Below are 51,632 nucleotides of genomic sequence, written 5' to 3' on the forward strand. Positions count from 1 at the left end.
CATCGTGTAAACTTTCCGATATCAGACACCATTGAATGGTTACATTTTCACAATGGTAGATAGAGACTGTTTCATCAACACTCCAACTTGCCGACACATGGTCAAGGATTATATTTTTCTGATACCTGCCTGCTATGGCATCTGCATCATTATCCGTTTCATTTCCCAATCTTACCCTTATGTACCTGATGATTACCTCACTGGCATTAATTGAAAGCTGATATCTCCTAAGGCAAATACCGTCTCCAGGGGCTGTCTGTCCGGCGATGGTGATATAGGGGTTGGAAATTTTCAATGGGCTTTCAAGGGTGATAGTTCCCGAAACTCTGAACACAACGATCCGCGGTCCTTCTGCTTCACAGGCTTCGCGTAAGCTGCCGGGTCCGGAGTCGTTCAGGTTCGTCACCATGATCACTTTTCCACCTCTACCGCCGCGTGTCACGGCACCATAACCTTCAGCACCCGGAAACGCTGGAACAGATGGAGCATCCGCGAGAATACCAATACATATAAAAAACCAGCATCTGTTCAGAAATGCTGGCTGGCGAAAATAGTTTCGGAAAATGATGTTACCGACGAAGCAAAATAAATCCAATTGCTTTGTTATGAAAGATTTCTTTTTCATTTTTACCTCTCTTATCAGAATCAGTAGGTTGTGTTTCCATTTTGTGAGTGGTTACGAGTATTGCTGCGAAATAGACGAATCCGAGATACCGAACCCCTATCGGTATCTACTATATGATTTCTTGTTCATTTTCAATCCTCAAAATAAGCTTCAGAATGGTCAAGGAGATTATCGCTTTTACTTAATAGAATTATAGCGTATTTGATGAGGACATTCAAGGAAGCGTCGCGATCCGACAGAACTCCCTAACTTGACTTCCAGAAGTGAATCTATTATAATTTACTATAAAACTTTGGTCGTCTCTATAAAGGAGAATCTATGAGTCAAACAACATCCAAACAACGTGATCCAGATATGCTTGATGAATATGATTTCAGCGAAGGGGTTCGGGGAAAATATGCGAAACGATACCATGCAGGAACAAACCTGATTCGGCTTGACGACGACGTAGCCGAAATGTTCCCAGACGCGAAATCTGTTAACGATGCCTTGAGAGCGTTAGGAAAAATCATCGCCGAGCACCAGCAAAAAACTTCATAAGCCAGAGCCAATTTCTCTCCGGTGTCCCTCTCAAACTTACCCAACACCCTTGTTAAGGGAGCACCCCTGTTATACACTTGCCGCCCCGCTGGGGCTTTGTCTTTTCTGAAACGTTTTCTACACACATGTCGCCCCGCTCGGGCTGAAGATACCGCAATACACAATTACCAAAATCCGCGCAATCCGCGCAATCCGTGTCATCCGCGATTCAGACAATGAACACCCACATTCCCCAATCACAATTCTTATCTTCATTTTCAGAGTAACTTTCTATAAACCGCCCATCAAAACCATCAAAAACCCAGTCATCATCTATATTCACAACTTTTTTCAAATCCACCCTTTTTCAGAGTTTACTCTGAATACTCTGAAACTCACAACATCAGCAATAACACCACAATCCTGAAAATCCTTGAATCCTGAAAATCCTGATTCAGACAATAAATTTCCCAACGACTGATCGCTGAAATCCGACAGTTATCCGCGAAAGACTTGACATGCACCGCACTTTCTGATACAGTATGCCCATGCCACGGAAAAACAAAGTTCTCAACATCGGTGATACCGCGCCACCCTTCACGCTCCCATCACATCAACGCGGAGAAGTATCGCTCGAAACGTATCACGGGACACACCACGTCGTCCTAACCTTTTTTCGGGGGACGTGGTGACCGAACAGCCGTCGTCAGTTGACGGCAGTACAAGAAAACGTTGAAGGCTACGCCGCGTACACAGCCACCCCGCTCGCCATTGCCGGGCAGTGGCCCCGTGAACTTCGAGGCTATGCCGATAAAAACGGCATCACATTCCCGCTACTGGTAGATAAAACAAGGGACATCATCAGAAGCTACGGTGTCTACCACTGGCTCAGTTTAGAGGCTTACAACATCGCACGTCCGGCAACATTCATCATTGACAAGACAGGGATTATTAAATATATGTACATCGGTTCGCATCAATTCGACCTCGCAAAGCAGTCAGAAATCCTCGAATCCCTGAAAGAGATCGCCGCGTCACAAAAATGATTTTGACTTCTCATCGAAATGTGATATAATTTAATAAATAGACTTTCGGGTGTAGATAACACATCGCCATGGACGAAACACACATAGCCTTTATGCGACGTGCCCTGGATTTAGCACGACAAGCAATAGGACGCACGAGTCCCAACCCTCTCGTTGGCACGGTCATTGTAAAAGACGGAAAGATTATCGGTGAAGGGTATCACCAGAAAGCAGGAGCCCCACACGCCGAAGTCCATGCGCTTAACGCTGCTGGTGAGGATGCCAAAGGCGCGACGCTTTACACAAATCTTGAGCCGTGTTGCCACTGGGGACGGACACCGCCCTGTACAGAAGCACTGATTCACGCAGGCATCGCGCACGTCTACATCGCAGAGGTCGATCCGAACCCGAATGTTGCTGGCAAGGGGGTTCAGCAACTCCAAGATGCCGGTATAAGCGTCCACGTAGGTGTTTGCGAACAGGAAGCGTCAGACCTAAACGAGGCGCATCGGAAATACATTCAAACCGGTAGACCCTTTGTAATCCTCAAAATCGCTATGAGCCTCGACGGGAAAATCGCCACCCCTTCTGGGGAATCGCAATGGATTACGTCCGAGGCATCACGGCAACGAGGACATGAGGTACGGGACGCAGTAGATGCGATCCTCGTCGGTAGAGGTACAGTCGCAAGCGATAATCCCGCGCTGACGACACGACTTCAGGACAGAGAAGGGCGGGACGCAATCCGGATTGTATTGGATTCTCTCGGGAGAACACGCACGGATGCACGGATTTTCAATCCCGAAAGCGAGGCAGATGTTATCGTGGTAGTAACGCCAAAGGCACCCTCTGAAAATGTTGATGCCCTCGAAAAGGCAGGCGCGGAAGTGATAACCGTTCCAGCAGCGCACGGAAACAGCGTCTGTTTCAAGCGTTTGATGGAAGTATTGGGGAAACGTGAAATAACAAGCGTCCTCATAGAAGGTGGCGGCGAAATTAATGCCTCGGCACTCGCCGCAGGGGTCGTGGACAAAGTTATGTGTTTCATCGCACCGAAACTCATCGGCGGACAGAATGCCCCTGGACCGATCGGGGGTGTAGGAATCCGCAGTTTAACCGATGCAACGAACCTACAGCGAGTAAGCATCACACCGATTGCTGAACACAACTTTCTAATTGAGGGGTATCTATAGCATGTTCACCGGGATCGTCGAAGAACTCGGAACGATTAGAAGCATACAGGTTAAATCTCAAGATGCTATCGTTGAGATTCAGGCGACCGATGTTCTCAGTGATGCGAAAGTCGGCGACAGCATCTCCATTGACGGTGCCTGTCTGACGATCCGTTTCCTCACATCCGAAACATTCACCGTGGATGTATCCGCGGAGACCTTGCGTCGCACGACTTTAGGTGAACGGAAGGGAGGAGAGCACGTCAATTTAGAACGTTCACTCCGACTCAGCGATAGATTGGGCGGACACCTCGTCCTCGGACACGTTGATGAGGTCGCGACAATCCGCTCGTGGAAAGATGAGGGGGATGCCTCTGTGATGCAGATAACAATGAGTCGCACCGCCAGACCTTATGTCGCATACAAAGGATCCATCACCGTTGATGGTGTCAGTTTAACGGTATCAAATGTCCACGCGGATGCCTTTGAAGTCACGCTGATTCCGCACACAAAAGACGTTACGACCTTCGGAACAAAACGGACAGGTGATACGGTTAACCTCGAAGTCGATATCGTCGCGCGTTATCTCGAAACGCTGTTAAAAAATACCGAAGAGGAGACAGAGTTGCGTAAACAATCCTCTTCTGAAACCCTTAATTTAAGCTTTTTAGCGAAACACGGCTATATCGATTAAATGGTTTTCAGCACGGGTTGCTACGCAATCTTTTCAGTTTTTAGTCATTGTTAAGAGGTTTTCGTTTAACAAAGGTTGCCTCTTGTTCCGATAACCATTAAATCACAGAAGGCGTCATTTAACGCTTGGCGTATAATTAATAAAATGTCAGACACATTTAATACCATTCCTGAAGCACTCTCTGCAATCCGAGACGGTGAAATGATCATCGTCATTGATGACCCCGATCGCGAGAACGAAGGTGATCTCATCATGGCGGCAGAAAAGGTGACAGCAGAGCGGATCAATTTCATGGCGAAATTCGGCAGAGGGTTGATATGCCTACCGACCTGTTCAGAACGCCTTGCCGAACTTGAACTCCACCCTATGGTAGCGTCCAACACTGCGCAAATGCAGACCGCCTTCACAGTCACCATCGATGCGAAAGAGGTGACAACCGGTATCTCTGCACAAGAACGCGCCTATACCATCCGGAAATTCGTTGAGTCCAACGCTGAACCCGCAGACTTCGTCCGACCCGGACACATCTTCCCCTTAGAAGCAAAACCCGGAGGCGTCCTCCGACGCGCAGGGCATACCGAAGCCACTGTCGATTTAGCGCGAATGGCAGGGCTATACCCAGCGGGGGTCCTCTGTGAAATACTCAACGAGGACGGCAGCATGGCACGCGTCCCTGAACTCATGGAATTTGCCGCGCAACACCAGCTCATAATCATCACGATTGCTGACCTCATCGCATACCGGCGTGAGACAGAAACACTGATCCGACGCGTCGCAACCGCTGATATACCAACCGCACACGGTGAATTCAAACTATACGCCTACGAAAGCACCGATACAGGCGGTGAAACCGTAGAGGGAGATAAAACGCACATTGCTCTCACAAAAGGAGATTTGACCGATCCATCTCCAATTTTGGTCCGAGTACACTCGCAATGTCTCACGGGCGATGTTTTCGGATCCCTGAGATGCGATTGTGGCGAACAACTCGAAATCGCGCTTAAAACCATCGAGCAGGAAGGCAGAGGTGTCCTTGTCTACATGCGACAAGAGGGTAGAGGCATGGGACTCAAAGGGAAACTCAGGGCATATCAGTTACAAGACAACGACGGATTAGACACCGTCGAAGCCAATGAACATCTTGGGTTCCCCGCAGATCTGCGTGATTACGGCATCGGGGCACAGATATTGGCCGATTTAGGCGTTCAGAAAATGCGATTGATGACAAACAACCCGCAAAAGGTTACAGGATTGTCAGGACACGGACTTGAAATCGTCGAACGGATCCCGTTGCAAACCAAGCCGAATGCATTTAACCGCCGATATTTAGAAACCAAACGTTCCAAACTCGGCCACCTCCTCCTACATGAGGAATAAAGAATGGAGAGTGTAGGGGCAGCCCTTGTGGCTGACCTCCCATAAAAATATGCCAAACGTTTATGAAGGACATCTTCTCGGCGAAGGTCTCACGTTCGGTATCGTCGTCAGCCGATTTAATAGTTTCGTCACCGAAAAACTCCTCGCTGGTGCCTTGGATGCCCTAAAACGGCACGGCGTCGATTTGGATTCTGTCGATGTTTTCTGGACCCCCGGTGCCTTTGAAATTCCGGGAATTGCCAAACGTCTCGCAGACAGCGAACGCTATGACGTCGTCCTCTGTCTCGGGGCAGTTATCCGAGGAGCGACCCCCCATTTTGATTATGTCGCCGCCGAAAGCGCGAAAGGAATCGCCAACGTCTCATTCAACACCAACATTCCCGTTATCTACGGTGTCATCACCACAGATACAATAGAACAAGCACTTGAACGCGCCGGTATCAAGGCAGGGAACAAAGGGTCTGAAGCCGCTATCGCAGGAATCGAGACCGCTAACCTTTACAAAGCAATTGAAAAGGCGATTACATAACTGATAACTATAAAATATATGATTGCAATTATAGATTACGAAGCCGGGAACCTTACGAGTGTTGCGAGAGCCTTAACACACCTCGGATATAAAAACGAAATTACATCTGCCGCAGAAAAGATACTCACTGCTGAACGCGTCATTTTCCCCGGGGTCGGTGCCGCAAAAGCCACGATGCAAACACTACAGAAACGCGGATTGAACCAGGTCCTCGCAGACTGCTACCGCACAGGTAAACCGATGCTCGGTATCTGCATCGGTATCCAAATCCTCTTTGAACACAGCGAGGAAGAGGATGCCGAATGCTTAAACCTTCTACCGGGACGTGTAAAGAAATATCCTACGACAGATACAGAAACACAAACCGAAACACTCAAGGTGCCACAAATCGGTTGGAACGAAGTGTATCAGACGAAACCGCACGCAATTTTTGAAGGTGTTCCGAATCCCGCACACTTCTATTTCGTCAATTCCTACTATCCTGAGCCAGCATCAGAGGATATCGTCATCGGAAAGACGACGTATGGTCTTGAATTCTGTAGCGCGATTGCCCACGAGAATCTCATTGCAACACAGTTCCACCTTGAAAAGAGTGGGAGCGTTGGTCTAAAGATGCTCAATAACTTTCTAAAAGAATAGCCATCAGCAAATTGGCTCTCTGCAAAGAGGTGTTCTCGTGAATCTACCCTCTCTTTCTACTGGCTGATTGCTGACCGCTGACTGCCCCAAAAAAATGCTAACATTCTTTCTCGCAGTCTTTGTGCTTCTCATTAACGTCAGTGTGCATCTGTTCCAGATATCGGAGTACTATCCGGCGATAAGTCACTGTTATTATGGCGTGATCGTTCTGTCAGTTTTTTACACGAAACCTCGCGGGCAGAACATTTTATTCGGGATTACGACCGTAGCCAATTGGATTTACGTCTTCCGTTATCCGAACCACACTGAAAGTATTATCATAGCATTGCTCTATCCGTTTGTCGCCTATGGCGTTATCCGCATTATTCGACACTTACAAACCCAAAGGCGTAGTAGGGTCGAACAGATAGAGGAGATAAACAGTGTCAACGCAAATTTAGAAAAACAGGTCCGGGACATCTCTACACTTTTTGAGGTCAGCCAATCCGCGAATGCCAATCTTGATCTGGAGGGGCTCTTTGAGCGAATCATTGAAATTCTATCCAAGCGACTCGGTATCTACCGCGGGGCTTTGCATCTCTATGAAAACGGGCAGGTCGTTACTTCCACAGAAGTTGTTTTAGGGCTTACACCCGCAGAGATGAAACGCGGTACCGACAATCAGATAGAAGATATCCAAAAACAGGTGCTCGCATCAGGGAAAGCGATAGGCGTTCCACAAACCCGAAGCCCACTGAGTTCCATTAAACTCTTTGAGCCGGAACGCGTTGAATCCAAAGACGGGATAGCTTTCTGGTGCATTCCGATTATCGTAGAGGAAAACGTCATTGGGACACTGACGATCGATAAAGCCTCTGATGAATTCTCCGCTGAGGATGACCGGCGACTCTTGACAATTATCGCCTCCATTATCGCACAGCGCGTCAAAATCCAACAGACAATTGATGCCCTCGTTGAATCCGAACGCATGGCGACCTTGGGGCGGTTGGTCCGAACTATCGCACACGAGGTCCGAAATCCTTTAGGGAGCATCCGACTCGGCACACAACTGCTTCAACACAGCGACGCAGAGTTCGGTTCAGCGGAAGCACGCCATCATGATGATCGTGATCGCGCGACTTTCGAGCCAGTCGAAACCTATTCTGGAGACATCCAACTCTCTCAAAATGAGATTGAGGAATACACAGGAATCATTATAAAAGAGGTGGACAGGCTAAACCGATTCATTGAACAATTACTTGCCTTCAGTAAACCCGCGATGGAGGTCGCAAAACTGAGCGATATCCATCAACTCCTTGAGAGTAGCTTGGCTATCTGCCGACCAGAGTTGGAACTTCGCGCGACGACAGTCATCACGCAATACGGCGACTGCCCAGAGGTCAATGTCAATGCGGATGGGATTACACAGGTGCTTCTGAATCTATTCTACAACGCCATAGAAGCAATGGACACAGATGGAACTTTGACAATTCAGACAGAATACGTCCCAGAAACGGAAACCGTGCGCGTCCGAGTTCAAGATGATGGACCCGGGATTCCATCTGAAGATATACCCATGCTGTTCGATCCGTTTTATACCACTAAACAGAAAGGGACGGGGTTAGGACTTTACATCAGCCAAAAAATTCTCGCCGAACACCGAGGTGGCATTGAAGTCGATGCCAACCTTGAGGTAGGGACAGCGTTTGTCATGTCACTTCCCGTATAGATGTGTTTACACACGTATAATGCAACAGAGCGGAATCATAGCGAACCGCAAGTAAAATTAAAAATATAGTCCCAAGCAACGCGCCGGGACGGCTCAACGGAGAGCACGTGAAAGTATCAAAATGCCTTATCGAACCCCAAGGAAAATTAAAAAATGTCAAATCTTGTGTTGATTGCTGACGACGACGACAGCCTCAGACAAATACTCGCCGCGACGCTCCAGAGAGCAGGCTATGAGACACTCAAAGCCCGAAGTGGAGCGGAGACGCTCGCCTGTATCAAGGAAACGAATGTTGATGTCATTCTGCTTGACATTTGGTTAGGGGATGCCAACGGAATTGAACTCATCGAGGACATTCAGGGGCACAATACCACCGCATCTATTATTATAATCACTGCCCACGGAACGACTCAGACTGCTATCGATGCCGCAAAGCAACGCGCCTATGGATACCTCACAAAACCAATTGATCAGCGACAATTGCTTGAGCTTGTATCGCGCGCTGCGGATGCCAGCAACCAAACGAAAAACGTCAAGACATCTACAACGCCTATTGATGTGGAGGGGCAGGGGAGAATGGTCGGTCAAAGTCCGGCAATGCAGGAAGTCTATCATAAAATTGGACGCGCTGCCGTCAGTGACGAAACAGTCCTCGTTTTAGGTGAAAGTGGAACGGGCAAAGAACTTGTCGCCCAACTCATCCATCAAAACAGTGACCGATCCCAAAATCCATTCGTCGTTGTTGATTGTGGTGCCATGCCTTCGAGTCTTATTGAAAGCGCGCTCTTTGGACACGTCAAAGGTGCCTATACCGATGCACATACCGCAAGGAAGGGGAAATTTCAACAGGCAGACAGCGGGACAATCTTTCTCGATGAAATCGGTGAATTGCCGATTGAAGTTCAGATGAAATTGTTGCGCGTCCTACAAGAACGAGAGGTTGAACCGATGGGCGGGACCGAGACCCACGCGGTTGACGTCAGAATCATCGCGGCAACCAACCGACGACTGGAAACCGCGATTGAGCAGAAAGCCTTCAGGGAGGACCTCTACTATCGTCTCAACGTCATTCCCATTTCCTTGCCACCTCTACGAGAGCGAAAAGGGGACATCCCGGAACTCATAGATCTGTTCATTCGCAGGTTCGTTGAAGAATACCAACTCCCCAAAATCGGCATCTCCGCGGAAGTCACAAAACTTCTTACAGCGCATGAGTGGCCCGGGAACGTGCGCGAATTAGAAAATGCCATCAAACGAGCACTCGTCATGTGTTCAGGGCAAATGTTATTACCTGAGCATTTCGATCCGATACTCGAAAAATCGATCCCTGCCAGTGAACTGGGAAATCTTGACACACAAATTTATAATTTGCTTCAAGCGCACATTCAGCACTATATGGAATCCGAGACATCGCCAGACGAACTGTATGCTGAAATTCGAGCGATCTTTGAGAAACCGCTCTTTAAGATCGTGCTTGAGCATACCAAAGGAAATCGGAGCAAAGCGTCAGACATCCTTGGGATTAACCGGAATACGCTCCATACAAAACTTGTTGAATACAATCTCGTTTTTGAGAAAATATAGGCGTGTTCTCTTCATTAGAAAAATATATGTCTTAAACTAATTTTCGTAACCGTAGTCCGTAATGAAATTATGCCTTAAATGGCATAATTTGTCTTTGCTTTACATTTGGAGGTGTTTTTGCTTGGGGGTTTCCCCTAGATATACGTAAAGGAACTTCAAGCCTGAAACCTACCTGTCCGAACCGCAAGGTAAAATTAAAAATCCGCAAGGAATAATTAAAAAATGGATTTAGGAAAAGTGATTGGAACCATCGTCGCAACTCGAAAAGACCCGAGTTTAGAAGGTTCACGCCTCCTCATCGTGCAACCCTTGGACGAAAAACGCGACCCCATTTCTGAACCGCTCGTCGCTGTGGATACGCTCCACGACGCAGGCGTTGGCGAAACGGTCTACTATGTTACCGGCGGCGATGCCGTAAGTGTCACTCCCGGTAAGCGGATGCCGGTCGATGTTGCCATAGTTGGTATCGTCGATTCTATTTCGCTGGTCGACACAGAGAACGGCGGTCAGCCGTCAGAGGAATAACGATCAGCAGTCAGTTGGCAGTAGCGGGAAACGTGTGGAATTCACGCAACACGTAACTGCCACACATCTTAACCGATAACCGGAGATCGATAAGAAATAAAAAAATGTACATTGCCAAAGTAATCGGAAAAGTCGTTTCTATCGTTAAACATCCTGCATACGAAAATCGTACACTACTGCTCATCCAACCGTTGAGCGTCAAATCTCAACTCGTTCGCACCCCAACGATTGCTGTCGACTATGTCGGTGCTGGTGAGGGGGATACAGTGATAGTCGGTGCAGGTCCCGGTGTAGCACAAGAGGTATTCGGCATTGAAGACGCACCGATCCGAGAACTCGTCATGGGGATTGTCGATCGGGTTGATATAACACTTCAGGAGGAACCAACATGAGACGCATGACGCTAATTATCTGCTGCCTCATAGCGATCTGCTTACACCTCAATGCGTGTAGAGTTGCACAGGTGTTATCCACACAGTATAGCGAAAATATAGCGAGTGCCGCCTACGGCACCGAAGCAAACCATCCCGGCATGAACGATGGAAGTTTGGAAACGCTGGCAACACTCCCGGCGCGCAATGAGCGGAATTTCATCATCAGATTCGCTGAGGTCCATCCGGTCCGAAAAATTATTATTCACAATAGCAACCTCTTCCGGTTCGAGATGGATTACCTGAACCCTGAAACCGGCGAATGGGAGACTTTTCATACAGTCATTCAGCGACGCAATATCGGCGATGAACGGGCACAAGCCGAATTCGTCTTTGACAGGTTGAACTTCCAAACGAAGATGATTCGCGTCGCCGTTACTCGAACTGTTGATGATGTCATTGTGAATAAAATAGTAGCGGAACCCGGTGACAAAATCGTTGACCGGCGGACAACACTCGTGGGTCAATACTATCCACACTATCGCGTTATGCAACCCGCAATCGCCCAAATCCGAGAGATTGAAGTCTATCACCTCGCCGATAATAAGTAGGGAACTGTCAGTAATCAGCAATCAGCATCGAGGGATAGGGTGGAAGGATGGGTACCCACTCTTCCACCCTTCCAATCTTCCATTCCCCACATTATTTAAAGAAAAACGAAACCTATCGCAACAAACACTGTAAAAAGGTCCATCTGATTACGGATATGAGAATGAAACTTCATCCCATAGCACTGCGCGCGCCTGCGTATAAACGGTTACCACTCCTATTAATAACGTTCTTCCTTTGTTTTAATATCTTCCCCCTTCCCATCCTGAACCCGGAAACCGATTCTTTTGGGCTCGCAGCTGCAGCACCGACTTCCTTAAGAAACCAAAGTGCTCGCACTTTGACAAGTAACAGCGCAAAAACCCGAAGAGAGATTGAATTAGTCAGTAGTACCTTGCAGGGTGTAACGATCCAACTCATCATCCCTAAATCCGATTTCCTTCTCGAAAACAGCGGAATGGCAGTCGGCAGTCAGCAGTCGGCAGTCAGCAAGGACACTTTGTTAAACGCAGATCTCTTTGCCGAAAGCCGAGAGCCGAAAGCCGAGAGCCAATCTATATCTTTTCCTGGATGTAACTTCACTACCGAATTCGGAACACTGCACCTCCCGATGCAATCTACACTTATAAGTGTTCCACCCGACGTTGATTTCCAATTGCGGGTGATTGATAAGGATTTCAGCACACGTAAAATAGAAGCACTCCCTCTCACGTCAGCCAAACAAAAGGATAGTTTCTTCCCTGCGCGTCTCGCAGAAATCGGAGAAGCGGGTTGGATCCGAGAGAATCGCGTCCTCCCGATTCAAATGAATCCTGTCCAGTACAATCCTGTCCGGCGTGAAGTCAGACTCTACCACCGACTCGTTGTAGAAGTGCGCTTTCGCGGGACTCGGATGTCTGTACAACCTAACGTGTTATCGACGACACCGATCGGTTCACATACCGAATCCACGGTATTTGACGCAATTTTCGCTGATATGCTCGTTAACCCACAGAGTGCCACGAAATGGCGTTCCCGCCCTATTTCACCAGGAACAGCGCGAGCACCAGCGGCACCAAGCGTTCCATTCACAGGACCCCGCTATAGAATCAGGGTCACCGACTCTGGAATGTACAGCATTACGGCGCAGGATCTCGCAGCTGCCGGTGCCAATTTAGAAACGATAGTTCCAAGAACATTGACACTGACAAATAAAGGGAAACAGATACCGATTTTTGTCCGTGGCGAAGACGACAAAAGATTCGACCCAACAGACGAAATCATCTTCTATGGGGAACGTCAGCACGGAGAAAATAGTTATATCGATCCCTATTCCGATGAGAACATCTATTGGCTTTCTTGGGGGGCAGGACCAGGGATCCGAATGGCTACAAAGACCTCACTCCCAAAAGCAAATAACGCGCAAACTTACCGGTGGTTTCTCACACGCGCACATATTGAGAAAGACCTACAGTTCAGACGTTTCCGTAATGTGAACCTAACAGCAAGCCAGACATATATAGAATTTAGTCAAGGGTTATTACAGCGTCAGTTTACGCTGACCGAGCTGCCACCGCTTCCAGATGACAGCTGGTTCTGGTCCCAACTCGCCGCTCCCGCATTGAAAACATTCACCTTCAAGCTTCCAGGTGTCTCTGAGACAGCGCTACCTACAACAGTCCGAATCAGCCTGCACGGGAGATCCAACACGCCGCACCTATGTACGATTTGGCTAAACGATAAAATCGAATTTGGGGAAGCCCGCTGGAATGGCGAAACCGAATACCAAATTCATAACCAAGATATACCGCAGTCGTTTCTTAATGAAGGACAAAACGCGATTCGAATTACAAATCCCGGTAACCCTGAAGCCCCTATCGATATTATCCTGTTCAATTGGCTTCAAATCGACTATTGGCGTGATTTTGAAGCAGAAACGGATGTGCTACCCTTTGCAATTACCCCATTCCGGGACGAAACAGGTGCTGTAAACGCAAGTTTCGAGGTCGAATTAAAGAACTTTTCCGTCCCAAATATCGAAATTTATGGCATCGACGGCACACGTTACGTAGGCTTATCCGCGCTTGTTGACGAAGATGTTCCTGGAACGTATCGGGTCTTCTTCCGCTCGTCCCAAATTCGTCCTAAAGCCGCGGACGATCCTACGATCCAATACATTGCCCTCACCCCGAACCAGTTCCAAAAACCGAATATCTCGGTAGACACGGCATCCGATCTGCGCAGCACGCACAACGCGGCGGACTACATTATCATTACACATGACCACTTTATTCACGACGTTCAGCCACTCGCCGACTATCGCGCCCAACAAGGACTACGCACCAAAGTTGTTGATGTCCAAGACATCTACGATGAATTTAATGAGGGCATTCTCAATCCCAAGGCTATCCGTGAATTCCTCAATTACGCCTATCACAATTGGCAGCCCCCTGCTCCGACCTATGTCTTTCTCATAGGCGATACAAATATCGATATCAAAAATAAACCTAATTTCGTCCCGACGATGCAGGTGCAAATCCCAGGCTACGGATCCAGTGGGTCCGACCATCAATTTGTTACATTTCGAGGGGAAGATAGTTTTCCAGACATGCTTATCGGTAGAATGCCCGCGAATAATCGCGTAGATCTCCGCATATTCATCGAACGCACCATCAGTTATGAGACTTCCGCTTCAGTCGGTTCTTGGCACAAACGGTTCCTCATGCTCGCAGGTTCAGATCTCAGATTCCACTGGCAAACCAGTCAGCTTATCACCCACAATCAGCTGAATGCCAGATACGAAACCCAACGTATCTACGCCCCCCATACGGACGAACCAACTTTGAGTGACGATACTGTCCTTACCCCTATCGGTAGGCGGGTGATCGACGGCTTTAATGACGGTGCGAGTATAGTGAACTATATTGGACACGGTGGCGGCGGTATATGGTCATCCAGCCGGATGCTCGACTTTGCAGATCCCGAACAGAACTTAACCAATATTTCACAACTCCCCTTCGTTATCAGTATGACCTGCTACACAGGGGCGTTTGAAGGGAATAAAAACAGTCTCGTTGAAGAACTCCTGCGCTCGGAAAACGGTGGTGCCATCGCCGTCATCGCCGCAACCAGTATTGGACTGTTAGATGGCGACTATATACTGAATGCCGAAATATTTGACGTTATCTTCAACAAGCAGACCCGCAATTTCGGTGCCATCCTCGGACAGGCGAAAACCCAGTTCCTCATCAATGCGCCCAGATTCCTTGATCTCGCCGAAGTCTTCACGCTTTTCGGGGATCCAGCGACAAACTTGAAAATACCGAGCAATGAGATTCAGGTCACCGCAGACATTAGTCCCCAGCAAGGACGAAACGCCTCTCACGGAGATACTTTTCTCTCCGTTTCCGGGACGCTATCGGATAGGAACTTTAATGGAGATGCCGAAATTACTGTTGTCCCGACAACTGAAACCGCACTTTCAAAAGATATAAAACTGGAACCGGAAATCGTTTCTATCGCCAATGGACAGGTCAACACGGAAATACGGGTACCCGCTGATCCCGACTTTGATGTCGGGGCTGTCCAGATTTACGCATGGGATGCAGATGAAGAGGCTTTAGGGCATGCAACCTACAAGGTCTTAGATCGGTATGTCAAAAACGTCCGTCTTACACCTTTTCCCGTTGACTTAAATCAGCCCACGCACCTTTACGCAGAAGTCGTTGACGAAGATGCTATTGACCAAATAATGCTCTATTGGAGTTTGGATGGTCACGAATTCTTTACAATCCCCGTTGTGCCGCATAGAGGCACTACCTATAGGAGTGAGCGACCTATCCCCGGATATTCCACCGAGGAAATTATCGATTATTACGCCGAGATTAAAGTTAAAAGTGGGCGAGCATTTCAAACCGAGCTTATCACTTACGATGTGGGATATGAGGAAATTGACATTGACCTCCTCCTGTTAAATCAAACCCTTACATGGGATACAACACCTCCCTTTACACTCTCAGTCCAAATCCGAAACCCAGAGAACCAAACGGTTCAAAACGTACCTGTCCAGTTCTATGTAAAGACGTTGAGCGGTGACACCGATATCTCCAATACAAACGTCAACCTTGCGTCAATACTCACCGCACTCCAAGGTGCTACGCCAATCGGAGATCTCCAGATACTTCCCGAAGTTCTACCGGGGAGTCAAGTTGTCGTAAGCGTTCCGTGGCAACCGCCACCCGGTGAATATCTTGTCATAGCCTACGTAGATCCGCCATCTGCTGAACTGCCAAACGGAAGTATCATTGAAAAACGTGAAAGGAATAATTGGGCATCGAAACAGTTCTCGGGCAATCGTATCATTCTTACACCCGAAACGCTCGATCAGCCCATCCAGAGTCCAGATGGTATCTTTCGTATTGCTGTTCCGTCTGGCAGTGTGGAAACAGGTGCCGTCCTGACTTATAGCGAAGAAGCTCTTACCGTTACCAACCAACCCGATATTACAGCAGTACTCTCAACGTCTGTCCTCGCCTATCAATTTGACGTGGAGGCATTGGGGTTGCAAAACCTTCCTACACTGGCGGTAACCGCCACTTTCCAAAAAGTGGGAGAGAACTCCGATTCCCGAAAAGATGCTCATATCTATCAGCGCGACAGTGACAACGGGAATTGGATTCGTGTCGGCGAGGAAGTCAAACTGCCGGGGACATTTGCGTTGCTCTCACATAATGACACAAGTCCACCCGCACTTGAGTTAACCCTCGACCACCAAGGTTTCGTCGATGGCGACTATATCTCCGATACACCAACGATCTCAGTGCGGATTGAGGACGCAAACGGGATTGATCCACGTTCAGAGAATATGATCCTCACCAAAAACGGTGAAAACGTGCCGCAAGATGAGTATGTGATTGCAGCATCGCCGACGAACAACAATCTACTCCTGATTACCTACACGCCGGTCCTGGAACCCGGTGAATACCGCATCCGTTTACAGGCACAAGACGCAAACGGCAATATCTCAGATACGGAGCGCACTGCGACTGTCGCTGGGGAATTTGAAATCAAAAATATTGCCAACTTCCCGAATCCTTTTCTGCCCGGAAGCGGCACTTACTTCGCTTATTACCTCACGGGAAGTGCGGACGAAGTCAGCCTGAAAATCTACACGATTACAGGTCGCCGTATCATCGCCATTGACACACTCGATGCGTCCGTCTCCTTCAACGAATTCCACTACGACGGCTATGACGGTGATGGCGAACCGCTTGCGAACGGGGTCTATCTCTACAAATTTACCGCCCGAAAAGGGGATATCCGCAAACAGAAGGTCGGAAAAATCGCCGTGCGGAAGTAGCACAGCAATTTATAGTAAAGTCGAAAAATATGTAGACGGTAGGAGCGGTTTCCTAACCGTTCCATAGGTGTCAATTTAAAAAAAGGGTGGTTTTCCCATCTCCCAGGTCCGGTAGGTGCGGTTTCCCAACCGCACCGGATCGTCCAAAAAAGGCGTGAAATTCGATAATTTCTTAAAACTGAATAACCCTACTGGGAGGCTGGATCCACTTGACAAATTGTCTCTTCTCCTGAAAATCCTAAAATCTTGTAAATCCTGATTCTGACGACTCTTCTTCACCCTTACCAAAATCCGCGCAATCCCTATAATCCGTGAAAATCCGCAATTCAGATTTTTCCTTGATACATCACTGCTTTTCTGGTATAACTTAATAAAGTGAAGAGAGAGGATGAAGCCTGTTCTACACCAAAGCCGGGTCTATCAATTTCGGTTTGACTTTCTTATTCTACCAGAAAGGTCCTACCGATATCGACAAAATTTGAGGAGGTGAAACCTATGAGATCTATTGAAAACCAACAAACCCATGTCAATCCTCAGCCAGAACACAAAGGTGAGAACACACAATTTCAGCGCGCCACAATTCTCGATCCTGTCTATGAGGAACCCTACATCGCACACCTCGAAAAAGAATCTGTTGGATGGCACGGATGGATGCCTCAATTTCCTGAAGTCGAATGCACGGCAAAAACGAAAAAAGAACTCCTGAACACGCTTGCAATCAGACTCCGTGAAGCGCTGCAGGCACGTGAGGACGCTTGGGATAAACAGCTTGAAGCGGACATAGAAGCGGGAAAATTGGAGCATCTACGAGAGGACGCACGCCGCGCAAAAAAGGCTGGAAAACTCATTGATCTATAAGACAACGCCTGAGTTCTGGGAGTATTATCACAGACTGCCACAGGACATTCAAAGACGCGCTGATAAACAATTTCAACTTCTAAAGCAGAATCAGAGCCATCCGTCACTTATGTTTAAAAAAACGCGACGATCGAATTATTGGTCCGCAAGAGTTAACGACGACTATCGTGCAATCGCAATCCAAGATGGACAGGTTTTCACTTGGGTTTGGATCGGAAAACACGGCGAATACGACCGCCGGATTTAAAACAAGAAATCCGTATAATCCGTGAAAATCCGCGATTCAGACAAGTTACCCCCGCCCAAACACCAAGACATCGTAATACTGTCCACTATACGTGAATTGGTCTTTGAACCTTCCCTCACAGGTGAATCCGACATCTTCCAAAACCGCCGCCTTCTTCTCAGCACCACTGTCAACATAACACTGAACCTTCACATCAGGAAACACTACCGCTGAAAGCAACGCCGGAACAGCGTCCGCAAAATTCGGATGAAAAAAGAGATCCAACCCAGCAGTCGCTGGGTGCCAACGCGTATCGCGACCGACAGTTGCCCATCCGACAATCGCGCCCTCCGACGAAATTAGCAATTTCGCATCATCGTAGACATCTGCTGCTTCCAAATCGTGTTTGAAGCTGAGAAACCCGCCCTCAAGATTCGTGGGACCGTAAACATTCCACTTAAGACTCCGCAGCGTGTCCCATCCGACAATACCTGATAACGCCGTGACTTTCGGCCAATCGTGCCATTCCACGGGCTTCGGATATGCAGATGTAGGCGCGAAATAGCGTTTCTCGAAGTCTTCATTCACCTGATACTTCATAAAACCGGATTCTGAATAGACACTCTCAAATCCGAAACTATGATAGATGTAATACGGCGGGCTATTGTAGCCCGTCCCGAGATAAAGTCCCCTGCCTGACCGTTGTCGGAAATCCTCCATCTGATACCCCATCACACCTTTGCACGCGCCTTTTCTCCGCTGCTCTGGAAGCGTGAAAACGTGTCCTAAAATACCGACCCCTTCATACTCGACTGTCATGATGTTGGTAATCACATTTCCGTCAAGTTTGCCGACATAGAAACGCGTCTCTAACGCATCAAGCACCTCCATGACACACCGCTCAATGTGCCACTTATAGTTACCCGGCTTATGTCCAAGGAATTGCTTCAGCTCCTCGGCATAGTGTGCGTCGGGGGCGGTAATCACACCGACTTCCATCCGAGTTTATCGTACATAACCACCTCTAAACAATTTTAAGAAACAAATTTTAGGTTTTGAGGAAGGATGGAAGAAGGAGGGAAGGAGGGATGACCAGCCTTCCAATCTTCCAGTCTTCCACCCCACTTGCGGATTCAAAACGTGAAGGTTAATATTGAAACTTGCTTAGATTAACCTTAAGAAATAAAATTGCACCACGCTGAAAAATATGATATACTTAAAATGGCTTGAGGTCAAGCCTGAATGCTTGTATTGTAGGCATTAATATAGGTGTGCTGTGTAGTAGGCACATGCCAAGGTGAAACGGAGGAACTATGGAGACAGAACAGACGCTGGTTCTCATCAAACCGGACGGTGTTCAACGCGGGCTTATCGGTGAAGTCATTACCCGCTATGAACACAAGGGACTCAAAATCGTTGGAATGAAATTGTTGCAGCTCCCGCGCGACACAGCAGAAAAACTCTATGCTGTCCATCAGGGCAAGTCTTTTTACGATGTACTTATAGAATTCATGACTTCAGCGCCTATTGTTGCCTTAGCGGTTGAAGGGCGCGACGCAATAGAATTGGTACGCATCCTTAACGGGGAAACCGACCCAAAGAAGTCGCAACCCGGAAGTATCCGAGGCGATTTCTCAATCAATATCACGCATAACGTCGTGCACGCATCGGACTCTCTCAGGAGTGCTGAGCGTGAATTGGAGATCGTGTTCGCTCCAGATGAACGTTACAATTATCACCGAATAGATGAAACAATCCTGCATCCTTCGGTGGTATAACCGATACGCATCAAACTACGTTTTTTATTCACCACGCACAGTTCCAAAATCTTATTTCGAGAACTTTTGTGCAAAAAACACGAAAAACAGATGGAGGTCAAAACAATTGAAAACTCTTAATGTATGCGCGCTTATCCTTATGCTGACCCTTGGATTCGCTTTCAGCGTCCATGCCGCGAAAAGCGACTGTGAAAACATAGATGGCGACGGCGCGAAGCCTATTAAAGAGGTCGCTAAAGAAGATGCTGGGAAGCAGAACGACTATGACGAGGTTGTCGAAGAAGATGACCGCAAGGGTGTTACCTATCTGGCTTTCATTGGCGGCAGCACACCAAAACCGAATAAGTGTGGACTTAATCCCAAAAACTCGGAAGCTGAATGGACGGGGTGGGGCGGTCCCCTTGATGTAGACAACGCGACTATCGGTGAAGGTGGCGGTACCCGTAACCATATCGTGATTGGTGGTATCTACTTTGAACGCGGGATCGGCTCGCATGCCATTGCAACCATGATCTACGATCTTGGTGGAGACAATTACCTCAAGTTTGAAGGCTACGTCGGTATGTCAGACGAGAAAGATCCAGTAGAATGTAACCACGGTGGTAGTAGCGATTTCATTTTTAGTGTTGACGGAAAAGAGGTTTTCAAATCCGATACACTGCAAGGCACCGATGGCGGAAAACAGGTTGAGGCTGTGAAAGTGGAATTTGACATTCCTGCCAACGCGAAAGAACTTGAAATCATCATGGGTGATGGCGGCGACGGAATCGGCTGCGACCACTCCGCGATTGGCGATGCCAAACTCCTCAATGCCCAAGCACTTGCCGTTGAACCCGCTAACAAACTTCCGACAATCTGGGGACATTTGAAAGATAGTTATTAGACGCTGAGAATCTTTTGACCATTGTAACAGAGGGAAATTCTAAACAATGTTCTTAAACCTGATTTAGAAAAGCCACAATGTGTACAAACATATCAGGCTTTGCTGAGTCAGGTTTTTTCTTGCAATTTCGTGCTATATACGTTATCATAATTAAAAGTAGGATATCAATCTTAATCCCGTAGACGTGCGTTTCAAGCACGCTCTCGGCAAACATAAGAAGGAATTAATTATGAAAAAGGTATTATTAACGCTCGGCGTGATATGTTTCAGCCTCATCGCTGTTCATATCAGCACCGCCGAGATTGACTTCGATACTGCGGTCGGTATCTGGCTCTTTGATGAAGGCAAAGGCGGTGTCGCTAAAGACATATCAGGTGAAGGAAACGACGGCGAAGTCGTTAAAGCCCCATGGGTAGATGGTAAATTCGGCAAGGCTCTCGAATTTGATGGCAAAGCCGGATGTGTCAAGACTGGAGCGAAACTTCTTGAGGCACTCGAAGAATTCACGATTCTTTCATGGATACAAAGCACGGACGATCCACCCGCACGGACTGGACTCGTCGGACAGAACAACGCACCGGAGTTCGGCTTTATTACGACAAATGAGCTGAGCCTCTGGACCCCCTCGGCTGGCTTGACGAATAATCCTTGGAAACACAAACACGGTGATGGTAATTGGCATCACGTCGGGTGTGTCGCTACGCAGGATTACGTCCATACTTATATCGATGGTGAATACGTTGAACAGAAGGGGAAGTGGGCGAATCACGGCGCAGCGCCGTTTGATGTTAACATCGGGGGATGCGGAGTCTGGGATCCAGGTGGAAACTTTTTCCCGGGTCTCATGGACGAAGTCATGATTTTCCACTCAGCATTGGAACAAGAAGATATTCAGGAGTTAATGGACAAAGGCTATGTAAATTATTTGGCTGTTGACCCCGAAGGTAAACTTGGTACAACCTGGGGGAAAATTAAAGCAACGCATCATATGAGTCAATAGCCTCTCCTTTTTTTATGCTCGTAGACGGACTGGGTATCGTAAATTCCGCAGTCCGTCTACGAGTAACCTTTCCGATCACATAATTCTACACTTTACTATAAAATTAGTTTAAAAAAGCAGCCTGCAACAACGGCGCAGGCGGATCTACCCCAACCCTTTTTAAAGTTCCAACCCGTATATCTCTCCGCAAGGTAAAATTAAAAATCTACCTTGATTCATGCAGTTCCCTGAGTTTGTCTAACGCAACCTTGTTCCTCGGCTCTAATTCTAAAACCCGTTCAAAGATACCAATCGCCTCTGATATATTCCCAAGTTCCTGATAAGCAACACCTAAAGCACCATAAGCGCGGACGTGCGTCGCCTCGATTGCGATTACCTTTTTAAAGAGCGAAACGGCTTCGAGGTAATTCTCCTTCATCAGAGAAATTAAGCCGAGTCTATAAATGGCTTGGACATCCGTTGCGTCATGCGTGATAACCTGTTTGTAGTGCGGTTCCGCTGCTGTATAACGCCGTGTTTTCCAATAGGCACCGGCAAGATCGCGATGCACGGACAGTTGAGATGGCACGAGTTTAAGTGCATCCTGATAGTGTCGAATTGCCTCTCCAAGCTGCCCTGTGTTCTCATACACCGTCGCAAGATTCGCGTGGACATTTGAGTAAAAAGTGTCGTAATCCGAAGGGTTCAACCCGCCGCGAGATTCGCTATCTGTTGTATTTCTTTTAAACTGGAGTGCCATTCGGCAGGCGCGGATCGCTGCAGCGGTCTGTCCGGTTTCATAATAAATCTGTCCCATATAGTTATATGCCTGCGCATTCAAGTAGGCTATCTCGGCTGTGCTTCTCTCCTTCTGAACCTCTCTGTCCTTGTCGAGTAGCGATAGGAGGTGTTCTAATGCTGCTAAGGCTTCCTTGTGCCGGGTCCCCGTATAGAGGAGTGAAACGCCATAGTCGAACCAGACCTTTATATCTTTCTGTTCGTCTGAGATAAGCGGCTCAAATTCAGCGACTGCTTTTCTGTACTTGCCTTCCGACATATAACGTCTACCGCGTTCGGCATACAGTGGAGCAGTGACACCCGCTTTAAGCACGTCCCACCATAACGGATCTATCAATTCACCGTATTGACTGGGCTTCCGGGCTGCCTGCGCGTGCTGTTTCGCCGCTTGGGTATCTCCGAGGGCAATAGCGACCTGTGTCATGAGCGCGTGCGCTTCACTTTGTCCTGGATTCAAGCGGAGTGCCTTCTCTAAATGCGTTCGAGCGAGTTTCATCTGCTGTTTCGCAAGTGCGATTTCACCGAGCCAGAGTTCAGAGAATGGGTTGTTCGGTTGGAGGCGTTTGGCGTGTTCCAAATGTTCTTGTGCTTCATCGAATCTCCCCAAAATACGGAGCGCAGAAGCCAGATAGAGATGTGCAGGTGCGGATGTTGAATCCAAGGTAAGCGCACGGGTGAGGTGGTTCACTGCCTCTTCGGGTTGACGCTGTTTCGTCAAACGTCCAAGAAAGTAGAGCCACTTGAATTCATCAGGGGCGAGTCTGCTTGCTTGACGATAACACGGTATTGCTGTGGCTTCCCAGCCATGGCTGAGGTAGACATGCCCGAGTTGTCCCCAGACATCCGCAGTATCGGGAGACTTCCGAACGGCTTTTTGGGCGTTTTCAATCGCCTCTATAAGCGGTTTTTCTTCAACCAAGTCAAGATCTGCAGGTTGGGGAATAGTTGTCAGCACGGATTTTTTTTCAAAAAATCCTTTCAGTTGTCGGTTGTCAGTAACAAGAGGTTTCTCGTCTGTGTATACCCTCTTTAACTGACTGCTGACTGCCGATTGCCGATTGCTAATTTCACTATCCGCAAAAACAGGCACATTGATCAGAATTAAATAAATAAAGAGCATCTGATGAAGGATGGAAAAATGGAAGGATGGAAGGATCGGGCTCCCCAATCTTCCTACCTTCCAAGCTTCCTGCTTTCCGATCTCCAATTTCTTCAAAAAGACACCCCCTCTCCTTGATAAACCACCGCGCGCTGATTGGGAGTCGCGCCGGGAAACTTTTCTCGACTTCCATCCTGCCAGTGCACCTCAATCGCTTGAACTTCATCAATTTTTCCTAATCCGAAATGCACGTTCGACTCACTGCTACTGAGATAACTCGTCCCCGATAGCACATATCCGGTTAACGTCCCTGAGGCCGTCCGAAGCATCACTTGCGCGCCAAGTGCATCGCGATTCTCGGTGATCGCTCGCACGGATAGATAGTGATGTTGTGGTGGCGGAGCATCGTTTCGGAAAAAGCGGAGTCGATTGTCGAGACCACTCACCACCATATCAATATCGCCATCTTTATCAATATCGCCGAAAGCCATTCCGCGGCTGACCTCAATCCGTCGAGTGAAATCGGTGGCTCGCGAACTCACATCGGTGAAATTTGGTTGGAAGGTTGCAAGATTGGAAGATTGGGCCCCCATTCTTCTCTTTTTCCTCTCTTCCATTCCAGTCTCTTGCTGACGGTTTCCGACTGCTGACTGCTGACCGCTATTCTGAAAAAGAAGGTTCGGTTCCGCGTAGAAGTTCCAGAATTCACCGGTGTTCGCACCCGCAAGGATAGGACCGCGCTTCACCCGTCCGTTGACGAGCGCGATGTCCAGATCTGCATCATTGTCGAAGTCCACGAAACCGCATCCAAAACCTGTAAAGGGTAGATCTCGACCGGCGAATCCCGACATCTCCGTCATATCAACGAATACAGAGAAGGTAGCGGTACCCGTATAAAATGTATTTGTTTCACCGGACAGGTGTGTCACAAATAGGTCAGGATGCGTATCACCATTGACATCACCGACAGCGATACCCATACTTCCTTCGGGCTGTCCATAGGCGTTAAACGCCAGACCGTGCAATATGGCTTCCTCAGCAAAAGTGCCATCCTTCTGATTTACCCAGAGTTGGTTCGCTTCACCGTCGTTGGCGACATAAAAATCCGCCCAACCGTCGCCTGTCAAATCGAGACACACAACACCGAGACCTCTCCCCGGCATTGCGGCGATACCCGTCTGTTCCGATACATCTGTGAAAGTGCCGTCGCCGTTGTTTCGGAACAACCTGTCCGCGGCGGGTTCAAAGACTTGTGGATTGCAATAATCTGGAGCACCATGTTTTCCACGACATACCGACGCTGGATCGAACTTAACGTAGTTGGCGACATAGAGATCGAGGTATCCGTCTCTGTCATAATCGCCAAAGGTCGCAGATGTTCCCCACGCTTCGTTTGAGAGTCCGGCTTCCTGTAAAGCAAACGTCCCATCACCGTTGTTCCGATAGAAAACATCGGTATCTCCGTAGTTCGTTACATAGACATCCGCATCCCCATCATTGTCTACATCACCGATTGCGACACCTTGTCCGTAGCCTTCGTGTCCGATACCAGCGGTTTCCGTAACGTCAACAAAAGTTCCGTCAGGTTGTTGACGAAAAAGCCGATTCGGTGCGGGAGTATTCTCTTCCCCGGGTCGCGGAAATCGGACATGCAGAACATCAAGCGCGTCATCGTTATCGTAGTCAAACAGGGCAACCCCACTCCCGATTACCTCCGGTAGGGCGTGCGTCCCGGCGTGCCAATGTGTCTCCGGCTGCGGAAACCCGAGCGCAGCGGTCACTTCCGTAAAAAAGGGCTTGTCCGTCTCCGCGTCTGCTGTCCATAAACAGAGCGCAATAAGGATGAGTGTTATAGCAAATAGTTTAGTAAGCATGTTATTTAAGGGCTGTCAGCGGAGCGGCTTTCAGCAGTCGTTTCATTCCGAAAACGTCAGCACGCGGTTTTCTTTGCTGACTGCTAACTGCTGATTGCTATTCTCACGCTAAAATCACAAATTCCAATCGTCGATGTGCTTCACGCAGTGCCGCCTCCGCCGCCTTCGGTGTTTCAGCACGAGCGAAAATGAAACCGAGGTATCGCGCCCCCTCTGGTAGTGGGACGACCTCCCCACCGATAGGGATTGTGATGTTGACCTCTACGATTCCGTCCACGCAATACGCCGACGTTTTGCCACGCACTTCGCCCAAAATACCTGCCTTCGGGACAGGGATCATCATCACACCTGCTGCCTGCTGCTCACGCTGCAATTCCTCCACCTGCTGCCCAATCGCATGTCGGATAACGAGTTCCTCAAGCGACATTCCGGTTCCGAACCGCAGGCTCCTGGCACAGAGTCCACCAATCGTCCGTGCAGCGATCTCGATCAGATGCGCCCCTTTGTCGTTATAGCGCAATTCGGCATGAATCGGTCCGTGTCTTAACCCCAAGGCATCGGCAGCTTCCGCAGTCGCTCGATGCAACGCCGCTTGGATCTCTATTGATAGACGGGAAGGCGTAACATAGAGCGTCTCTTCGAAAAAGGGACCTTCCAGCGGATCGGGTTTATCAAAAAGCGCGAGTGTCTTCAACTCACCGTCTAACAGGATGCCTTCCAATGCTACCTCTATCCCCGGAATATAGTCCTCAACGAGCAGATACTGTACCAGAGGAGCCTCAGAGGTCATGCGATCACAATCATTATGAGAGTGTGCCTCCGCCGCGGATTCTTGTAAAGTTCGGAGAAGTTTGGCTGTCCGCCCGAAGGCTTCAATAAATTCGGTGGGTGTATCTGCCCTGATGACCCCGCGGCTGGCGGAGAGAGACAACGGCTTAATAATACACGGAAAACTGACGTGTGTATCTGTTCCAAGTTTCGCTGCTATTTCAGCAGGATTCTCTTCAATGGAAAAGCGTTGATAGGCAGGCACCGACACACCATTTGTCGCTAATGTGTCCCGTAAAAGATACTTGTTGCGTGTCGCTTTTGCGGAATCAACGGGGTTATGCGGAAGTCCCAACGCTTCTGACGCAGCCGTTGCCAACAGTGTCGTATCATCGTCAACGCCAACGATTGCCTTGATCGGATAGGTTTCGGCGAATTCAACGATTGCCTGTGTTGCGGCAGTTGGCGTACTGAAATCAAGCACAAGCGTGTGTCGTGGCGATACATCTGCTGTTGTCGCCGCTTCCTCCGATGCGACGACCACCTCTACATTCAACTTCAGGGCTGCTTCGAGGAAATCCGTCGCTCGGTATGTGCGTGTTGGAAGGAGCAGGAGGACACGCGGTTTTTCTGAGAGTTGATGCTGCATGCGGAAATCTCCTGGAGAATGGCTGGCGACTGGAGGCGGGAATGGTTACCAGTCATCAGTTACAAGAGGTTATTGTGAATCGAGCGGAAACATCCAAGCAACACCTCTTAACTGAAAACTGAAAGGATCTCGTAGAAATCCGTCCTAATAACTGATAACTATTCTGCTAACCGTTCCGTGAACCGCGTAACAACTTCTGATACTCCGCATGCGCATTCTGTGGATCGTCCTCGCCATCAAGAACACGGCGCAGGCACTGCACAAAGCCTATCGGGTCATCTTCACCGAAGATCGTCCGTCCGAACAGGATAGCACGTCCGCCGTTGCTGACGACATTGTGCCCAAGCGCGAATGTGCTACGCGCATTTTGACGGGGACCGCCCAATGCACCAATCACCAACGTCGTGTCGAACTGGCACAACTCGGTCCAGACATTAGCGGTTGTATATGCCGTTTTGATAAAGCGCGGGCGTTGGTGTTTTCGGAGATAACTCATCGTGCGGACAATAGAATCGGCGACATACATGCCCCGTTTCTCCTCATCCATCCCCGGCATCTTTACATTCGGCAAAAATACCTCTAAGAGGTGATCGAAGCCCTCAATTTCACCGACGACGTGTGCGAACTGCACATACGCTTGTAACATGCGTTCATCAGCGATCGGATCGTTGTTAAGCGTAATGGAATACAACCCAAGGTTGACTCGGCATTCAAGTGCCGGACCGATGAGTGCCTCACAATAGCGTTGCATGTCCTCGGGAAACACCGTCTGAAACGGCATTGACGGACTCGAAGTATAGACACCAAACCTCGGATTCCAGATAGCCGTCTCTGAGTTCATCCGGACGATGGGTGTAATCGGCGTGTCTTCAAAGAGGTTTTCTTCAAGTGCGAGGGTTTCGGCATCGGCGGGTGTCATGAGAAGCCCGTCTAATTTACCATCTGCAACGAGGTCGCGCTGGAGTTGCAAAAACTCTGCGTGTGTTCGATAGTGCGGTTTCGGGTGTTGTACTTGTCCAAGCCCTTTAATCCCAGCAGACGCGAGCGGATCCGCCGCAAAAACCAGAATCGGGCTACGGGCAAGTAAGTCAGTATCAGCAAGTTTGTCAAATATCCGGTTACCCATGTATTATTATTCCTTTTTTATCGCCAGTTTGAAAATAAATCTGTAGGTGTTTTGCTTGGGTGTTTCCCCAGGTAGAGCGGTAAACACCCATAGAAAGCCGCGTCATGTGAACAGATATTTCGTTTTTCAAGACCACTTTCTGTATCAATGCCGGTAGCGAAACCCAACTTGACACTTTTATCAAACTCACGTTTTTTTATCACTACTGGCTTTCAGTTAAAAGGGATATGTGATTTTTCAAAATTCCTCTTAACTGACTGCCGAAAGGAAAACCTGAATGCAGATTAAGAATTTAATTCGGTAATATTTATTTTTCCCAGGCCCGGTTGGTGCGGTTTTGCGGCGTACTCGCCCAAATGCGATCTGCATTCCTAACCAGGGTTCCCACCCGTTACTGGGAAGGGACGCCGGATATGGTTGTGGAATTACCGAAATATTTATTTAAACTTCATAAAGGTTTTCCGACCTGATGGCTGACGGCTATCAGAGGATATTCGTCGGATCGATGTCGATCACAAATTCAATTGCATTCGATTTAATCGCGACGGGTGGCTCGTCAGATAAGTGCTTAAGGAGTTGACTGATTCTTTCAACGGAGTTGCTTCGAAGTAGAAAATGCCACCGAAATTTCCCTTCGATTTTCGAGAGTGGCGCTGGGGCGGGACCGAGGATTTCTACCGCGGACGCTCCAACGTCGTCTTCTTTCTCATTGGGCTGAGTGGTAGGTGCTTGATCTGTCAACCAAATCTGAAGTTGATTTTGGACAGCATGCGCAGCCGCTTCAACCTGTTTTTCGTCCTTGCCGCGAAGGAGAAGCGTCCCGACATGTGAGAAAGGTGGATACCGTAAAGCACCGCGTGATTCGACCTCCTGCGCATAGAAACTGAGGTAATCGTGCTTTTGTGCGGCGGAAATACAGTAGTGATCAGGCATATAGGTCTGAATGATGACCTTTCCTTCAAGTTCGGCTCGTCCGGAACGTCCAGCGACCTGTGTCAACAGGCTAAACGTCTGTTCACTCGCCCGAAAGTCCGGCAGATTCAAACTGGTATCCGCGGCGATGACCCCAACAAGTGTGACATTCGGGAAGTCTAACCCCTTTGATACCATCTGCGTGCCTATGAGAATATCAATCTGCTGCTGCTCAAATGTCCCTAAAATCTGCTGATGCGCATTTTTTCGTGCTGTTGAATCGGCATCAAACCGCTTCACACGTGCCTGTGGGAACGCTTTCCCCACCTCTTGCTCAACAGCCTCGGTTCCCAGCCCAAAATACCGAATCGCAGGGCTGCTACACTCTGGACAGGTCGGATGCGTCGGACGTTTATCACCACAGTGGTGACAAACGAGACGTTTCGTCTCAAAGTGGAAAGTCAATGAAATAGAGCAATTTTCGCAGCGTTCAACATAACCACACGTTCGGCAGAACACATGCGTGGAATGCCCACGTCTGTTGAGAAATAGGATAATTTGCTCTCGCCTTTCCAATCGTTCTTCAATCGAATTTCGAAGGACATCTGAAAAGATAGTTCTGTTGCCTTTTTTCAATTCAGTCCGCATATCAACGATGTGGACATCAGGCATCTTTCTATTAAGAACGCGATCTGGCAGGCTGAGAAGCCGATACCGCCCATTTTTCGCACGATGAAAACTTTCAAGTGACGGGGTCGCACTCCCAAGTACGACAGGACAGTTTGCGAGTTCACCCCGCTTCTGCGCGACATCCCGTGCGTGGTAACGCGGGACTGTATCCGATTTATAGGAATCCGAATGTTCTTCGTCTATAATTAGCATACCCAGTTCTTTCACTGGGGCAAAGACAGCAGAACGCGGTCCAATCACAATGTCCGCATCTCCCTTTTGAATACGATGCCACTGATCATAGCGTTCCCCATCACTCAACCGACTGTGCAGCAACGCTACCCGTTCCCCGAATCGTCCAACAAATCGAGAGGCAGCCTGCGGTGTGAGTGATATTTCCGGCACTAATACGATGACAGATTTCCCGTTTCCAAGGACTTTTGTCATCGCTTGCATGTAGACTTCGGTCTTTCCACTTCCCGTTACACCGTGGAGCAGAAAGGTGGGCGCACGTTCAGCAGCACGGACGGATTCCGAGGTAACGCGATCGCGCGCATCGCGATGGTGTCCCTCCGCTGACGCGTCTATAGTCTGTGGAGAAAGTATATTTTGAATCTCCGCGAACGCCATCAATTGCGCAGCGTTCAAGTCAAGCGGTTGTGTTGCAGCGATCGGTTCAGAACTCAAAGGATTACGAACGGCTTCTGCACGTGTGATGTGAAGAAAACCGCGTCTTTCAAGCGTGCGAAGCAGAGAGATACTGGTATTCACGCGTTTGGTGAGGTCGGTTGTCGTCAAAGGACCACCTTCATCAAGCAGGAGTTGCAGTATTTCGGCATGCTTCGCAGCGGCAACGTTCCGACGCCTGCCCGGTAACCGACCAGACGAATCTTTGGAATCGTCCGCCTCACACCTGAGTAGATCAATTTCCGCTTCAATATCAGCAGTCGGTGCAGCTAAAATTGCCACAGAGGTTAACTGCGTGTTGGCTTTCGGTTTGTGGGTGACATCAAGGCTAACGATGCCCTTTTCTTGGAGCGCAGTAATCTTCGGACGGAGATTTTGGTAAGTGACACCCATACGTCGGGCAAGTTGATTCAGAGACAACTCACCCTCTGCTTCCAATAGCGAGACGAGTGCCTTTTGCACTTTTCCCTGTGACGCAGGTGCTCCTGATAAGAGTCGCACTTTCTGTTCTTTCTGCGTTCGCACAGCCGCCGGCACGGCGCAAAAGAGCGAGAGACCCCACGAGCAGACATAATATTCTGCCATCCATTTCGTAAGTGCGAGCAGTTCAGTGGAGAAGGTCGGGGTTTCATCAAGGCAGGCGGAAATATTTCTGATAATATCAGGAGCAAGATCGGTTTCATCGAGTCGCTCAACGACAACGCCTTCTTGACGTGTCCCACGGAAAGGTGCTAACACCCGGGTCCCGAGTTGTAAAGCTGCATCCATCTGCGGCGGCACACCGTAGGTGAAAACTTGATCGACCGATAGCGGAAAAGCAATGTTTGCATATTTTAATTTATTGCCGCTTGGGCTGTGCTCCACTACATTCCGCACAGGTTTCCGATCCTCCTATCTGACTGCTATTCCGCTAAAAAAGCAAGCACCTTTTTCACATCTTCCCACACGTCACGTTTGCCATTCGGGTTTCTAAGGAGGTATGCCGGGTGATACGTCGGCATGACGACTGGCGGTTTTTTATGTGGAAGAACGCGGAGTCCTGGCACGTTACACGGATGAAACTCTCCACGAAGTTTTGTAATACCGGTTTTTGTCCCAAGTATCATCTGTGCTGCAAAAGATCCGAGTGCCACAATCACCTTCGGCTGAATGAGCTCTATCTGACGCACCAAATAAGGACTACAGGTTTCGACCTCGATGGGTTGAGGATTCCTGTTGCCGGGTGGACGACACTTAAGCACATTCGCGATATAGACATCCTCGCGTTTGAGTTTCATCCCCGCCTCAATGATCTGCGTCAGCAATTGGCCTGCTCTACCGACAAAGGGTTCTCCCTGTCGGTCTTCATCCGCACCGGGTGCCTCTCCGATGAACATAAGGTCAGTATCCGTGTTTCCAACACCAAAAACGACACTGTTCCGTGTCTCGTGCAACGGACATTTAGTGCAACTTGCGGCATCGGTAGCCAGCGTAGGTAGATCGAAGTTCGCATAGGGCGATTCCCGCTCTGGCTCGCTTAGTTCTGATTCTATGAAACCGAGTTGAAGTTGTTCTTCCACGTGTTCCCTCACACTTGCAATAAGTTCTACATATTCTTTTCTGAGACTGTCTCTATCCATAATGTTTTCAGGTCGGATTTTCTGCGAAAACCCTTTCAGTTGTCAGCAATCAGAGGAAATAGTTATCAGTTTTCAGTCTTTAGTTATCGGTTAAGAGGTTTTCGTTTGACAGAACTCTCTTGTAACTGACGGCTGATGGAAACCGATGGCTGACTGCTATTTTGTCGACCGCTAATTTCGTAGATCGTGAATCAGGGACATACCATCGAACCAAGTGATGTACAGGAAAAGGGCAATCAGGAGAACAATACAAACCTGTTGAACAATCTCTTGTGCTTTCCGAGGCATCGGTCTGCCACGGATCTTCTCGACAGCGAAAAACAGCAACTGCCCCCCGTCAGCAATCGGAATCGGCAACAGATTGACAATGCAAAGATTGATACTAATAAACCCAATGAAAAAGAGAACACTGCTTAACCCGACCCTGTCAAACATACGACTCGTGGCGTTCGCGATACCGATTGGACCGGCGAGATGTTTCGGTGATACCTCTCCACCTACCAACTGTTGCAAGGTTCTCCCGACAGTTGTAAAGGTCAACCATGTCGCTTCAACGCCTTTCCCGAACCCTGCAAAAAGGTTATAATCCGGCAAAGGTGCTGTTTTTGCACCGAATTCCATTCCACTCAGGGACGTCTGCCACGCCAATCCGAAGAGCGCTCCTTCGGTATCTACCTCTGAGCCTTGAATCTCTGCGGCGAGCGTTACCTTTTTCAGGCTACCGTCTCGCAGCAATCCAACTTCGATCGGTTGACTGGTGTCCATTGTCTTGAGTTCTGAATAGAGCGTCGCATTGTCTACTGGCACTCCGTTAAGCGTCGCAAGCACATCTCCATCTTGGATCCCAGCGTTATGTGCGATGCTATTTGCTTGGATACTCGCTTTCACACGCCAGCGCACAGGCAGTTCAAGTGTGAATGTCTCATCACCACGGCGAATACCAAGCGTCAACGCTTCCTGATTTTCGTTAATACTTTGATAAAGGGTCTGATATTTCTCATTACGCCAGTCTTGCGAAGCGTGCCAGACGCCGTATCCAAAATAAGGAACGTTGTGGAGTTTCTTACCGTTGATGCTCACAATCTGGTCGCCGACTTGGATTCCCGTCTGTGCCGCGAGACTCCCTTCTTCGACATGATTGACAATTGTTTCCGTTCTACTGCTCACTCGAATGACGCCAATATCGCCTCTGACACTCGGCTCCGCATCGGGTATAACAGAAAGGAACTTGCGTTCGCCATCGCGTTCCACAACGAGATCAACAGGTCTATTGGCACTGGTGAAAATCCGCGTTTGGAACATCGCCCAATGGCTAATTGGATCCCCATTGACGGAAACAATTGTATCGCCAGGCATTAGCCCACCCACAGCACCCGCTCCATCATCAGCCACCCAGCCAATCTGAATTGCCTCTTTTTCACCAAGCGGTAAGCCTGTTAATCCACCGATCAACCGAGCGGAATCCGCGTTAATCCCGGTAGTAAAGACAAGCCAATATACCAAAAAACCGAACAACAGATTAACTGCGGGACCCGCGGCGACGACATAGGCACGACTGCCGATCGGGGCACTCGCGAATTCACCCTGCGCGCCGGTTTGTTCCGTTGGACTCTCCCCTTCCATTTGAACATAGCCACCGAATGGCAATAGTGAGAGTCTATAATCTGTTTCACCTCGCTGAAACCCAATGAGTTTCGGACCGAAGCCGAGAGAGAAGGTGTTTACTTTGATACCAGACCGTTTCGCGGCATAAAAATGACCAAGTTCATGAATGAAAATAATAAATCCGAGAGGAATAATCGCAAGAAATGCCGTTTTTATGTAGGGAACTATGGAGCTAATCAGGTCAACAAAGAATTCCATGGTATTTATTTCCTCGTTATGAGTTTTCAGTTTTCAGTGACTCGCTTGTGGTATGATTCTCATTGCGAAGTAGTTTTCAACCGCCATACCTCTTAACTGACGACTGACGACCGAAAGGATTTTTTGAAAAAATCCGTCCTGATAACTATTTTTTATTTTTTAATTATTGAATGTGCTGTTGATTTTGCCCACCGGTCAACCTCGAGGATATCCGAAAGTGTTGGATCAGCGACCACCTCATGTGCATCCATCACACGCTTGAGGATCGCCGGAATATCCATAAATCCGATGCGTGTATCAAGAAAAGCCTCCACGACCACCTCATCTGCGCTACTGAGCACTACAGGGAGTGTGCCACCGACTTCTGCAGCGGTATACGCCAGCGAAAGGCATGGAAATTTCTCAAAGTCAACCGGTTCAAAGTGTAGCGTGCGTGCTTGCCTTAAATCCAAACGTGGCACGGGTGCCGAAAGTCTACGGGGATAGGTTAAAGCGTATTGGATCATAATACGCATATCTGTGGGTCCCAGTTGCGCGAGTGTGGAGCCATCTTTCCATTCCACCATAGAATGGACAATACTTTCTGGATGGACGACGACATCAATCTTTGAAAGCTCCATATCGAACAACCATTTCGCCTCAATGACTTCCAGCCCTTTGTTCATCATTGTCGCCGAGTCGATTGTAATTTTCTGCCCCATCTTCCAATTCGGGTGCCGGAGTGCTTGCTGCGGCGTGACGGAATAGAGTGATTCTTTGGGTACCTCTCGGAAGGGGCCTCCTGACGCGGTAATCAGGAGCCGATGGATATCTGCCTGTTGATCGCGTGCCCCCTCCAAACATTGGAAAATGGCACTCATTTCACCATCTATCGGTATTAAGTTAACACCGTTTTTTTGCACAGCCTTATTCACAAGAGCTCCCGCCATCACCATGACCTCTTTATTAACAAAAGCGATGTCCTTTCCGGCGTTAATCGCTGCCAAGGTCGGCAACAGACCCGCAGTTCCGCCCATTCCATCCAAGACTTGCGTCGCTTGCGGCATTGTCGCTACGGCTTGAAGTCCCTCGGTGCCAGCGAGTACGTGTGTGCAGTTGAGATCTCGGATCCGTTCTCGGAGTTGTGACGCTGCTGTGGGTTCATTTAGAGCCACCAACGCAGGACGATACTGTCGAATCTGTTGTTCAAGGGTATCAATATCTCGGTTCGCAGCGAGACCGACTACCTTAAATTCGTCAGCATGCGTTTCGACAACGCTGAGGGTGTTCTTTCCAATAGAGCCCGTGCTACCGAGTATGGCGATGTGCTTCATTTATTATAGCCGTCAGCCGTCAGCAATCAGCGGTCAGAATTAGCAAAACGGTGTAGGTTCATCAAAAACTATATTACCGAAAGCCGACAGCCGATGGCTGACAGCCAATCTAAATGTGTCCTGTCAATGCCAGATAGTAATAAAGCACGGGTGTACTAAAAATTAAACTATCGCACCTATCAATAAATCCACCATGACCGGGGATGACCTGTCCGGAATCCTTAACACCGGCAGTTCGCTTCATCAGAGAGGCACTGAGATCTCCAAGTTGTCCCAAAACACTCAGTAGCAGCCCAATAAAGACAGCGTGCCCCCAAGAGAGTGTTCCTTTCAGAAGAATTGCATTCAGCAGGAAACTCGTCAAGGTGCCGACAACCAATCCACCAATCGTTCCTTCAATCGTTTTCCGTGGACTGACGGGGGTGCCGAGTTTGTGTTTACCGAACGCTCTGCCAACGAGATACGCGCCGGTATCGCTACACCAAATGATTCCAGCCAATAGGAAAATCAGTTGCCTACCGATCGGTTCCGCGTTTCGGAGTAAGATGAGATGATAGCCTAATGCCCAACCGATTGTTAAAATGCCGGTTAATTTGAGTGTGACAGCGAGCAATTCACCAGCGACCTTCGCCCTAAAAATACTTTCTGCGAAAATATAAATGAATACGAAGGTAAAGTAACTGAATATGACCGTTGAGGCAGACGTTGTCTGTGTGAGTGTAGGCAGAAAATACGCGAACAAACAGAACACACCTGACAAGAGTGTCGGCATCACTGGATTCAATTTTTCCGTGAAGTGCTGTGCTAAACGACAGTACTCAACTTGCATCATCACCACCGCGACAGATACAAGTATCAGGTAGAGCCAGTTCCCCATATAAACAATTAGGAGGACTAACGGTGCCAGCACAACTACACTCAAGGCTCGCCGCCAAAACATATTTTTTAGCTATCCCTCAAGTTTCTAATAATTCGGACTCTTTCGCCTCCGTCAACTCGTTAATCTGGTCGATGTACTTATCCGTAAGCTGCTGAACAGGATCCGCGCTTGCTTTCCCGCGCTTCTTATCCCCTCCACGTCCTCGGCTTTTACCGCCGCCGCCAGCATCACCACCCTCGGCTTTTTTAACGGCTTCGTTAGCATCGCGTCGGATATTCCGAATTGCCACCTTCCCCTCTTCGGCGAGTTTACGGACGACCTTCGTTAACTCGGTCCTCCGCTCCAATGTGAGCTCGGGGACTTGGATGCGGATAATGTTTCCGTCATTGTTCGTTGAGAGTCCCAAATCTGAGTGGGCGATCGCTTTCTCAATTTCTGTAATTAGTGTTTTGTCCCAAGGTTGAATGACAAGCTGCCGCGGTTCAGGCGTGGTAATCGTGCCGACCTGACTCAGCGGGCTTTTACTACCGTAATAAGTAACGCTAACCTGATCCAAGAGTGCCGGTGTCGCACGCCCTGTTTGTACATGCGACAATTTCGTCGCTGTCGCTTCGATTGTCTTCTTCATCCGGGACTCAGTCTGTTGAAGAATTTGCTGTTGCATCTGGTTTTTCCCTTAAATGGCTGTCGGCTCTCAGTCCTCAGCAAAGATACCGAATTTCCGCTGCGGCGTTCCTTCTCTTTGCCGACTGCTGACTGCTGATCGCTATTTTACTGTCCAAGGACGTAGAGCACAAAACGTTTGACGACAATGTTCTCACCCAATTGGGCTATTGCGTCCTTGACGAGACCCTCAATGGTCTTGTCTGAATCTCGGATATAAGGCTGCTGTAGGAGGCAGGTCTCTGTATAGTATTTAGAGATGCGTCCTTCAACAATCCGTTCAGCGATGTGGGAGGGTTTACCCTCTTGCTCGGCTTGTGCTTTCAGAATTGCTTTCTCTGATTCAAGATCTTCGGCAGGTACATCTTCCGATTTAACATATTTCGGTTTCGCAGCGGCGACCTGCATTGCGATCTCTTTCGCCAATGTTTGGAATTGCTCCGTTCGCGCGACGAAATCGGTTTCACAATTCAGTTCGACCAATGTGCCAACACGGCTGCCGGGATGGATATAGGAAACAATTAATCCTTCTTCTGTCGTTCTACCGCCTTTGAGCTCGGAGGCTCTCAATCCCTGCTCCCGTAATTTCTGAATTGCTGCGTCAATATTTCCGTTCGTTTCTGTTAGCGCCTTTTTGCAGTCCATAATCCCTGCCCCCGTGCGCGAACGGAGGTCGCTAACAAGCTTTGCTGTAATTGCCATGTATCCTCCTCTTATTTATTGGCGATCAGCAGTCAGGACAGATTTTTTTTCAAAAAATCCTTTCAGCAATCAGTTAAGAGGGTATTCTATAACGAAGGTTCCCCTTTGCTGACTGCTGATTGCTGACTGTTGATTGCCATCTTGCTGATTGCCAATTTATTGAGACTGTCGTCGAGGGGCTCTTCCTCTCCGTCGTTGACGTGGCGCACGTGTCTGACGCTGCTCTCCATCGCCAATCGCCTCTGGTTCTGCGGACAGTTGTGCTTCTTCGAGAATCGCGACACTTTCTTCCTCGTGCTTTTCCACCGCAAGTATAGCATCTACTTGCGGGACAGTCGCTGCGGGCTGATCTGCTTCCGTTGCAACCTCTGCGCCTTCTAACGCATCTCCCCTGCCACTAATTACTGCATCGGCTAAGACAGAGCAAATGAGGCGAATCGAACGGATAGCGTCATCGTTCCCCGGAACCGGTAAATCAATCGGATCAGGGTCACAGTTGGTATCAACGATAGCGATGATCGGAATGCCGAGTTTGTTTGCTTCTGCGATCGCTGTATGCTCCTTCCGTGTATCAGTAACAACGACGACTTCAGGGAGATTTTTCATCTCTCTGATACCACTCAGGTTGCTGTCGAGCTTGCCTTTCTCACGTCGCAGACGCATTACTTCTTTTTTGGGCATCTGATCGAAAAGCCCATTGGTTTCATCAGCATCCAATTTATCTAATCTGTTGATGCTTCGACGGATGGTTTGGAAATTCGTTAGCATACCACCGAGCCACCGATGATTTACGTGGTACATACCAGATCGCACTGCTTCGCCTCGCACGGCTTCTTGCGATTGCCGTTTCGTGCCCACAAATAATATCCCACCCCCGTTCGATGCGATCTCCTCAACGAAATGGGCGGCGGATTCGAGCATACGTAGCGTCTTTTGCAAATCGATAATATAAATCCCGTTTCGTTCAGCGAAGATGTATTCTGCCATCTTCGGATTCCAACGACGGGTTTGATGTCCGAAGTGAACTCCACATTCAAGGAGCTCTTTCATTGTAACTGCCAAAAAAAACCTCCTAAGTTTGCGGGGACTCTGTCGTCCCCACTGGGTTTTCGCGTCCACCCCTTTCATGTCTGCATCAGACTCTCAACACGAGAGAACCCGCTGTGCAAATCGAGAGGTGTGTCGTATCCAGTATTGATTGTGTAACTCCCGATGAACGTTTTTCATCAGAATTGATGCAAATATTTTACCACAGAAATGATTGAATTTCAAGTTTTTATAACACGCGTCTTACTTGGTGTCAAGAAAATTGTAGAATCCAGACCGATTCTGTGGTATAAAACGGTAGGAGGGAGAATGGTGAAACACCTCGTTGAACAGATCGCAGCGCACTTCAAGACAGAAGTAAATGCCCTGCAACTTGAACCGATTCAGCACGGCAGTCAGCAGAAACACAATGTCTGTCGTTTGAAATGCGGTTCTGTGAACTACCTACTCAAACAGCACGACATCACCACACCCGTCGTTCAAGCAGGTTACACCCCTTGTCAAATTGAATCCACTGCCCTGTCAATATTACACCGCAACGGGTGTCGGGTCCCGAAAATCATTTGGAAATCAGATGCCTCACATGCTCTGTTGTTGGGATGGTGTGGTGAATTGACCCTCGATGCCATGGCACAAAGCAGACCGTTATCTACTCTCAAACCCATCTTACAGTCCGCACTCACGGAACTCTGTCGGGTTGAAACCGTGTTCGCAGAAAACACGGAACTTCTTACGCCATACGCTTTCCGCTTTGATCTGGAAGTTACACTGCAACGTTTACTTGAACAAGGCAGAAAAACCTTGGGATATCTTTGTGGCACCATGACCGCATCACAAACGGCACATCTCGATGCTGTATGGGCTATCCTTTCCAACCGACTCCGAACGGCACCACCGACTTTCGATAGCCTTGACTACCAGAGTCGCAACATCGTTATTTCAGATGAAACCCCTTTTTTAATTGACTTTTCGAGTGTTGGCTGGGATTGGCAGGAAAGGCGATTGGTCCAATTTTTCAATAGTATCGGAGCAAATCAAGAGGGGGCAAACTTCGTCTCGTTGTTAAATCGAGAGTTGGTCAATACTTATGCAGCGTGGGTTACCGCACATCGTGAAACCTGTTCATCTACGGAGATCGCGGCACGTGTTGACGGGCATCATCTTCTCTTTTACCTCTCGGTTATACATCAAATTTTGCGTGCCGTTGCGCAACCGGAAGTTTCCGAAAGCAGAATACTCCTCAAGGCGTGGGGTGATCTCAAGGCGAGATACCAAAACGCGCTGAGGCAGGTTATTCGGACAGGATTGAGTGACGACGTTCACACAACTCAAATTCGAGAGATGATTGCCAATCGAAATTCATAAGCGATCAGCCAGTAGGCAGGATGATGGCGTTCAAACATCACTCCTTGATTGTATCCTTAAGAATTGTTCTCTCAAGTTCAATAAGGAACGTTTGCACCTCTGGGGTGGACGGTTTGGTGGTGTGGAACTCGGTCTGATAGGATTTTAGTACCCTATAAAGAGACGTTAGGCTAACTTTCCGTTCCTTGGCTGCCTCACGCACGTTGGCAAAGACCGCAATTACCTGATCCTCCGAGATACCGTCAGGACGGTTTTTTGACTTAAGGTGTTTCTCGACACCGTTCAATGCCCGTTCTGCCATCCAATAGCGGGCACCTTCAGGACCGCCGACTCGGCGGTAAACCACGCCACCCGCGATTATACTGACTGCCACAACCACTAATAGAAAAGTCAGGACACGTCTATAACAACCGCTTAGTTTTTTGTTCGTACTCGCCATGTTTGTATGTATTTATACCTAAATCACTCTGTGAAGGTTATACTTGCGGAGCGTTAATCTTAGACAACCGCCTCAACTTTTTAGTTGTTACGGATTTGCCAATTAATCCCATCAAGCGTGTCGGCTTCCCAGACCGCTTCAAAGAGCGAGTCAAGGCGGGATCCGCTCTGGATTGAGGTAACCTGATTCACAACCGATTCTGGAACGTCCTTAAATCGGAACTGCAGCAACTTGAGGACTGCTGCCTGTTTCGCTCGAGTTTCACCTTGTTCAATGCCTTGTTCAATGCCTTGTTCAATGCCTTGTTCTCTGATAACATCAGCCATTGATTTTGCCATTGTTTCTACCTCCAACTCATGCGTATGTTGGTCCACTAACTTTATCAATTCTTGATGTTCTTCCGCAGGACGACGATGCAGAATCAACAAAAGCATATACGTAATAGCGCGCCGCCACTGACCAGATGCCGCCGTATCAAGCGCATTCAGGCGGGATATTGCTTCTATAAGTGCTCCTACTAATTTCTCTTTACTTGCACGCTCCTTTTGAAGAACCGTAAGCAACCAGCCAAACGGATGGTTCGTTTTCGTTAAATCCGAGACTTCTGTTCTCTTGACATCTAAAAACAGTATCTCACACTCCGGAACAAATTGAGACATATCTTCAGGGGTATCCATTATCGCCTCAAGCGTCAACGGAGCATTCCACACCTGATCTCCACTGTAAAAGACTATCGGCAGAATCGGGCGTAAACGCCGCGCATGCTCTGGAATAGTGTTGGACACCCATTCCCGCTGCTGCGCAGTCCAAATATCCATCATGTAAGACATCACCCGCAAGCCCATTGAAAGGTCAACTTTGGATTGGTGTTCAATCAGGATATAGATAAGCAGGTCGTCTGTTTGAGTTTCACGCGTATAGGGCACCCGGAAAAGTAAGTCGGCTTCCTGTTCGCGAAGGGTATCGACAATCAAACTCCTATTGAGTTGGGTGAGTTGACTGAAATCAATGTGCTCAAGGAATGCTCTGGGAACAACGATTTCTAACAACCCTTGGACGAATTCTATATATTGCAGCAGCCATCTCGTGCTCCGATCAGGAAAATGTGTGATAGGGATGTCAAAAAAACTACGTATATCTGTATCTTCGAGCATGTGCTCTCCTTCCGCTGATATAATAGGATAACACGATTTACTCGAGAAAACCAACATAAATCGGTTGCGAGTTCATGAGACCTCGCCATCGGTGGATCCCAATAGAAAACTTAGATTTTTCCTTCGCGTATCGTTAACGCCGCTTTCAATTTTTTATTGCCGATAAATTTTGTGTCGTGTGCGTCAAAGAATTCAAATTCACCGTCCAGCACCTCAAAGACAGCGACATCTGCAACGGTTCCAACTTTCAGATGACCGAGTTGTTCCTCATGTCGGATAGCCTTCGCCGCGCTAAGAGTCGCCTTTTCAATCACTTCCTCAAGTGAAAGTCCCAAGTGCATCAACTTCGATAGGACTGTTGGTAAATCGTAGACGGGTCCGTTGATGTTCCCCGTGTGGAGATCGGTACTGATAACATCGGAAATGAACCCCTGTTCCATGGCGCGTTGTGCAACCTCATAGTGAAAACTGCCTGCCCCGTGTCCGACATCAAAGAGAATGCCGTCTTCGCGAGCCTTCCAAGCTTCAGGAATCACTCTCCCTTTTTCGTCAACAATATTATCACCGTTGCCTTGGAAACAGTGGGTAATAACATCGCCGGGACGGAGTAACCGCAGAATATCAGGGAGCGGCACGCCAGCACCGATATGGCACATGACGGGGGTTTCTGCGCGTTTAGCGGCTTCAATGGCAAGTTTCAACGGTTCAACGCCGTTATCGCCAACCTGCATTTTCCCTTGACGCACCTTGACCCCCACCGTCATATCACGATGTGCTTCTAAGGTCTCCGCTACGCGCCCCGGGTCAGCATAAGCCATATCGTGCATTTCACCGACAGGACCATACACAAGCCCAATTCCAGAGATGTGGATATAGGTGAGAATATTCGTCTGCGCGGGTTCGGCAATGAATTCACGGAAACCGGGGAACGTCACCCAACTTGGACTGCCAGCATCGACAACGGTGGTGGTCCCTGTTGTTGGACAAACGCCGTCTGCTCTGATCCCCCACGTTGTTACACCGTAATAGACATGCGTGTGAATATCAACGAGTCCCGGTGTCACGAATTTACCCTTAACATTGATGGTCTGCGTCGCTGCGCCTTTGGGAATATCCTGTTCAATCGCAGCGATGATACCGCCAGTAATTGCGACATCGCGCGGTGCATTCAAGTTCTGTGCGGCATCAATGACAGTGCCACCTTTTAGCAGAAGGTCATACTTCATTTTCGTGCCTATCTTGGTTTTCGGGTGTTTCTACAGAAGAACTAACTCCTTAGACGCCGCGTTTATCTCCCCATATATCCACGTGGACACGAGGGGAATAACGATAACCGTTCTCTTTGCAGAGATCCACCAACCATTCCTGTTTCTGTTGTAGCAGGGTCGGCGTTGTCCCTTGAGGCATTAAGAGGATGGTCTCGGCAGGAATATCAATCTCCGTCTGTAACGCTTGGATCTCCGCTAAATCTTCAGGGGCATCCACGACAAATTTCACTTGGCATGGATAGTTATCCAAAAATTTTCGGATAACATCCGGACGGATGCGTCCACGTTCGTGACGTTTGAAAAATCGGTTGTCTGTTGGTGGATTAGAGTTACGCAACTTAGGACTCATGGAAATGAGATGTGCCGCTACCGCCGCAAAAAGAGTGGCGTTCGTTTCAATTGTGATGTGATGCCCCCGTTTATCCAATTCACAACAGAGTTCCATCAACTCCCTTGCCTGAATAAACGGCTCTCCACCGGTAATAACGACGTGCTGACAGCCGTATTGCGAGATCGCTGCAACGCTTTCAGAGACAGAGATGTCCCGGTCTTCAGGGGTCCAAGATGTGTAAGGTGTATCACACCAAACACATCTCAGATTGCAATAACTCGTTCGGAAGAAAACAGAGGGAACACCGATAAATTGTCCTTCACCCTGAATCGTATGGAAGAGTTCGCTAAATTTCATTCTTTCGTCCCCTCGCGCAACGTTCAGTCAAGGTGATGTGTAGCTGACAACATCTTGTTAGATCGGTCTTGGATATTAGGGAAATTAGACGCGAGTGCTATTTACGAACGGTGCGAGGTAGCGATTGCCGCGAACGATTATGCCTCAATGAGTTCAATTTGAACGTTGTCGGGTCCCTTGAAAAACGCCATCATGAGTCCATTGGGTTTCAAATCTTCAAGTTCCGCGCCTTTCGCTTGGAGCTTCGCGACTTCCGCGTCCAAGTCTTCTACGGTAAAGGCGAGTTGATAGACACCCCAACGTGGATTTCCACTGGTGTCCTCGACTTCCATATCTCCCAGCTTCGGTGAGAGAAAGATCCGTTCGCCGCCGATTTCCATCCGAGTGATCGGTAACCCGCGGACCTCTACGGTTTCTGTGACCTTTCCATCAAACATCTCTTCATAGTAACGAACTGCACCTTCTAAATCTTCACAACGAAGATGAACGTGGTGAAATGTAACTGCCATTTTTAGAATTTCCTTTCTTTATAGGGCTTACGCAGTTTTGACCATAGCACGCTTTATGAGATGGAGATGCCAAAAAAACGCAGACGGTCTTCTGGCACAAACTCACGGTTTTGCGGCGTACTCACCCAGATGCAACGTGCATCATGCTACAGAAGAGTAGCGTGCGTAAGTCCTACCTTAGAAGAATCGCGCGTGTCACGCGCGAGTTGAAATATCGTATAGGATAGGTAATTATCACATAATCGGTAGAATGTGTCAAACTATTTTTTTATCCGTGTCCGTTCAACCCAATCTACGATTTTATCAATTTTCGCAGCGCATTTTTTGTAACAGACCCTACAATTTCTGCGTATTTCCATAGGAGTCGTCAGAGGTCATCACCCAATGACATAAGTTCTGTTTAGTTTAGGTGTCAACTTGGGTTATATAGAAATACACTTGCTTGAACTCTTTGATAGTGAGAACGCTGCAGTTTCGGCATTATCCGCATAATATCTAAAACTCAATGCCATGTCAAATGAGGACCGGTTTTACCGGTCCTTTTTTTGTCCATTGTCTGAATCAGGATTTACAGGATTTTAGGATTGTCAGGATTATGAGTCAGGAGTCAGCGAAATAGTCATCAACGGTCAGCACACTACAATTTGAAGTTAGGATGCAGAAATCTCTGAAAAAGTCGAAGTATTATTCATGAGTTATGAATAAAAAAAATGAAAAAAAATCTAACTTTTTTGTACGAAATGCGTCTAAAGTAACGAATACATCAACTGAACATTCAAATTGTGTAAAAAGTAAAAAAGAAAATAGACCCTTTCAATGTTTTCCTAAATAAAAAAGGAGAAAATAATGTCAACCCAAATTCGTAGACAAGGCGACGTAGCGATTGTGGAACCCAATGGAAAATTAGTGGGATCCTCCGTGGTAGAATTACGAGAGGCAATCGCACCGCAAATAGAGACTTACGACGAGCCACGTATCCTTATCAACTTTGAGAACGTCAATATGATTGACAGTTCAGGACTTGGTGCTCTCATGGAAGCACGTGCGATCACGACCCGAAAGAAGGGGCGCATCGGGGTCATCAACGTTGGCAAAAACATCAAAAACTTGGTCCTTCTGAGTCGTCTCGTGAGTATGTTTGAACATTATGACACTGAGGATGCGGCAGTCTTAGGGCTATCCGCATAGAACACAGAGCGCAAGCGCATCAAAAGGGGATCGGTTTTACCGGTCCCTTTTTTGTTGAAGGGTCCACAACATGTCGCTGGAAAAATGGACAACGCTCCAAACGGAACATATCCAACACCTCGCAGAAACCCTTGCGAAACGGGAACTTCCTGCAATCGGGCAGCTGGAACCAATAGCGGATTTTGAGGAACTCCTCACGTTTGACGAGGCACAACCGACACCGATCGAATTCACACCACAAAATCCTGCATGGCGGTTAGAATCGGTTGCCGCACGGGTCATTGAGGCGGTCGCGATCGCGGCACATGAACCGCTTACTGAATTCGGATACCACGAACTCGCGCGTATCCTGTCAGCGCACGCTGAATATCTCTATACCTATCCAGACGGTGAACCGCGTCCGAGACTCGAAGCGGGAGGCGCGCTGGCATTGGTAGGCGGTGTCTGTGCATCGCTTCCGCAATCTCAACTCTGGCGACTGGCGGGTTTCGGAAGGGTCTCAACGGTGCTGGCAGAGGTTGCGCCGGTGCAGACTGATGCGCATCTCACCGATCCAATTGACATTGCTTTCTCGCTGGCGAACGAACGAAACCTTCCAATTCTGGAGTCCGCCGTGACTGCCTATAACAGCGTTCTCAAACGCGACCTAACACCTCAGCATCAATACAATTTACCCTTCAGCGATAGCGACTTCTTTGACGCGCTTAATCTGGATTATCCCGGAATGGCTGCCGTGAAATCCGCCTTCCTCGCAGAGGATACACCCACCGCAATATCCGCATATACGGACTTTCGGAGAAAATTTTTAGATTCACAGATTGAACGTAAATCATTGCCGCTAACAGATAGATCCGATACCTATACGACTGCGAAAACCTACCTTGAATGCCTGATTCGATTATCCATCCATCCGACACCGGCGATCACAGCAACAACAGAACTGGGTATCGCTGCACACCTCCTCCCTGAATTCCGTGGGAGTGAACAACTTCGCATGCTCGCGCGCCGTCGCTATAAATGGATAGTGGACGCGTTTTTCCACTCGGATGGATTTCACAAGGATCGCTCACTCCGTTCCCACGTCGAGGCAATTGCTGATTTCGTCAGATTCCTATCTGTTTATGAAGAATCCACGGCGCGTGACGATTCCCGTGAAGAGATACAGGCATCACTCGAAAAACAGGTGGAAACATGCCTCCTTTTGCGTCAACCCGATAACTCGTTTCCGCCGCTGGAACCGCTCCCTGCCCCGAACTTCGATGCCGATGAACTCCGCACAATTGCCGATAGCAGCTTTCAGCGTGAGGGTTTTCCGTCCGCTGACATCACTTCACACGCGCTTCCTGAGACCGGCTGTTATGCGATGCGGGATAGTTGGGAACCCGAGGCACAATACCTGTTTTTCGATACACATCCATCCGGGAAACCCAGCCATACGGATACCTCGACGCTGGTGTTACACGCACACGGACGGCACTTGACAACAGGTACTGTTCGCGTGCTTGATGCGCCGCTCTCCGCATCCGATAGGATTGACACGCAATGGATAACAACCCCTGCTTTCGACTTCGTTGAAAAGTGGCATCAAACGACAACTATTCACCATAAACGCGCCATCTTTTACCTCAAAGGCGAATACTTCATCTTGCATGACCTCGTCCTCGGCGACGGCGCGCAGACATTAGAACAGATCTTCCGTTTCGATCAAGGCGCAGCCGCTCATACTGCACCTCACACGGGGCACATACAGACACAAGACCCACGCCGTAGCAATCTGTTCATCGGTGCAGTGGATGCGACCAACCTAACCGTAGCCTCGGACGCGGACACTGTTATCTATCGGAAGCATGAGGAATCGCCGGTCGCAATGAACACATTGTTATTTCCTATGAAACCTGAAGTTAGATTTAATCCGACGCTCTCCGCTATTGAGGTGCATACGAATCCCGATGTTTTGGGGACAGGTTTCACTCTCCAGTCGCACAACGCAATGGACACGTTCCTCATCTCTGACGACGGTTTGGCGGAGATGTCCGCTACAGATATTCGGTTTGTCGGTGAATACCTCTTCTTACGGAGGGATGCCGCCGGTTCAGCCGTTCAATTTGTGATGCTGAAGGGTCGGTTCCTACAGGTGGATGGGAACGTCCTCGCCGATTTCGATGAAGCCTGCGAGAGTTATGTGGGGATGTAGGGGCTTACGGTTTTGTTGCCGTGATACGCTTTGATCGGCAAACATCTTGATATTCTACATATACATCGGGAAGTTTCCGCTTCGTATGTAATGCTAATCCTTTGCCCATTACCCCACTTATGTTGACTGGAATTGTCAATGTTTGAAGTCTGGAGGAAAACAGGTCGCCATCAACAAGGGAGAGATTATCTCCGATCTGCTTTCGGCTGCGAGGTAGGATAGACACGTTGGTTATTCCTCTCAATCTCTAACCAAAAAGGCATAATTAAACTTGGCTCTTAATTCGATTGATTAATCCTCAATGACCTCTAACGCTTGCATTCGCTCAAGTGCAAAGACGCGGGTATCCTGTCGTAACTCGCAAAATCCTTCTACACACAAGGTCTCACCGGACTCTCGGTTGTTCGGAATATTCAGGAACCGTTCTGGGACAACCACACGTGTCGTCCACCGTTTAGCCCTCGGTTTTTTGTACTCGAACCGAATCCGCTGGTCGTTGTCAATCGCCGATTGGATGTCCGCGAATTGTTCCGAGAATTCTGACTGTGATGGCTTTAGCGTAAAACTGCCGAACATATCGACTTCCCGGTACATACCCCTGTAACATTCAGCGCAGACGAGTCGGAGAGTATCTAACTCGTTCGTACCACCTTCAAATACCGGAATATCATGCAGTAGATAGACATCCTGCTCCTCGTCACAATGTGAACAGATCGAACCGTTTTCCCGGATAACCCGCCGTTTCCGTTCATCCCAATCCGGGGGCCAACACGGCAAATGGTCATAGATTCCGGTTAAAACGGATTTTACCTTCTCGAGTGTGGCACGTAAATCTTCAACATCAGTTTCTGAGGTTATGTCTTGTGCTACACCCTCATTTGGCACAAAGAGCGACAGAATGAGTTGTGACTTCTGTTTTTGCAGGGCAGTTTCAATCTCATGTTTTCGCATTTGCAATAGGATGATACACGAATAATGCAGGGAGTCCCCGTTGGAAAGTGCTATATCGTATTCATAATCGGTCTCTATCTTGCACACACTGCAATAAGGCATTTGACCCTCCTTGAATGTCAAGCATCAGGAAGACGTTCATCTGAAGGTCGTCCCTGCACAACAGGAATCACATAACTCCGAACTGTTACAGCGTCGATCGTCTCGGTCTCCCGACGCGGCTCTGGATCTTGGCGATGATCAAAGACGACAGAGTACCCTTCTGTTGCTCCTTCCACCTTGAGGTATGCCGCTAATTGCTTCTTTCCTGCTTGATAGCGACTATTGCCTCGCCAAATCTTTGTCTCAACTGCGTATTGATGAAATCTCGCGATTCTTTGCTTTTCCTTCATCTGTGAGGTGGCGACCTTTGGGTTTCTTTTTCGGTGGAATGATCTGAACATCGAGGCAGGTAACCCCTTGGAAACCCGAATCTTGATACAGCAGGCTCCCAGGCGGCGGAGAATCGCCTGCTGTGTCAGCGATACGCTTGTCGTGGATGCGACCTTCATACGACGCTGTGAGAAACACGACTTTGCTATCGGTATGTTGTTTCTTTTTCCCACTGTAATATGCCTTTTGTGCCTCTACGTCTTTCGGACGCTGAATCGGACGTTCCGTGCCATCCTGAAAAAAAGGATGTGATGCCTGAGCCGCCACCGAGAGTTCCGCAGATTTATCAAAGGGTGCGGCGGGTGTTTCCCGGGATGGCAACTCGCCAAGGTCTGCCAATATTTTTGGAGTGGGTATAGCGTCGCTTTTTTCGGTCTTTCCCCTGAAGCGTCTTTGTTTCGACGGATGCCAAAAATCGCTTGGAGAAATAAGGAACGAGTGCCGAGAACTCTTCAAGGGTATAACCTGTCAGCGACAGGAAGCGTTTCGGTTTATCCTTCAGAGTTTCATAACGGGTCATCAGTTGGGCTCCACTATGATATTTCTTCTGATTTTATCATAAACCAACTAAAACTTACAAGTAAATCGGAGCTAAGACGATCTGGATACAAATATGTCTTCTAATTCGCGAAATCCGTGTCATCCGTGAGAATCCGCGATTCAGACAGTTGACAAAATATTTATTTATCTGAAGGACGTTCCTGAACTACAGGAATGACGTAACTCCGAATCTTTACACCTGCTACCATCTCTGTCTCTACGCGCGGGACTGCGGGTTGGCGGTGATCGAAAACGACGTAGTATCCTTCGTTTGCCTTTTCTAATTTCAGATACGCGGCAAGTTGGGTCTTGCCTGTCTGGTAGTGCTGCTCGTTTCCCCAAATCTTCGTTTCGACAATGTACTTCTGTCCTTTGTGAAGGATGAGGAGGTCCATCCGGCCGCGTCCGGTTGGGACTTCCATGTACATCGCGCCATCCACGCTCTCAATGAATTGATCGAGATAGGCAAAAAGCAAATGCTGCCCAATGAATTCTTGTGGAGTATCGGGGACCTGGAGTATCTTAAACCCGGCGCGGGCAATAAATGCGCCGAAATTATCAAGGAGCCGCTCCATCTGGATATGGCCGGTGGGCGTAAGGTATTGAAAACTCACTGTGCCTTCCGGGAAGTAGTCGCGCTCCAGCCCGTTAACTATCGGCTTGAAGGCTTGTAGAATACGGTAGAAATAGATCGGATTGACAATTTCACACCTTCTGTCAGTCCCTCTCGTGATGACCCCGTAGGTTGCGAGTTCATCAATGATAGGATTGTCAGGGTTGAATCGGACACTATTCTCATAAGAGACGATTTGCATCAGGAGGGTTTCAAAGCGCGGATCTCTGCGAATATTGGATAAGAGATGGTCGATATTGGTGTTTCGCTCGTCGAGAAGCCATCTGTGTGCAGTCGTAAAGTGATCCATCGTAATCGTTTCTGTCTTAGGGATGTCCAGTTCCTCGGTAAGAATCTGGGCAAGCCGATTGACGAGGAAGGGTTGGCCTCCGGTTTGGTTCCAGAGGGTTTTGATGACTTCTGGTGCGAAGGCTTGGCCACCCTCAGCGGTATATTGTCCAAGAAGTTCGCCGACCTGTTCCAAACTAAAGTTCGGTAAGTGAAACTCGTCTTGGATATTGAAGGGAGAGATAGACCTATCGTAGTTGAGTTGCCGGATGCTCTTGACCCCGACAATACTCACACTATGCGGACATCTATCGGTAGAGCCAGGGAGGTAGATACGGCGGAGCGCATGCAGAAAACCTCTCACGGCTTCTTGCGGGATTCCATCAAATTCGTCGATGATGAGGATAACCTGTTGCTCGCCGTATTCAGCGTTTAGAAGATTTCCAAATTGCCTAAAGAATCTTCCCATTGAGAGGTGATCCGTTATTTTTGTATCTTGTAAGAATCGTGTGAGTGCCTCAGTCGGCACATTTCCACGCTGCTGAAAGGTATTCTCAATTTCTTCGCGAATATCTTCGTAGATGCCGTTATAAAAAACTGAGGGCGTACAATCTTCATAGACCTCAAAATTCAGTTGGATTGGGAAGTAAGTTGTTTCCGCCGCTGAAAGTGTATCCAGGGCACGTTGGAAGAAGGTTGTTTTTCCTGTCTGTCGTGGTGCGAAGATAACAATGTAGCGGCCCTTTTTGACACGGTCAATGAAATCCTTCACCTTCTCGGACCGGCTAACAATGTAGTTTTCATCAGGGTGCACGGGACCTTGCGTTCCAAAGGTCTTCATTTCCTTTTCTCCAAAAGCCGGATATTCCTTGAGATCACCCGTGAACGGGGCATGTTGCCCAACTTTAGATAGCCGGGCGAATTGAGGCTTGGCAGTTTATTTGGATCATATCTAATTCTTCATTTTATCATATTGCCGTAGGAAAGTCAAGTGTCGGAATTATGAGATCGGTGCGTATCAGGTGTGTGAGAAGTGGTTGAAGGATCGGAAGGGAGAGACGTTGCGTCGCGAAGATTTGCAGCAGTATCGTGCAATTTTGGTAGCTATAGCGGAGACGTTGCGGGTTATGGCAGAGATTGATGCGGTTTCCTAACCTCGCCTACTGCCAATATCTAAGTGATTATGGGTTTTACTATAATTTCTCCTTATCAACAACAATGGTGAAACGCGAAGCAATCTCATTTTCCTTGCAATTGATCGCAAATGCGCCTATAATTGATTCAAAGCCAGCACCAATACGGAAAGAAGCAATGAAAACCTACATTACCGTCTGAAATTTCGGTCCCATAGAAAAAGCAGAGATAGACCTACGTCCGCTGATTGTATTTGTCGGTGAGAGCAACACCGGCAAGACCTATCTCGCGGCGCTCATCTATGCATTACACCAACATTTTGAAGGGTTTTCACAATTACCTTGGGCAGGCTCTATTCCTTCTTATGTTGATTATTTTTACCGTTCACGAGAACGTAATTCACAGGACCGACAAGAAGCGTTAGAACAAGAAGTAGAGGTACTCGAAAAATTAAACACGCCTGAGCGTCCGTTCAAATTTTCCGATTTAACTCAGTGGATACACTCTATGTGGAAGTTTAAACTCACAGATCAGGAAGACGTCACAAACCAACTCAAAAGGTGTTTCGACCTTGAATCCGATTCTAAGTTAATTAGATTTACTGGAAGTCGAAACAAGAAAATGAACGTTTCACTATCGGTTCGCGAGGGCGATCAAAGGTATTGGGATTTTGAGGCGACGACCACTAGTGCTGTGTCACTCCTAAAATGATGGATGTGGGCAGCCACAAGGGACTGCCCCTACAGGGAAAATCCCTTCAA

At 48.4% G+C, this 51,632-nt stretch carries 47 protein-coding genes and 1 pseudogene; 22 read left to right on the plus strand and 26 right to left on the minus strand.

Annotated elements, in window-relative coordinates; all coding sequences use genetic code 11:
- Nucleotides 1–625 (minus strand): hypothetical protein (locus J4G07_08985; protein ID MCE2414125.1); only part of this gene is annotated, 625 nt, incomplete at its 3' end.
- Nucleotides 626–943: 318 nt separating this feature from the next.
- On the opposite strand from J4G07_08985, the gene J4G07_08990 reads away from it, so the two are divergent.
- From J4G07_08990 to J4G07_09065, 16 genes are all read left to right on the plus strand, one after another.
- On the plus strand, nucleotides 944–1,165 hold the full coding sequence (locus J4G07_08990) for a hypothetical protein (protein ID MCE2414126.1): 222 nt from the start codon (nucleotides 944–946) through the stop codon (nucleotides 1,163–1,165).
- A gap of 527 nt (nucleotides 1,166–1,692) precedes the next feature.
- Entirely contained in the window at nucleotides 1,693–1,836 is a 144-nt protein-coding gene (locus tag J4G07_08995) for a redoxin domain-containing protein (protein MCE2414127.1), read from the plus strand.
- Nucleotides 1,837–1,854: 18 nt separating this feature from the next.
- On the plus strand, nucleotides 1,855–2,190 hold the full coding sequence (locus tag J4G07_09000) for a peroxiredoxin family protein (GenBank protein ID MCE2414128.1): 336 nt from the start codon (nucleotides 1,855–1,857) through the stop codon (nucleotides 2,188–2,190).
- Nucleotides 2,191–2,258: 68 nt separating this feature from the next.
- Nucleotides 2,259–3,362, plus strand: a complete 1,104-nt coding sequence (gene ribD / locus J4G07_09005) for a bifunctional diaminohydroxyphosphoribosylaminopyrimidine deaminase/5-amino-6-(5-phosphoribosylamino)uracil reductase RibD (protein ID MCE2414129.1) — start codon at nucleotides 2,259–2,261, stop codon at nucleotides 3,360–3,362.
- Nucleotide 3,363: 1 nt separating this feature from the next.
- Nucleotides 3,364–4,035 (plus strand): riboflavin synthase, encoded by a 672-nt coding sequence (locus tag J4G07_09010; protein MCE2414130.1) that lies wholly within the window; start codon nucleotides 3,364–3,366, stop codon nucleotides 4,033–4,035.
- Between the two features lie 144 nt (nucleotides 4,036–4,179).
- Nucleotides 4,180–5,412 carry a bifunctional 3,4-dihydroxy-2-butanone-4-phosphate synthase/GTP cyclohydrolase II gene (locus tag J4G07_09015; protein ID MCE2414131.1) on the plus strand — a complete coding sequence of 411 codons (1,233 nt, stop codon included), beginning with the start codon at nucleotides 4,180–4,182 and terminating at the stop codon, nucleotides 5,410–5,412.
- Nucleotides 5,413–5,461: 49 nt separating this feature from the next.
- Nucleotides 5,462–5,941 (plus strand): 6,7-dimethyl-8-ribityllumazine synthase, encoded by a 480-nt coding sequence (locus J4G07_09020; GenBank protein MCE2414132.1) that lies wholly within the window; start codon nucleotides 5,462–5,464, stop codon nucleotides 5,939–5,941.
- 18 nt (nucleotides 5,942–5,959) lie between these two features.
- Entirely contained in the window at nucleotides 5,960–6,580 is a 621-nt protein-coding gene (hisH, locus tag J4G07_09025; protein MCE2414133.1) for an imidazole glycerol phosphate synthase subunit HisH, read from the plus strand.
- A 94-nt stretch (nucleotides 6,581–6,674) separates the two neighbouring features.
- Nucleotides 6,675–8,288: a GAF domain-containing protein gene (locus J4G07_09030; protein MCE2414134.1), complete on the plus strand. Its 1,614-nt coding sequence runs from the start codon at nucleotides 6,675–6,677 to the stop codon at nucleotides 8,286–8,288.
- 153 nt (nucleotides 8,289–8,441) lie between these two features.
- A complete protein-coding gene (locus J4G07_09035) occupies nucleotides 8,442–9,872 on the plus strand; it encodes a sigma-54-dependent Fis family transcriptional regulator (protein ID MCE2414135.1) in 1,431 nt (476 codons plus the stop codon).
- Nucleotides 9,873–10,094: 222 nt separating this feature from the next.
- Nucleotides 10,095–10,397: a EutN/CcmL family microcompartment protein gene (locus J4G07_09040; protein MCE2414136.1), complete on the plus strand. Its 303-nt coding sequence runs from the start codon at nucleotides 10,095–10,097 to the stop codon at nucleotides 10,395–10,397.
- A 104-nt stretch (nucleotides 10,398–10,501) separates the two neighbouring features.
- A complete protein-coding gene (locus J4G07_09045; GenBank protein ID MCE2414137.1) occupies nucleotides 10,502–10,789 on the plus strand; it encodes a EutN/CcmL family microcompartment protein in 288 nt (95 codons plus the stop codon).
- Complete coding sequence (locus J4G07_09050) at nucleotides 10,786–11,379, plus strand: hypothetical protein (GenBank protein MCE2414138.1); 594 nt, start codon at nucleotides 10,786–10,788, stop codon at nucleotides 11,377–11,379. Before J4G07_09045 ends, J4G07_09050 begins: the two co-directional genes overlap by 4 nt.
- A gap of 161 nt (nucleotides 11,380–11,540) precedes the next feature.
- Nucleotides 11,541–16,715, plus strand: coding sequence for a T9SS type A sorting domain-containing protein (locus J4G07_09055; GenBank protein MCE2414139.1), 5,175 nt, complete (start codon nucleotides 11,541–11,543; stop codon nucleotides 16,713–16,715).
- A gap of 495 nt (nucleotides 16,716–17,210) precedes the next feature.
- Entirely contained in the window at nucleotides 17,211–17,573 is a 363-nt protein-coding gene (locus J4G07_09060) for a hypothetical protein (GenBank protein MCE2414140.1), read from the plus strand.
- A complete protein-coding gene (locus tag J4G07_09065; protein ID MCE2414141.1) occupies nucleotides 17,566–17,820 on the plus strand; it encodes a hypothetical protein in 255 nt (84 codons plus the stop codon). The genes J4G07_09060 and J4G07_09065 overlap by 8 nt, the downstream gene beginning before the upstream one ends.
- A gap of 45 nt (nucleotides 17,821–17,865) precedes the next feature.
- Here J4G07_09065 and J4G07_09070 read toward each other — a convergent pair whose 3' ends face one another.
- On the minus strand, nucleotides 17,866–18,798 hold the full coding sequence (locus tag J4G07_09070) for a hypothetical protein (GenBank protein MCE2414142.1): 933 nt from the start codon (nucleotides 18,796–18,798) through the stop codon (nucleotides 17,866–17,868).
- 314 nt (nucleotides 18,799–19,112) lie between these two features.
- Between J4G07_09070 and ndk the strand changes: the two genes are divergently transcribed.
- The 3 genes from ndk (at nucleotide 19,113) to J4G07_09085 (ending at nucleotide 21,460) form a co-directional block, all read left to right on the plus strand.
- Nucleotides 19,113–19,577 (plus strand): nucleoside-diphosphate kinase, encoded by a 465-nt coding sequence (ndk, locus tag J4G07_09075; protein ID MCE2414143.1) that lies wholly within the window; start codon nucleotides 19,113–19,115, stop codon nucleotides 19,575–19,577.
- 106 nt (nucleotides 19,578–19,683) lie between these two features.
- Nucleotides 19,684–20,460: an NPCBM/NEW2 domain-containing protein gene (locus J4G07_09080; GenBank protein ID MCE2414144.1), complete on the plus strand. Its 777-nt coding sequence runs from the start codon at nucleotides 19,684–19,686 to the stop codon at nucleotides 20,458–20,460.
- 229 nt (nucleotides 20,461–20,689) lie between these two features.
- Complete coding sequence (locus J4G07_09085) at nucleotides 20,690–21,460, plus strand: LamG domain-containing protein (GenBank protein ID MCE2414145.1); 771 nt, start codon at nucleotides 20,690–20,692, stop codon at nucleotides 21,458–21,460.
- Nucleotides 21,461–21,665: 205 nt separating this feature from the next.
- Here J4G07_09085 and J4G07_09090 read toward each other — a convergent pair whose 3' ends face one another.
- From J4G07_09090 to rpsB, 13 genes and pseudogenes are all read right to left on the minus strand, one after another.
- On the minus strand, nucleotides 21,666–23,453 hold the full coding sequence (locus J4G07_09090) for a tetratricopeptide repeat protein (protein ID MCE2414146.1): 1,788 nt from the start codon (nucleotides 23,451–23,453) through the stop codon (nucleotides 21,666–21,668).
- Nucleotides 23,450–25,210 carry a CRTAC1 family protein gene (locus J4G07_09095; protein ID MCE2414147.1) on the minus strand — a complete coding sequence of 587 codons (1,761 nt, stop codon included), beginning with the start codon at nucleotides 25,208–25,210 and terminating at the stop codon, nucleotides 23,450–23,452. Before J4G07_09095 ends, J4G07_09090 begins: the two co-directional genes overlap by 4 nt.
- A 103-nt stretch (nucleotides 25,211–25,313) precedes the next feature.
- Nucleotides 25,314–26,627 carry an ATP-grasp domain-containing protein gene (locus J4G07_09100; protein ID MCE2414148.1) on the minus strand — a complete coding sequence of 438 codons (1,314 nt, stop codon included), beginning with the start codon at nucleotides 26,625–26,627 and terminating at the stop codon, nucleotides 25,314–25,316.
- Nucleotides 26,628–26,793: 166 nt separating this feature from the next.
- The gene (locus J4G07_09105) at nucleotides 26,794–27,753 is read right to left on the minus strand and encodes a hypothetical protein (GenBank protein ID MCE2414149.1); all 960 of its coding nucleotides are present in this window, start codon (nucleotides 27,751–27,753) and stop codon (nucleotides 26,794–26,796) included.
- Between the two features lie 483 nt (nucleotides 27,754–28,236).
- A pseudogene (gene priA / locus J4G07_09110) lies at nucleotides 28,237–30,708 on the minus strand (primosomal protein N').
- Nucleotides 30,709–30,859: 151 nt separating this feature from the next.
- Nucleotides 30,860–30,916 carry a hypothetical protein gene (locus J4G07_09115; protein ID MCE2414150.1) on the minus strand — a complete coding sequence of 19 codons (57 nt, stop codon included), beginning with the start codon at nucleotides 30,914–30,916 and terminating at the stop codon, nucleotides 30,860–30,862.
- 7 nt (nucleotides 30,917–30,923) lie between these two features.
- Nucleotides 30,924–31,640: a uracil-DNA glycosylase gene (locus J4G07_09120; protein ID MCE2414151.1), complete on the minus strand. Its 717-nt coding sequence runs from the start codon at nucleotides 31,638–31,640 to the stop codon at nucleotides 30,924–30,926.
- Nucleotides 31,641–31,811: 171 nt separating this feature from the next.
- Nucleotides 31,812–33,503, minus strand: coding sequence for a site-2 protease family protein (locus J4G07_09125; GenBank protein MCE2414152.1), 1,692 nt, complete (start codon nucleotides 33,501–33,503; stop codon nucleotides 31,812–31,814).
- 152 nt (nucleotides 33,504–33,655) lie between these two features.
- A complete protein-coding gene (locus J4G07_09130; GenBank protein MCE2414153.1) occupies nucleotides 33,656–34,816 on the minus strand; it encodes a 1-deoxy-D-xylulose-5-phosphate reductoisomerase in 1,161 nt (386 codons plus the stop codon).
- Nucleotides 34,817–34,925: 109 nt separating this feature from the next.
- Nucleotides 34,926–35,756, minus strand: a complete 831-nt coding sequence (locus tag J4G07_09135; protein MCE2414154.1) for a phosphatidate cytidylyltransferase — start codon at nucleotides 35,754–35,756, stop codon at nucleotides 34,926–34,928.
- 16 nt (nucleotides 35,757–35,772) lie between these two features.
- On the minus strand, nucleotides 35,773–36,360 hold the full coding sequence (gene frr, locus J4G07_09140; GenBank protein MCE2414155.1) for a ribosome recycling factor: 588 nt from the start codon (nucleotides 36,358–36,360) through the stop codon (nucleotides 35,773–35,775).
- A 107-nt stretch (nucleotides 36,361–36,467) separates the two neighbouring features.
- Entirely contained in the window at nucleotides 36,468–37,061 is a 594-nt protein-coding gene (tsf, locus tag J4G07_09145; protein ID MCE2414156.1) for a translation elongation factor Ts, read from the minus strand.
- Nucleotides 37,062–37,217: 156 nt separating this feature from the next.
- Complete coding sequence (gene rpsB / locus J4G07_09150) at nucleotides 37,218–38,189, minus strand: 30S ribosomal protein S2 (GenBank protein ID MCE2414157.1); 972 nt, start codon at nucleotides 38,187–38,189, stop codon at nucleotides 37,218–37,220.
- A 228-nt stretch (nucleotides 38,190–38,417) separates the two neighbouring features.
- Here rpsB and J4G07_09155 point away from each other — a divergent pair, with 228 nt between their 5' ends.
- Nucleotides 38,418–39,473, plus strand: coding sequence for a hypothetical protein (locus J4G07_09155; GenBank protein MCE2414158.1), 1,056 nt, complete (start codon nucleotides 38,418–38,420; stop codon nucleotides 39,471–39,473).
- A gap of 37 nt (nucleotides 39,474–39,510) precedes the next feature.
- Here the strand turns inward: J4G07_09155 and J4G07_09160 are convergent, their stop codons facing one another.
- From J4G07_09160 to J4G07_09180, 5 genes are all read right to left on the minus strand, one after another.
- A complete protein-coding gene (locus J4G07_09160) occupies nucleotides 39,511–39,912 on the minus strand; it encodes a hypothetical protein (protein ID MCE2414159.1) in 402 nt (133 codons plus the stop codon).
- 80 nt (nucleotides 39,913–39,992) lie between these two features.
- Nucleotides 39,993–41,066 carry an Rpn family recombination-promoting nuclease/putative transposase gene (locus tag J4G07_09165; protein ID MCE2414160.1) on the minus strand — a complete coding sequence of 358 codons (1,074 nt, stop codon included), beginning with the start codon at nucleotides 41,064–41,066 and terminating at the stop codon, nucleotides 39,993–39,995.
- 110 nt (nucleotides 41,067–41,176) lie between these two features.
- A complete protein-coding gene (locus J4G07_09170) occupies nucleotides 41,177–42,292 on the minus strand; it encodes an amidohydrolase/deacetylase family metallohydrolase (protein ID MCE2414161.1) in 1,116 nt (371 codons plus the stop codon).
- A 49-nt stretch (nucleotides 42,293–42,341) separates the two neighbouring features.
- Nucleotides 42,342–43,022: a 7-carboxy-7-deazaguanine synthase QueE gene (locus J4G07_09175; protein MCE2414162.1), complete on the minus strand. Its 681-nt coding sequence runs from the start codon at nucleotides 43,020–43,022 to the stop codon at nucleotides 42,342–42,344.
- Nucleotides 43,023–43,159: 137 nt separating this feature from the next.
- On the minus strand, nucleotides 43,160–43,531 hold the full coding sequence (locus J4G07_09180; GenBank protein MCE2414163.1) for a VOC family protein: 372 nt from the start codon (nucleotides 43,529–43,531) through the stop codon (nucleotides 43,160–43,162).
- 846 nt (nucleotides 43,532–44,377) lie between these two features.
- Here J4G07_09180 and J4G07_09185 point away from each other — a divergent pair.
- Nucleotides 44,378–44,719 carry an STAS domain-containing protein gene (locus J4G07_09185; protein MCE2414164.1) on the plus strand — a complete coding sequence of 114 codons (342 nt, stop codon included), beginning with the start codon at nucleotides 44,378–44,380 and terminating at the stop codon, nucleotides 44,717–44,719.
- A gap of 70 nt (nucleotides 44,720–44,789) precedes the next feature.
- A complete protein-coding gene (locus J4G07_09190; protein ID MCE2414165.1) occupies nucleotides 44,790–46,913 on the plus strand; it encodes a hypothetical protein in 2,124 nt (707 codons plus the stop codon).
- Between the two features lie 4 nt (nucleotides 46,914–46,917).
- Here J4G07_09190 and J4G07_09195 read toward each other — a convergent pair whose 3' ends face one another.
- The 6 genes from J4G07_09195 to J4G07_09220 all read right to left on the minus strand — a co-directional run bounded on the left by J4G07_09195 (nucleotide 46,918) and on the right by J4G07_09220 (nucleotide 50,578).
- Entirely contained in the window at nucleotides 46,918–47,139 is a 222-nt protein-coding gene (locus J4G07_09195; GenBank protein MCE2414166.1) for a hypothetical protein, read from the minus strand.
- Between the two features lie 65 nt (nucleotides 47,140–47,204).
- Complete coding sequence (locus J4G07_09200) at nucleotides 47,205–47,966, minus strand: WYL domain-containing protein (GenBank protein ID MCE2414167.1); 762 nt, start codon at nucleotides 47,964–47,966, stop codon at nucleotides 47,205–47,207.
- Between the two features lie 17 nt (nucleotides 47,967–47,983).
- Nucleotides 47,984–48,256, minus strand: coding sequence for a hypothetical protein (locus J4G07_09205; protein ID MCE2414168.1), 273 nt, complete (start codon nucleotides 48,254–48,256; stop codon nucleotides 47,984–47,986).
- On the minus strand, nucleotides 48,210–48,617 hold the full coding sequence (locus J4G07_09210; protein ID MCE2414169.1) for a hypothetical protein: 408 nt from the start codon (nucleotides 48,615–48,617) through the stop codon (nucleotides 48,210–48,212). The genes J4G07_09205 and J4G07_09210 overlap by 47 nt, the downstream gene beginning before the upstream one ends.
- On the minus strand, nucleotides 48,583–48,816 hold the full coding sequence (locus tag J4G07_09215; protein ID MCE2414170.1) for a hypothetical protein: 234 nt from the start codon (nucleotides 48,814–48,816) through the stop codon (nucleotides 48,583–48,585). Before J4G07_09215 ends, J4G07_09210 begins: the two co-directional genes overlap by 35 nt.
- Nucleotides 48,817–48,976: 160 nt before the next feature.
- Complete coding sequence (locus J4G07_09220) at nucleotides 48,977–50,578, minus strand: AAA-like domain-containing protein (protein ID MCE2414171.1); 1,602 nt, start codon at nucleotides 50,576–50,578, stop codon at nucleotides 48,977–48,979.
- Nucleotides 50,579–51,632 lie beyond the last annotated feature (1,054 nt).

The sequence above is a fragment of the Candidatus Poribacteria bacterium genome (assembly GCA_021295715.1).
Taxonomy (GTDB): Bacteria; Poribacteria; WGA-4E; order WGA-4E; family WGA-3G; genus WGA-3G.

Coding starts and splice junctions, on each gene's coding strand:
- J4G07_08990 (MCE2414126.1), top strand. CDS start 944: ATGAGTCAAACAACATCCAAACAACGTGATCCAGATATGCTTGATGAA.
- J4G07_08995 (MCE2414127.1), top strand. CDS start 1,693: ATGCCACGGAAAAACAAAGTTCTCAACATCGGTGATACCGCGCCACCC.
- ribD (MCE2414129.1), top strand. CDS start 2,259: ATGGACGAAACACACATAGCCTTTATGCGACGTGCCCTGGATTTAGCA.
- J4G07_09010 (MCE2414130.1), top strand. CDS start 3,364: ATGTTCACCGGGATCGTCGAAGAACTCGGAACGATTAGAAGCATACAG.
- J4G07_09015 (MCE2414131.1), top strand. CDS start 4,180: ATGTCAGACACATTTAATACCATTCCTGAAGCACTCTCTGCAATCCGA.
- J4G07_09020 (MCE2414132.1), top strand. CDS start 5,462: ATGCCAAACGTTTATGAAGGACATCTTCTCGGCGAAGGTCTCACGTTC.
- hisH (MCE2414133.1), top strand. CDS start 5,960: ATGATTGCAATTATAGATTACGAAGCCGGGAACCTTACGAGTGTTGCG.
- J4G07_09030 (MCE2414134.1), top strand. CDS start 6,675: ATGCTAACATTCTTTCTCGCAGTCTTTGTGCTTCTCATTAACGTCAGT.
- J4G07_09035 (MCE2414135.1), top strand. CDS start 8,442: ATGTCAAATCTTGTGTTGATTGCTGACGACGACGACAGCCTCAGACAA.
- J4G07_09040 (MCE2414136.1), top strand. CDS start 10,095: ATGGATTTAGGAAAAGTGATTGGAACCATCGTCGCAACTCGAAAAGAC.
- J4G07_09045 (MCE2414137.1), top strand. CDS start 10,502: ATGTACATTGCCAAAGTAATCGGAAAAGTCGTTTCTATCGTTAAACAT.
- J4G07_09050 (MCE2414138.1), top strand. CDS start 10,786: ATGAGACGCATGACGCTAATTATCTGCTGCCTCATAGCGATCTGCTTA.
- J4G07_09055 (MCE2414139.1), top strand. CDS start 11,541: ATGAAACTTCATCCCATAGCACTGCGCGCGCCTGCGTATAAACGGTTA.
- J4G07_09060 (MCE2414140.1), top strand. CDS start 17,211: ATGAGATCTATTGAAAACCAACAAACCCATGTCAATCCTCAGCCAGAA.
- J4G07_09070 (MCE2414142.1), bottom strand. CDS start 18,798: ATGGAAGTCGGTGTGATTACCGCCCCCGACGCACACTATGCCGAGGAG.
- ndk (MCE2414143.1), top strand. CDS start 19,113: ATGGAGACAGAACAGACGCTGGTTCTCATCAAACCGGACGGTGTTCAA.
- J4G07_09085 (MCE2414145.1), top strand. CDS start 20,690: ATGAAAAAGGTATTATTAACGCTCGGCGTGATATGTTTCAGCCTCATC.
- J4G07_09095 (MCE2414147.1), bottom strand. CDS start 25,210: ATGCTTACTAAACTATTTGCTATAACACTCATCCTTATTGCGCTCTGT.
- J4G07_09100 (MCE2414148.1), bottom strand. CDS start 26,627: ATGCAGCATCAACTCTCAGAAAAACCGCGTGTCCTCCTGCTCCTTCCA.
- J4G07_09105 (MCE2414149.1), bottom strand. CDS start 27,753: ATGGGTAACCGGATATTTGACAAACTTGCTGATACTGACTTACTTGCC.
- J4G07_09120 (MCE2414151.1), bottom strand. CDS start 31,640: ATGGATAGAGACAGTCTCAGAAAAGAATATGTAGAACTTATTGCAAGT.
- J4G07_09125 (MCE2414152.1), bottom strand. CDS start 33,503: ATGGAATTCTTTGTTGACCTGATTAGCTCCATAGTTCCCTACATAAAA.
- J4G07_09130 (MCE2414153.1), bottom strand. CDS start 34,816: ATGAAGCACATCGCCATACTCGGTAGCACGGGCTCTATTGGAAAGAAC.
- J4G07_09135 (MCE2414154.1), bottom strand. CDS start 35,756: ATGTTTTGGCGGCGAGCCTTGAGTGTAGTTGTGCTGGCACCGTTAGTC.
- frr (MCE2414155.1), bottom strand. CDS start 36,360: ATGCAACAGCAAATTCTTCAACAGACTGAGTCCCGGATGAAGAAGACA.
- tsf (MCE2414156.1), bottom strand. CDS start 37,061: ATGGCAATTACAGCAAAGCTTGTTAGCGACCTCCGTTCGCGCACGGGG.
- rpsB (MCE2414157.1), bottom strand. CDS start 38,189: ATGAAAGGGGTGGACGCGAAAACCCAGTGGGGACGACAGAGTCCCCGC.
- J4G07_09155 (MCE2414158.1), top strand. CDS start 38,418: ATGGTGAAACACCTCGTTGAACAGATCGCAGCGCACTTCAAGACAGAA.
- J4G07_09160 (MCE2414159.1), bottom strand. CDS start 39,912: ATGGCGAGTACGAACAAAAAACTAAGCGGTTGTTATAGACGTGTCCTG.
- J4G07_09165 (MCE2414160.1), bottom strand. CDS start 41,066: ATGCTCGAAGATACAGATATACGTAGTTTTTTTGACATCCCTATCACA.
- J4G07_09170 (MCE2414161.1), bottom strand. CDS start 42,292: ATGAAGTATGACCTTCTGCTAAAAGGTGGCACTGTCATTGATGCCGCA.
- J4G07_09175 (MCE2414162.1), bottom strand. CDS start 43,022: ATGAAATTTAGCGAACTCTTCCATACGATTCAGGGTGAAGGACAATTT.
- J4G07_09180 (MCE2414163.1), bottom strand. CDS start 43,531: ATGGCAGTTACATTTCACCACGTTCATCTTCGTTGTGAAGATTTAGAA.
- J4G07_09185 (MCE2414164.1), top strand. CDS start 44,378: ATGTCAACCCAAATTCGTAGACAAGGCGACGTAGCGATTGTGGAACCC.
- J4G07_09190 (MCE2414165.1), top strand. CDS start 44,790: ATGTCGCTGGAAAAATGGACAACGCTCCAAACGGAACATATCCAACAC.
- J4G07_09200 (MCE2414167.1), bottom strand. CDS start 47,966: ATGCCTTATTGCAGTGTGTGCAAGATAGAGACCGATTATGAATACGAT.
- J4G07_09205 (MCE2414168.1), bottom strand. CDS start 48,256: ATGAAGGAAAAGCAAAGAATCGCGAGATTTCATCAATACGCAGTTGAG.
- J4G07_09215 (MCE2414170.1), bottom strand. CDS start 48,816: ATGACCCGTTATGAAACTCTGAAGGATAAACCGAAACGCTTCCTGTCG.
- J4G07_09220 (MCE2414171.1), bottom strand. CDS start 50,578: ATGAAGACCTTTGGAACGCAAGGTCCCGTGCACCCTGATGAAAACTAC.